This window comes from Bradyrhizobium sp. WSM2793 (assembly GCF_000379585.1).
GTDB lineage: Bacteria > Pseudomonadota > Alphaproteobacteria > Rhizobiales > Xanthobacteraceae > Bradyrhizobium.
The window spans coordinates 95,001-151,463 of record NZ_KB902769.1 but is presented as its reverse complement, the minus strand read 5'-3'; the positions used below and the strand labels follow the sequence as shown (position 1 = coordinate 151,463).

At 64.8% G+C, this 56,463-nt stretch carries 48 protein-coding genes, 2 tRNA genes, 2 rRNA genes and 1 riboswitch (2 of these 53 running past the window's edge); of the genes, 29 read left to right on the top strand and 23 right to left on the bottom strand.

Annotated features, from left to right (window positions below):
- Positions 1–1,832: the 5' portion of a sensor domain-containing diguanylate cyclase gene (locus A3AS_RS0103850; RefSeq protein ID WP_018316284.1), read on the bottom strand. 73 nt of this gene lie to the left of the window's left edge; only the first 1,832 of its 1,905 coding nucleotides appear in the window; it begins with the start codon at positions 1,830–1,832; the stop codon falls past the left edge of the window.
- Between the two features lie 173 nt (positions 1,833–2,005).
- Positions 2,006–2,227: a dodecin gene (locus A3AS_RS0103845; protein WP_018316283.1), complete on the bottom strand. Its 222-nt coding sequence runs from the start codon at positions 2,225–2,227 to the stop codon at positions 2,006–2,008.
- Between the two features lie 236 nt (positions 2,228–2,463).
- Here A3AS_RS0103845 and A3AS_RS0103840 point away from each other — a divergent pair, with 236 nt between their 5' ends.
- Both A3AS_RS0103840 and A3AS_RS0103835 read left to right on the top strand, forming a co-directional pair.
- Positions 2,464–3,465 (top strand): family 16 glycosylhydrolase, encoded by a 1,002-nt coding sequence (locus A3AS_RS0103840; RefSeq protein ID WP_018316282.1) that lies wholly within the window; start codon positions 2,464–2,466, stop codon positions 3,463–3,465.
- Between the two features lie 2 nt (positions 3,466–3,467).
- A complete protein-coding gene (locus A3AS_RS0103835) occupies positions 3,468–4,937 on the top strand; it encodes a GH1 family beta-glucosidase (RefSeq protein WP_018316281.1) in 1,470 nt (489 codons plus the stop codon).
- Positions 4,938–4,946: 9 nt separating this feature from the next.
- Here A3AS_RS0103835 and A3AS_RS0103830 read toward each other — a convergent pair whose 3' ends face one another.
- The 6 genes from A3AS_RS0103830 to A3AS_RS0103805 all read right to left on the bottom strand — a co-directional run bounded on the left by A3AS_RS0103830 (position 4,947) and on the right by A3AS_RS0103805 (position 12,424).
- Positions 4,947–5,504: an HNH endonuclease gene (locus A3AS_RS0103830; RefSeq protein WP_018316280.1), complete on the bottom strand. Its 558-nt coding sequence runs from the start codon at positions 5,502–5,504 to the stop codon at positions 4,947–4,949.
- 214 nt (positions 5,505–5,718) lie between these two features.
- Positions 5,719–6,696 (bottom strand): peptidyl-alpha-hydroxyglycine alpha-amidating lyase family protein, encoded by a 978-nt coding sequence (locus tag A3AS_RS0103825; protein WP_018316279.1) that lies wholly within the window; start codon positions 6,694–6,696, stop codon positions 5,719–5,721.
- A gap of 53 nt (positions 6,697–6,749) precedes the next feature.
- On the bottom strand, positions 6,750–8,513 hold the full coding sequence (locus tag A3AS_RS0103820; protein ID WP_018316278.1) for an NAD(P)/FAD-dependent oxidoreductase: 1,764 nt from the start codon (positions 8,511–8,513) through the stop codon (positions 6,750–6,752).
- Positions 8,514–8,680: 167 nt separating this feature from the next.
- Complete coding sequence (locus tag A3AS_RS0103815) at positions 8,681–10,207, bottom strand: acyl-CoA synthetase (RefSeq protein WP_018316277.1); 1,527 nt, start codon at positions 10,205–10,207, stop codon at positions 8,681–8,683.
- 22 nt (positions 10,208–10,229) lie between these two features.
- A complete protein-coding gene (locus tag A3AS_RS0103810; protein ID WP_018316276.1) occupies positions 10,230–11,414 on the bottom strand; it encodes an ABC transporter substrate-binding protein in 1,185 nt (394 codons plus the stop codon).
- A gap of 35 nt (positions 11,415–11,449) precedes the next feature.
- A complete protein-coding gene (locus tag A3AS_RS0103805) occupies positions 11,450–12,424 on the bottom strand; it encodes a nitronate monooxygenase family protein (RefSeq protein WP_026201640.1) in 975 nt (324 codons plus the stop codon).
- Positions 12,425–12,604: 180 nt separating this feature from the next.
- On the opposite strand from A3AS_RS0103805, the gene A3AS_RS0103800 reads away from it, so the two are divergent.
- Complete coding sequence (locus A3AS_RS0103800; RefSeq protein ID WP_018316274.1) at positions 12,605–13,492, top strand: LysR family transcriptional regulator; 888 nt, start codon at positions 12,605–12,607, stop codon at positions 13,490–13,492.
- Between the two features lie 31 nt (positions 13,493–13,523).
- On the opposite strand, the gene A3AS_RS0103795 is transcribed toward A3AS_RS0103800, so the two are convergent.
- On the bottom strand, positions 13,524–14,177 hold the full coding sequence (locus A3AS_RS0103795; RefSeq protein WP_018316273.1) for a DNA-3-methyladenine glycosylase: 654 nt from the start codon (positions 14,175–14,177) through the stop codon (positions 13,524–13,526).
- A 122-nt stretch (positions 14,178–14,299) separates the two neighbouring features.
- On the opposite strand from A3AS_RS0103795, the gene gluQRS reads away from it, so the two are divergent.
- Both gluQRS and A3AS_RS0103785 read left to right on the top strand, forming a co-directional pair.
- Complete coding sequence (gene gluQRS, locus A3AS_RS0103790; protein ID WP_049814780.1) at positions 14,300–15,172, top strand: tRNA glutamyl-Q(34) synthetase GluQRS; 873 nt, start codon at positions 14,300–14,302, stop codon at positions 15,170–15,172.
- 104 nt (positions 15,173–15,276) lie between these two features.
- The gene (locus A3AS_RS0103785; protein WP_018316271.1) at positions 15,277–16,557 is read left to right on the top strand and encodes an ATP-binding protein; all 1,281 of its coding nucleotides are present in this window, start codon (positions 15,277–15,279) and stop codon (positions 16,555–16,557) included.
- Here A3AS_RS0103785 and A3AS_RS0103780 read toward each other — a convergent pair.
- Positions 16,484–17,377 carry a YihY/virulence factor BrkB family protein gene (locus A3AS_RS0103780; RefSeq protein ID WP_026201638.1) on the bottom strand — a complete coding sequence of 298 codons (894 nt, stop codon included), beginning with the start codon at positions 17,375–17,377 and terminating at the stop codon, positions 16,484–16,486. The two genes, A3AS_RS0103785 and A3AS_RS0103780, sit on opposite strands and share 74 nt — an antisense overlap.
- A gap of 233 nt (positions 17,378–17,610) precedes the next feature.
- Between A3AS_RS0103780 and A3AS_RS0103775 the strand changes: the two genes are divergently transcribed.
- From A3AS_RS0103775 to A3AS_RS0103750, 6 genes are all read left to right on the top strand, one after another.
- On the top strand, positions 17,611–17,805 hold the full coding sequence (locus tag A3AS_RS0103775) for a twin transmembrane helix small protein (RefSeq protein ID WP_018316269.1): 195 nt from the start codon (positions 17,611–17,613) through the stop codon (positions 17,803–17,805).
- Between the two features lie 66 nt (positions 17,806–17,871).
- Positions 17,872–18,444, top strand: coding sequence for a cob(I)yrinic acid a,c-diamide adenosyltransferase (locus tag A3AS_RS0103770; protein ID WP_018316268.1), 573 nt, complete (start codon positions 17,872–17,874; stop codon positions 18,442–18,444).
- A 127-nt stretch (positions 18,445–18,571) separates the two neighbouring features.
- Complete coding sequence (locus tag A3AS_RS0103765; RefSeq protein ID WP_018316267.1) at positions 18,572–19,321, top strand: electron transfer flavoprotein subunit beta/FixA family protein; 750 nt, start codon at positions 18,572–18,574, stop codon at positions 19,319–19,321.
- Positions 19,321–20,265 carry an electron transfer flavoprotein subunit alpha/FixB family protein gene (locus A3AS_RS0103760; protein ID WP_018316266.1) on the top strand — a complete coding sequence of 315 codons (945 nt, stop codon included), beginning with the start codon at positions 19,321–19,323 and terminating at the stop codon, positions 20,263–20,265. The genes A3AS_RS0103765 and A3AS_RS0103760 overlap by 1 nt, the downstream gene beginning before the upstream one ends.
- Positions 20,266–20,476: 211 nt before the next feature.
- Positions 20,477–21,358 carry a 3-hydroxybutyryl-CoA dehydrogenase gene (locus tag A3AS_RS0103755; RefSeq protein WP_026201637.1) on the top strand — a complete coding sequence of 294 codons (882 nt, stop codon included), beginning with the start codon at positions 20,477–20,479 and terminating at the stop codon, positions 21,356–21,358.
- Positions 21,359–21,536: 178 nt separating this feature from the next.
- Entirely contained in the window at positions 21,537–21,731 is a 195-nt protein-coding gene (locus A3AS_RS0103750) for a hypothetical protein (protein ID WP_018316264.1), read from the top strand.
- Between the two features lie 5 nt (positions 21,732–21,736).
- On the opposite strand, the gene A3AS_RS0103745 is transcribed toward A3AS_RS0103750, so the two are convergent.
- Positions 21,737–22,402, bottom strand: a complete 666-nt coding sequence (locus A3AS_RS0103745) for a TlpA disulfide reductase family protein (RefSeq protein WP_018316263.1) — start codon at positions 22,400–22,402, stop codon at positions 21,737–21,739.
- 101 nt (positions 22,403–22,503) lie between these two features.
- On the opposite strand from A3AS_RS0103745, the gene argH reads away from it, so the two are divergent.
- The 3 genes from argH (at position 22,504) to lysA (ending at position 25,579) form a co-directional block, all read left to right on the top strand.
- The gene (argH, locus tag A3AS_RS0103740) at positions 22,504–23,901 is read left to right on the top strand and encodes an argininosuccinate lyase (protein WP_018316262.1); all 1,398 of its coding nucleotides are present in this window, start codon (positions 22,504–22,506) and stop codon (positions 23,899–23,901) included.
- 95 nt (positions 23,902–23,996) lie between these two features.
- Positions 23,997–24,290: a lipoprotein gene (locus A3AS_RS0103735; protein ID WP_026201636.1), complete on the top strand. Its 294-nt coding sequence runs from the start codon at positions 23,997–23,999 to the stop codon at positions 24,288–24,290.
- A gap of 23 nt (positions 24,291–24,313) precedes the next feature.
- Positions 24,314–25,579 carry a diaminopimelate decarboxylase gene (gene lysA / locus A3AS_RS0103730; protein ID WP_018316260.1) on the top strand — a complete coding sequence of 422 codons (1,266 nt, stop codon included), beginning with the start codon at positions 24,314–24,316 and terminating at the stop codon, positions 25,577–25,579.
- Positions 25,580–25,682: 103 nt separating this feature from the next.
- Here lysA and A3AS_RS0103725 read toward each other — a convergent pair whose 3' ends face one another.
- Together A3AS_RS0103725 and A3AS_RS0103720 are read right to left on the bottom strand one after the other, a co-directional pair.
- The gene (locus tag A3AS_RS0103725; RefSeq protein WP_018316259.1) at positions 25,683–26,573 is read right to left on the bottom strand and encodes an NAD(P)-dependent oxidoreductase; all 891 of its coding nucleotides are present in this window, start codon (positions 26,571–26,573) and stop codon (positions 25,683–25,685) included.
- A 230-nt stretch (positions 26,574–26,803) separates the two neighbouring features.
- Complete coding sequence (locus A3AS_RS0103720; protein ID WP_018316258.1) at positions 26,804–27,187, bottom strand: carboxymuconolactone decarboxylase family protein; 384 nt, start codon at positions 27,185–27,187, stop codon at positions 26,804–26,806.
- 166 nt (positions 27,188–27,353) lie between these two features.
- On the opposite strand from A3AS_RS0103720, the gene A3AS_RS0103715 reads away from it, so the two are divergent.
- Entirely contained in the window at positions 27,354–29,303 is a 1,950-nt protein-coding gene (locus A3AS_RS0103715) for a TIGR02302 family protein (protein WP_018316257.1), read from the top strand.
- A complete protein-coding gene (locus A3AS_RS0103710; RefSeq protein ID WP_018316256.1) occupies positions 29,291–30,436 on the top strand; it encodes a DUF4175 family protein in 1,146 nt (381 codons plus the stop codon). The genes A3AS_RS0103715 and A3AS_RS0103710 overlap by 13 nt, the downstream gene beginning before the upstream one ends.
- A gap of 194 nt (positions 30,437–30,630) precedes the next feature.
- Here A3AS_RS0103710 and A3AS_RS0103705 read toward each other — a convergent pair whose 3' ends face one another.
- Both A3AS_RS0103705 and A3AS_RS0103700 read right to left on the bottom strand, forming a co-directional pair.
- Entirely contained in the window at positions 30,631–31,005 is a 375-nt protein-coding gene (locus A3AS_RS0103705; protein WP_018316255.1) for a response regulator, read from the bottom strand.
- Positions 31,006–31,046: 41 nt separating this feature from the next.
- Complete coding sequence (locus A3AS_RS0103700; RefSeq protein WP_018316254.1) at positions 31,047–31,928, bottom strand: MJ0042-type zinc finger domain-containing protein; 882 nt, start codon at positions 31,926–31,928, stop codon at positions 31,047–31,049.
- Between the two features lie 161 nt (positions 31,929–32,089).
- On the opposite strand from A3AS_RS0103700, the gene ftsE reads away from it, so the two are divergent.
- The 4 genes from ftsE to A3AS_RS0103680 all read left to right on the top strand — a co-directional run bounded on the left by ftsE (position 32,090) and on the right by A3AS_RS0103680 (position 35,314).
- Positions 32,090–32,749 (top strand): cell division ATP-binding protein FtsE, encoded by a 660-nt coding sequence (gene ftsE / locus A3AS_RS0103695; protein ID WP_020508614.1) that lies wholly within the window; start codon positions 32,090–32,092, stop codon positions 32,747–32,749.
- Positions 32,742–33,710, top strand: coding sequence for an ABC transporter permease (locus tag A3AS_RS0103690; protein ID WP_018316252.1), 969 nt, complete (start codon positions 32,742–32,744; stop codon positions 33,708–33,710). The genes ftsE and A3AS_RS0103690 overlap by 8 nt, the downstream gene beginning before the upstream one ends.
- 102 nt (positions 33,711–33,812) lie before the next feature.
- Positions 33,813–34,517 carry a YdcF family protein gene (locus tag A3AS_RS0103685; RefSeq protein ID WP_018316251.1) on the top strand — a complete coding sequence of 235 codons (705 nt, stop codon included), beginning with the start codon at positions 33,813–33,815 and terminating at the stop codon, positions 34,515–34,517.
- A gap of 23 nt (positions 34,518–34,540) precedes the next feature.
- On the top strand, positions 34,541–35,314 hold the full coding sequence (locus A3AS_RS0103680) for a 1-acyl-sn-glycerol-3-phosphate acyltransferase (RefSeq protein WP_018316250.1): 774 nt from the start codon (positions 34,541–34,543) through the stop codon (positions 35,312–35,314).
- Positions 35,315–35,412: 98 nt separating this feature from the next.
- Here the strand turns inward: A3AS_RS0103680 and A3AS_RS0103675 are convergent, their stop codons facing one another.
- Positions 35,413–36,021, bottom strand: coding sequence for a gamma-glutamylcyclotransferase (locus A3AS_RS0103675; RefSeq protein WP_026201635.1), 609 nt, complete (start codon positions 36,019–36,021; stop codon positions 35,413–35,415).
- 110 nt (positions 36,022–36,131) lie between these two features.
- Between A3AS_RS0103675 and A3AS_RS0103670 the strand changes: the two genes are divergently transcribed.
- The gene (locus A3AS_RS0103670) at positions 36,132–37,316 is read left to right on the top strand and encodes a DUF2125 domain-containing protein (RefSeq protein ID WP_018316248.1); all 1,185 of its coding nucleotides are present in this window, start codon (positions 36,132–36,134) and stop codon (positions 37,314–37,316) included.
- Positions 37,317–37,421: 105 nt separating this feature from the next.
- On the opposite strand, the gene A3AS_RS0103660 is transcribed toward A3AS_RS0103670, so the two are convergent.
- From A3AS_RS0103660 to A3AS_RS0103650, 3 genes are read right to left on the bottom strand one after another with little or no spacing between them, the layout of a single operon-like run.
- On the bottom strand, positions 37,422–38,357 hold the full coding sequence (locus A3AS_RS0103660; protein WP_018316246.1) for a prephenate/arogenate dehydrogenase family protein: 936 nt from the start codon (positions 38,355–38,357) through the stop codon (positions 37,422–37,424).
- Positions 38,354–39,451 (bottom strand): histidinol-phosphate transaminase, encoded by a 1,098-nt coding sequence (hisC, locus tag A3AS_RS0103655; protein ID WP_018316245.1) that lies wholly within the window; start codon positions 39,449–39,451, stop codon positions 38,354–38,356. The genes A3AS_RS0103660 and hisC overlap by 4 nt, the downstream gene beginning before the upstream one ends.
- Positions 39,452–39,487: 36 nt before the next feature.
- Positions 39,488–40,336, bottom strand: a complete 849-nt coding sequence (locus A3AS_RS0103650; RefSeq protein ID WP_018316244.1) for a chorismate mutase — start codon at positions 40,334–40,336, stop codon at positions 39,488–39,490.
- A gap of 156 nt (positions 40,337–40,492) precedes the next feature.
- Positions 40,493–40,572, top strand: a riboswitch (SAM riboswitch).
- Positions 40,573–40,662: 90 nt separating this feature from the next.
- Between A3AS_RS0103650 and A3AS_RS0103645 the strand changes: the two genes are divergently transcribed.
- Positions 40,663–41,868, top strand: a complete 1,206-nt coding sequence (locus tag A3AS_RS0103645; protein ID WP_026201634.1) for a homoserine O-acetyltransferase — start codon at positions 40,663–40,665, stop codon at positions 41,866–41,868.
- Positions 41,869–41,870: 2 nt separating this feature from the next.
- The gene (gene metW, locus A3AS_RS0103640; protein ID WP_018316242.1) at positions 41,871–42,533 is read left to right on the top strand and encodes a methionine biosynthesis protein MetW; all 663 of its coding nucleotides are present in this window, start codon (positions 41,871–41,873) and stop codon (positions 42,531–42,533) included.
- A gap of 344 nt (positions 42,534–42,877) precedes the next feature.
- Here the strand turns inward: metW and A3AS_RS0103635 are convergent, their stop codons facing one another.
- A complete protein-coding gene (locus A3AS_RS0103635) occupies positions 42,878–43,738 on the bottom strand; it encodes an alpha/beta fold hydrolase (protein WP_018316241.1) in 861 nt (286 codons plus the stop codon).
- A 216-nt stretch (positions 43,739–43,954) separates the two neighbouring features.
- Between A3AS_RS0103635 and A3AS_RS0103630 the strand changes: the two genes are divergently transcribed.
- Entirely contained in the window at positions 43,955–44,614 is a 660-nt protein-coding gene (locus A3AS_RS0103630; protein ID WP_018316240.1) for a TIGR02594 family protein, read from the top strand.
- A 148-nt stretch (positions 44,615–44,762) separates the two neighbouring features.
- Here the strand turns inward: A3AS_RS0103630 and A3AS_RS0103625 are convergent, their stop codons facing one another.
- Positions 44,763–45,551 (bottom strand): MOSC domain-containing protein, encoded by a 789-nt coding sequence (locus tag A3AS_RS0103625; RefSeq protein WP_018316239.1) that lies wholly within the window; start codon positions 45,549–45,551, stop codon positions 44,763–44,765.
- A 239-nt stretch (positions 45,552–45,790) separates the two neighbouring features.
- On the opposite strand from A3AS_RS0103625, the gene clpB reads away from it, so the two are divergent.
- The gene (clpB, locus tag A3AS_RS0103620; RefSeq protein WP_018316238.1) at positions 45,791–48,430 is read left to right on the top strand and encodes an ATP-dependent chaperone ClpB; all 2,640 of its coding nucleotides are present in this window, start codon (positions 45,791–45,793) and stop codon (positions 48,428–48,430) included.
- Positions 48,431–48,523: 93 nt separating this feature from the next.
- Here clpB and A3AS_RS0103615 read toward each other — a convergent pair whose 3' ends face one another.
- On the bottom strand, positions 48,524–50,143 hold the full coding sequence (locus A3AS_RS0103615) for an SMP-30/gluconolactonase/LRE family protein (RefSeq protein WP_026201633.1): 1,620 nt from the start codon (positions 50,141–50,143) through the stop codon (positions 48,524–48,526).
- A gap of 153 nt (positions 50,144–50,296) precedes the next feature.
- Positions 50,297–52,360: a M23 family metallopeptidase gene (locus A3AS_RS0103610; RefSeq protein ID WP_026201632.1), complete on the bottom strand. Its 2,064-nt coding sequence runs from the start codon at positions 52,358–52,360 to the stop codon at positions 50,297–50,299.
- 1,154 nt (positions 52,361–53,514) lie between these two features.
- Between A3AS_RS0103610 and A3AS_RS0103605 the strand changes: the two genes are divergently transcribed.
- The 4 genes from A3AS_RS0103605 to A3AS_RS0103590 form a co-directional block, all read left to right on the top strand.
- A 16S ribosomal RNA gene (locus tag A3AS_RS0103605) occupies positions 53,515–55,003 on the top strand.
- A 192-nt stretch (positions 55,004–55,195) separates the two neighbouring features.
- A tRNA-Ile gene (locus tag A3AS_RS0103600) sits at positions 55,196–55,272 on the top strand.
- Positions 55,273–55,381: 109 nt separating this feature from the next.
- Positions 55,382–55,457: transfer RNA gene (locus A3AS_RS0103595), tRNA-Ala, on the top strand.
- 414 nt (positions 55,458–55,871) lie between these two features.
- Positions 55,872–56,463: ribosomal RNA gene (locus A3AS_RS0103590) — 23S ribosomal RNA — on the top strand; it runs 2,254 nt beyond the window's last position.
- Together the 16S and 23S rRNA genes with 2 tRNA genes alongside form the textbook arrangement of a ribosomal RNA operon.

Genomic DNA, 56,463 nt, shown 5'->3' with positions numbered 1-56,463 from the left:
GCATAGAGCGCACGGTCAGCCGCAGCGACCAGCGTGCTGAAGTCCGTGGAGGTCAGGGACGGAACCCCGGTTGCGGCGCCGACGCTTACCGTGACCAGCCGGGAGGGCGGATTTTGCGCATGCAGCATGGCAAGATCGTGCAGCGCCTGGCGGACCGCTTCTGCGACCTCCACGCAGCCATCCGGGCCGGTGTTCGGCAACAACACGGCGAATTCCTCGCCGCCGTAGCGCGCCGCGAGGTCGGCGGGGCGCCTGGCCTGGGCGGACAGGATCCGGCCCAGCGCGCGCAGGCACCCGTCGCCCGCCAGATGCCCGTAATGGTCGTTGAATTTCTTGAAATGATCGACGTCGATCAGCAGGAGCGAAAGCTGCGTGCCGTCGCGCCGGGCGCGCGCCCATTCCTCAGTGAGGCGTTCGTCGAATGCGCGCCGGTTGGCAAGGCCGGTGAGGCCGTCGGTCCTCGCAAGCGAAGCGAGCTTGTCCTGAAGATCCTTCTGCTCGGTTATGTCGCGCACGACCGCGACGACGCCGTCGATCGCGCCGCTGTCCGATGCCACCGTCACGTGCAGCGCCGCCTCCGCCCAGATCTCCCCTTTTTCGCGATGACGCTGGCGATAGACGAACCGCGCTTCCTCGGCCTCGCCGTTCTTCAGTGCCGTGATGGCCTGCTCGACCCGTTCCATGTCGTCGGCGTGAATGCCGGCCAGGGCCGACGAGTTCAGCAGTTCCTCGGCGGTCCAGCCGGTGATGCGCACGCATGACGGAGAGACGTAGAGCAGCCGGTTATCCAGCCCGATCCGGGTCACCATGTCGCTGGATTGCTCGGCCAGCAGGCGGAAATTGGCCTCCTTGGCGACCAGGGCCTGCGCCATGCGCTGCCGCTGCCAAAGCTGACGGACCAGGTAGGAGCCGATCACCGCGATCAGCAGGACGAGGCCGACGACGAAGGTGATACGCGTGGCGGCGGCGCGTCGCCAGGGGGCCAGCACGTCGTCCCGGGACTTGCTCGCCAGCACCATCAGTGGATAGCGGCTGCTGCGCTGGTAGTAGCTCAGGCGCTGCACGCCATCGAGCGGCGACTTGAAATAATAGACCGCTTCGGCGGGGCGGCTTTGCCAGCTTTTGAACAAGGGCGCATTGGACAGGTCGCGTCCAACGAAGGCGCCGCTCTCGTCTCGGCTGCGTGCCAGCATGATGCCGCCATTGTTGAGCAGCGATACCGAGCCGTTCGGCCCGACGTCGAACCGCTCGTAGAATTTGACGAAATAGCTGACGTCGATGGTGAGCAGGGCAACGCCGGCGAAGCCGCCGTCGTGATCGTTGATCCGACGGGACGCCGTGATGATCCACTGGCCCCCGGAGCGGCTCTTGACGGGCGGGCCGATCAGCGTGCCCGTTGCCGGGGAGGCGCGATGGCGCTGGAAATATTCCCGGTCGCTGTTGTTGAGATTGGAGAAGTCGAGGCGCTCGGTCGTGGCAAGCCACCGGCCTGTCGCGTCATAGACGAAGATGCCGCGAATGCGATCCGATGATTTGCGTGTCGGCAGATAGGCCTGGAGCTTTGTGATGGTGTCGGGCCCGGTTCCGTCGAGTTCGAGCCGGTGGACCAGCCCGACCAGGAGCGTATCGGCAAGCTCGAACGTATCGTCCGCGTGCTGGATCAGTGAATGTGCGAGGTTGGCGACGTCGATCTCGGCGTTCCTGAGGTCGACATTGCGAGCTTCCCATTCGCGCCAGGCGCTCAAGCCGAGGATCGTCACGCAAATCAGCGCAACGAAGCCCGCCGCCCAGAGCGGAAGACGCGCCTTGCCGAGTTCGCGGCTGGTGACCATCGGGCTTGCTCCAAATTGGGGCAAACCTCTCACTTTCGCCTTAACGGCCTATTGCAAAATCCGCGATGATTGTGCGGGGTCCGTAATCAACCGGACGGATTGCCGATGTCGCCAGGGCTCGTCGGCGGAGCCACGCTACCGCAGTGCGACAGTTCCGTCTGCTGCCCGCCGCGTCATCCCTCCAGCGTGAAACCGACGCGCAGCGTCACCTGATAATGGCGCACGGCGCCGTTCTCGATGTGGCCGCGCGTCTGCACCACCTCGAACCATTTCATCTCGCGGATGGTCTTGGAGGCGCGGCTGATCGCGTTCTTGATCGCGTCCTCGATCGAGGTTTCGGACGATCCGACGAGGTCCAGGATCTTGTAGACATGATCACTCTCGGTTGCGGCCATGGGTCTTCCCTTGTCTCATCTTGCAGCGGACAAACGCGCTCGATGGAACGTGCATGCGAGCGCATGGCGTTGACTCTGAACGGGCGTGGGCGCTTCGGGTTCCCAGCGCCCGATGGCCCCGGAGCGGAGGCGAGAAATGGTTTTCAAATCGCCCGCCGGCGCTGGATGCCGCGGTTGCCCCTGCGAAGACGGATAAGCTAACCTCTGCGCATGTCGTGGCAGCTTCGAGTGCGGTGATGATCGACCGTTGGACGAGGGGCACTCTGGTTGCGATCGGCCTCGGCGTGCTGCCCGCGCCTTGTATGGCGCAGGATGAGCCCGATGGCGCGCCGGCGAGCATGTCGCTGCAGGTCACGACCGATCCTTCCACCATCGCGTGTCGCCGGCTCGATACGGTCAATCCGGCTTCGCTGGTGTTCCTGCCGCTGCGCCGGACTTTCAGCGAGGATTTCGACGAGCATCCGCTGTCGACGGGACGTTGGGTCCCGCATTATGCCGGCGGCGCGGCGTGGCCGGAGGCGCGATATTGGGGCGGCGACGGCTCCGACTTCAAGCGCAAGACCAGCGCCAATGGCGAGCAGCAGATCTACGTCGACCCGCGCTATGCGGGCCGCGCGGCCGCGCCGCTCGGGCTCGATCCGTTCAGGGTGAAGGACGGCGTGCTATCGATCATCGCCAGCCGCACCCCGCCGGAATTGAAGCCGGTGCTGTTCAACAATGAGTACATCTCGGGCATCCTGACGACCCAGGGCACATTCGCCCAGAAGCACGGCTATTTCGAAATTCGCGCCAAGGTGCCGGTCGGTCACGCAGTGTGGCCGGCGTTCTGGATGCTGGCGGACGACGGCGGCTGGCCGCCGGAGGTCGACGTGCTGGAAGGCCGCGGCGAACGGCCGGGAGATCTGGTGATGACGACGCATTGGCGGATCCCCTCGACCCAGAAGATCCAGTCCTGCGGCTTCGATTTCGCGGTCGGCGACGCCTCGAGCGTATTCCACAATTACGGTGTGCTGTGGCAGGAGGATCGGCTGGTCTATTTCATCGACCGCAGGCCGGTCTCCGACATCAAGGTGCCGATCGGCTTCGATGATCCCATGTACATGATCGTCAATCTGGCGATCGGGTCGAAGTTTTTTCCGGGCGTCAGTCAGGTCGATGCGGAATCGCCAGCGAGTGTCGCGTTCGAGATCGACCGGATTTCCGTCTATCAGATCGATCTGGAGCTGGCACGGAGATAGCGATGCCAGCCGATGTCTCGCGGCGCCGTTTTGCCAAGCTCACGGGCCTCGCCGCGCTGGGCGTAGCCGCAGGTGTCCGGGCCGCGGAGAATGAAAAGTCCGCATCGACCGACCGCCACCTGCCGACGCCGTTCCCGAAGGATTTTTTGTGGGGCACGGCGACCTCGTCCTACCAGATCGAAGGCGCGGTCGATGAGGACGGTCGCGGAAAGTCGATCTGGGACATTTTCAGCCACATCCCCGGCAAGATCGAGGACGGCTCGACCGGCGACCGCGCCAACGAGCACTATCACCGCTACAAGGAGGACGTCGCGCTGATCCAGGCGCTCGGCGTCAAGGCCTACCGTTTCTCGATCGCGTGGCCGCGCGTGTTTCCGGAAGGTTTTGGCCAGCCCAACCCCAAGGGGCTCGATTTCTACGACCGTCTCGTCGACGAGCTGCTCGCGAACGGCATCGAGCCTTACGCGACGCTCTATCATTGGGACCTGCCGCAGGCGCTCCAGGACCGCGTCGGCAGCTGGTCGTCCAGCGACACCTCGAAGGCTTTTGCCGATTACGCTGCGCATGTCGCCGCGCGTCTGACCGATCGGGTGAAGAATATCTTCACCGTGAACGAGGTCGGGCGTTTCGTGAATTTCGGCTATGGCTGGGGCATCGATGCGCCCGGTCTCAAGCTGCCGACCGCGCAGCTCAACCAGGCGCGCCATCACGTCGCCTTGGCGCACGGGCTTGCCGTGCAGGCGATCCGCGCCTCCGGCCGCGCCGGCACCCGCGTCGGCCCGGCCGAGAACATCGCCGCCTGCGTGCCGGCGATCGCGACGCCGGAAAGCATCCACGCCGCCGAGATCGCGACGCGCGAGCTCAACGCCGGCTTCCTCGGTGTGGTGCTGGAGGGCAAATACACCGAGGGCTTTTTGGCCTATGCCGGCGCGGATGCGCCGAAATTCACCGCCGAGCAACTGAAGATCATCGGCACGCCGAACGATTTCGTCGGCCTCAACATTTACGCGCCGCAGTATTACGTCACGGCTTCCGATCGCGCGCCCGGCTTCCACGTGCTGCCGTTCCCCACCTCGTTCCCGCACATGAATTCGGAATGGCTGCGGATCGGCCCCGAAGTGATCTACTGGGCGCCGCGCCTCGCTGCAAAGATCTGGAGCATCGAGAATATCTATATCAGCGAGAACGGCACCTCGTCCGAGGACAAGATCGCTGCCGACGGCCAGGTCTACGACCTCGACCGCATCATGTTCCTGCGCAACTATCTGTCCCAGATGCAGCGCGCGACCGCCGAGGGCGTGCCGATCCGCGGCTACTTCCTCTGGAGCCTGATGGACAATTTCGAGTGGATCTTCGGCTACGGCAAGCGCTTCGGCCTCTACCGGGTCGATTTCGAGAGCCAGGCAAGGCTGCCGAAGTTGAGCGCGGCGTTCTATCGCGACGTGGTGGCACGGAATGCGATCGGGGCGTGAGACCACACCCTACGGATCCAGCTCCGTATCCCAGTACAGATAGTCGAGCCAACTATCGTGCAGATAGTTCGGCGGGAACAGGCGGCCGTTGCGGTGAAGCTGGTGCACGGTCGGGGCGAAGGCGTGCTGGCGCGGAAACATTTTTGCCTGCACCGGCGTGAGATTGCCCTTGCGCAGGTTACACGGCGAGCATGCCGCGACCACGTTCTCCCAGGTGGTCTGGCCGCCTTTGCTGCGCGGGATGATGTGATCGAAGGTCAAGTCTTCGGGCGAGCCGCAATACTGGCAGGCGAAACGGTCGCGCAGGAAGACGTTGAACCGGGTGAAGGCCGGATGGGTGGTCGGCTTGACGAAGGATTTGAGCGAGACGACGCTCGGCAGCTGCATTTGCAGCGTGGGGCTATGAACCGCCTGATCGTAATGTGCGACGATGTTGACGCGATCGAGGAACACCGCCTTGATCGCGTCCTGCCACGACCAAAGAGACAGCGGGTAGTAACTCAGCGGCCGGAAGTCCGCATTCAGCACCAACACCGGCCAACTGCCTTGCGAGACATGTGCGTTCAAGTAACGCTCCCGGCCTCCAATATACGCTGCGAAGCAGCATGTACTGACATACTACATGCAGCGTGACGGGATTGTGAAGCCCGTTGAGCGACTTATTCAGGTGCAAGCAATGCGGCGCCGGGGTGGCGAAAGTGCTCAAAAAGCCGCGTTTTGGAGGAGGTACGCGGCTGGCTAGGAACCGCCGTGACCAGCGGCTGGTGGTCTGCTGCGGAAGCTACTCCCGTACCCGCTCCAGCTTCTGCAAGCACCGCGTCGCGCGCACCGCCGCCGGCATCTCCTCGTCGGGAAAGCTGGTGTCCCAGTTGGTCACGCCGACCTCGCCGACATAGATGTCGCCCCTGGAATCCAGCGCGATGCCGTGGGGCGCCAGGAACTTTCCGCTCGCAACACCCGGCCCTTCCTCGCCGCCGAGGCGCGCGATGCGCTTGCCCTTGGCGTCCACGATCGACAGCCGCGGGCCGAGATTAGGCACCTTGCGGTTGATGGCGAGGCCCGGGCCGAGCTCGCCGATCACGAAGGTCGGGCTCTTGGCCCGTCCGCAGCAGCACAGCGCGCAGGGCCGATGCAAATTGTTCCACTGGGTTTCGTATTTGCCCTCGCCATTGAACACCTGCACCCGGTGGTTCTCGCGGTCGGCCACATAGACCCAGCCATCGGCATCGGTGGCAATATTGTGCACGATGTTGAACTGGCCGGGATCCGTGCCCGGCTCGCCCCAGCTCTTGAGCAGCTTTCCGTCCGGCGTGAACTTGTGCACGCGCGCATTGCCATAGCCGTCGGAGACGTAGATCTCGCCCTTCGGCGACAGCGCCGTGTGGGTGCAGCGGTGGAAGGGCTCGCCGCTCATGAACGGCGCCGGTTTCTCGGGGATGCCGATCGTCAGCAGCACCTTGCCGTCCGTGGTGCATTTGCGCACGGTGTGGTCGCCGTCATCGGTGCAGTAGAGATTGTCGTCGGCGTCGATATGCAGCCCGTGTGCACGCGAGAACAGCCCTTCGCCCCAACTGCGCAGGAAATTGCCCTCGCGGTCGAGCACCACCATCGGGTGGGCGCCGCGGTTGAAGACGTAGACACGATCCTTGCTGTCGACCGCGACGGAGGCGACGTCGGTGAGCTGCCAGCCGTCGGGCAGTTTCGCGAAATTGTCGACAACGCGGTAGCGGTGCTCGCCGCTGCCGAGAATGGCTGGCATTGATCTCTCCTCTTGTCATTCCGGGCTCGCGCTACGCGCGCCCGGAATGACGGCTATATTCGCCCCAAGATCCTTTCCTCGATCGCCTTGATCTGCAGCGCGAGATATTTCGAGTTGATCCGGCATTGGGCGAGGCTGCCGGCGATGAACCAGAGCCCGGGCTGCCTGGTGCGCGCGTACATGTTGCGCAGCTCAAGACCATCGCCAAAGCCCCAGATCGGCCCGACGCGGTCGGCGATGGCCTCGCCGAACAGTTTTCGCACCAGATATTCCTGCGGCTTGTAGCCGGTCGAGAGCACAATGAGGTCGGCGGGAAGGAGCGTGCCGTCCTTCATCCGTGCGCCCTCCTCGACGAAGCCCTCGATGTCGGCAAACTGCCTGAGCTTGATCGCGCCCTCGACGACCAGGTTGGAGCAGCCGACGTTGAAATAATACCCGCCGCCGCGGGTGAGGTATTTGAACTGCCAACCGGTGCCGGCCTCGCCGAAGTCGAGCTTGAAGCCGACGTGGGAGAGGCCGTCCAGCAGCTCCTTGTCGAGCTGCTTCGATTGCTCGGTCAGCATGACGTGCGTCTTCTTCGCCAGTGGCGTCGGCATCGAGGCCGCGATCAAATCATTGTCCTCGAGCGTGCCTTCGTTGTAAGTCGCATAAGCGAGCTGTGCTGAGGGTTCGATATTGGTGACCAGCGTCGGCGAACGCTGCACCAGCGTCACTTCGGCGCCGCTGGAATGAAGGTCCTGCGCGATGTCGTGGCCGCTGTTGCCGGTGCCGATGACGATCGCGCGCTTGCCGGTCCAGCTCTCGCCGTCCTCGTAGCGGCTGGAATGCAGCAGCGTTCCCTTGAAATTGTCGAGCGTCGGAATATCAGGAATATTGGCGATGCCGCTGACGCCGGTTGCCATGATGACATGACGCGGATGCATGGTCCGCTTGCTGCCGTCGGTGCGGCGCAGTGTGACTGTCCAGCGTCCCTTCGCCTCGTCATAGGCGCCGCCTGCGAATTCGGTGCCGGTCCAGAAGTTCAGCTCCATGGCATCGACGTAGGCCTCGAACCAGTTGGCGAGCTTGTCCTTGGGGATATAGACCGGCCAGTTCGGCGGGAACGGCATGTAGGGCAGGTGATTGACCTGCACCTGGTTGTGCAGGGTGAGCGCATGATAACGCTTGCGCCAATTGTCGCCGATCCTCATCTCGCGATCGACGATCAGCGCGTCGACCTTGAGCTGCTTCAGCCGTGCTGCGATCGCGAGCCCGGCCTGGCCGCCGCCGACCACCAGCACGGTCGGATCGCGATCGGCGTAGTCGCGCGAGGCGTTGCGCAAATCGAGCCAGTTCGGCCCGCGGAAATCGCGGGAATAAGCCTGGCCGCGCGGTCGCGACGTGCCGAGCTGCTCCTCGAATCCTTTGAGCTCGTCGAGCGCGGTGAGCAATGTCCAGGCCTTCAGGCGGTCGCCGTCAGCGCTGTCGGGAATGAGCCGCAGGATACCGCTGCCACGCCCGGTCGCGGTTTCGAAATCGAAGATCGCTTCGATGTTATTGGTACCGGCGCGTGTCACCCAGCGCGGCGGCGCGCGGTTCGGCGCGATCTTGAAGTTGGTCGGTGCCGCCTTGGGCGCGAGCGCGGTCAGCGCTTGCGCAATCGTCTCGTGGCCGGGGATTGTTTGCAGGTTCCAGCTCAGCGCCAACACGTCGCGCCAAAAACTGTCGACGAGGAAGAGGCGGTCCAGCGTGGCGAGATCGGGCCTGCCCAGCGCGCGCTCGAATTCATCGAGCCAGGCCTGGGCGCAGGCGGATAGATCCTTGATCTTGTCGAGCATGCGCGACCTCTTGGCCGTCTTTCGCGGCGTTTCCTCTGAGATCGAACGCTATACGGTTTCCTCGCCCGCAAAAAGCTGCCGACCCGAGCGAGGCAGGCATGCAGCCCTGCTCGGGCGGAATATGGCCTGGCCCTCCACTCGTGCGCGGGACGCCGGCCGGTGAAGGTTTAAGCGCCGTCCGGACCGCGGCCGGTCCAATAGGGATCGCGCAGCTTGCGTTTGAAGATCTTTCCGGTCGCCTCCCGGGGCAGCGCATCCAGGAACCGGATCTCCTTCGGCACCTTGAAGTTCGCCAGCCGCTCGCGCAGAAAAGCCTGCACTGAGGCGGCGGAGAGCTGCTCGCCGGTGTCGGGCTCGATGCAGGCACAGAGCCGCTCGCCATATTCAGGGTCGGGAATGCCGAACACGGCGCAATCGCGCACGCCGGGCATGCCGATCAGCGCGTTCTCGATCTCGGCGGGATAGATGTTGACGCCACCCGATATCACCATGTCGCGCTTGCGGTCGCACAGAAACAGATAGCCGTCTTCGTCGAGATAGCCGACGTCGCCGACACTGACGAGGCCGTCGCGCCCGGCCTCGGCGCGCGCCTGCGCCTTGCCGTGATAATCGAAATCGGGCACCGCTGTCTGACGCATGTAGATTTCGCCGACCTCGTTGGCGTTGCACGGGCTGCCGTCGTCGCGGAAGATCCTGACGATGCCGCCTTCGATGGCGCGGCCGACGGTGCCGGGCTTCTTCAGCGCCTCCTCGGCGGAGTGCCACACCGGGATCCCGGTCTCGGTCGAGCCGAAATACTCGTTGATGACCGGCCCCCACCAATCGATCATCGACTTCTTCACCTCGGGCGGGCAGGGCGCAGCGCCGTGCACGACGAAGCGCAGCGACGACAGGTCGTAGCGGCGCCTGACGGTCTCGGGCAGCCGCAGCAGCCGCACGAACATGGTGGGGACCATGTGGATGTGCGTCACCCGGTGACGCTCGATCAGCGCCAGCAGCTCCTCCGCATCGAACCGCGGCTGGAGGATGATGGTACAGCCATTGCGGAACGCCATCATGCCGTAGGAATGCGGCGCCGAGTGATACATCGGCCCGTTGATCAGCACGATTTGGTTGTCCCGCGGCTTGATGCCATATGCGATGGCGCCGACGCGTTCGGAGGCGGCCGCCTGCTCGGGCTGCATCGGCATGCGCCGCACGCCCTTCGGCATCCCGGTCGTGCCCGACGTGTAGATCATTGCCGCGGCCCGGCGCGGCGGTTCCTGAACTTCCACTTGGCCGTCGCGCCAGCGGTCCCATTCGGTCAGTCCGGCGGGGATTTGCGTCAGCGCGGCGGGCACGGCGAACGTTGTCGCCAGTTCGGGCGGCGTCTGGACCACAAGAAGACGGACGTCCTCCGGCACGCCGTCACGAATCTGCGGCAGCAGGTCGGCGTGGCAGACCAGGATCTTCGCGCCGCTGTCGGTCAGGATGTAGCGGACCTCCTCGGCCTTGAGGTGCCAGTTGATCGGCACCACCGGGCTGCCGAGGGCGGCAGAGGCAGCAACCACCTCGAACAGGGCGAAGTCGTTGCGCAGCATCATCGCAACCGGCGCGGCCTCGGCAAGGCCCAGGGCGCGGAATCCGCTTGCCGCCCGCCTGATGCGTGACTGGATCTCGTCATAGCTGATCCGGCGCTCGCCGCTGATGATCATGGCGTGTCCTTCCCGCGCGAGCCTAGCGATCGTCCAGCACGTCGCCGAAGCCGACCCAGCTCTTGCCGTTGAAGCGGCGGAGCTGAAGCTGCTGGAACGGCAGATAATCGTCGGGACCGGTCGTAACCGATATTCCTGGCAGCAGCAGCGGCAGCTTCACCTCCTTCAGCGAGGCTGCCTGGCGCATGATGTTGTCGCGGCTGACATCATCCTTGCACGCCTTCAGCACCGTCATCAGCAGCGTCGCATAGTGGTAGCCGGCCGCGTAGTTGGAGTTGGAAAGGTCGGCGTTCGGCATGTATTGCTTCATGAAGGCAAAATACTCCCTCACGCCGGGATCGTTGGCCCATTGCGGGTCCATTGTATCCTTCTGGTTGCTCGACGAGATCAGGCCGACGGCGTTGTCGAGCCCGGCCGGCTCCAGGAACGAAATCGACGAAGCCGAGGTCGGCACGAAGAACAGCTCGGGCTTCCAGCCGATCTCGGCCACGCCCTTGACCATCTGCGAGGTGAACTTTCCGAGCACGACGCCGAACAGCACGTTGGCGCCCGAGGCCTTCAGGGTCGAGAGCTGCGAGCTGATCGTCGGCGCGCTGGTCTCGTAGGTCTGCTCCGCGATGATCATGCCTGCCGCCTTGGCTCCGAGCGCGCGCTTGAAGCCTGCGACATAGTCGCGACCGAAATCGTCGTTCTGCGCCAGGATCGCGATCCTGGCGTCGGGCTTGGTCTGCAGAATGTATTTGGCATAGACCACGCCCTCGGATTCGTAGGCCGCCATCCCCGGCATCGTCCACGGATTCTTCTGCGGCTCGGCCCATTTTGTGGCGCCCGAGAGCACGAACAGCTGCGGCACCTTCTTGGCGTTGAGATAGCGCTGCACGGCGCTGTTGGTGGCGGTGCCGAGCGAGCCGAACATCATCAGCACCTCGTCCTGCTCGACCAGCTTGCGGGTCTGCTCGACCGTCTTCGGCGGCGAATAGGCGTCGTCCAGCGTGATGAACTTGACCTTGCGGCCGCTGATGCCGCCTTCGGCATTGATCTTCTCGAAGAACGCTTCCTGTGTCCGCCCGATCGCGCCGAAGCCGGAGGCCGGGCCGCTATAGGGCAGGGTCTGCCCGATGCGGATCTCGGCGCTGCCCTCGGCGTGGGCGCTGGCGGCGCCGAGCGTCAGCAACGACATGCCGATCAATGCGGCCGCGAGCTTCATGGTGTCCTCCCGTTTTTTCTTGTCAATCCGAGACGTCAGGCGCTGGCGCGGAGCAGGAAATCCTGGCGGGCCTGATCGAACTCCGCCTTCATCCGGTCGACCAGGTCGGCCACGGGCGGCGCGTCGGTGATCTGGCCGATGCCCTGGCCCGAACCCCAGATGTCGCGCCAGGCCTTTGATTTCGTGTTGCCGCCGGAGCCGAAATTCATCTTCGTCTTGTCGGCCACCGGCAGATTGTCCGGATCGAGTCCCGCGGCGGCGATGGAGGGGCCGAGATAGTTGCCGTGCACGCCGGTGAACAGGTTGGTGTAGACGATGTCGTGCGCGGCATGCTGCGTCAGCGCGGCCTTGTAGGCTTCGTCGGCGTTGGCTTCCCTGGTCGCGATGAAGCGCGTGCCGATATAGGCGAGGTCGGCGCCCAGCGTCAGCGCGGAGGCGATGCCGAAGCCGTCGCTGATCGCGCCTGACAGCAGGATCGTGCCCTTGAACCATTGCTTGACCTCGCGCACCAGCGCGAAGGGCGACAGCGTTCCGGCATGCCCGCCGGCGCCCGCGCAGACCAGGATCAGGCCGTCGACGCCGTGCTCAGCCGCTTTCCGCGCATGCTTGACGTTGATGACGTCGTGGAACACCAGCCCGCCGTAGGAATGCGCGGCCTCGACGATCTCCGCCGGCGGCCGCAGCGAGGTGATGATGATGGGGACGCGATGTTTCACGCAGGTCTCCATGTCCTTCATCAGGCGGTCGTTGGAGGCGTGGCAGATCTGGTTGACCGCGTAGGGCGCGACCTTCCTGCCCGGATTGAGCGATTTGTATTGGCCGAGCTCGTCCTCGATGCGGCTCAGCCACTCGTCGAGCTTCTCGACCGGACGGGCATTGAGCGCCGGAAACGAGCCGACGACGCCCGCCTTGCACTGGGCGATCACCAGCTCTGGTCCGGAGACGATGAAGAGCGGCGAGCCCACCACGGGCAGCGCGAGCGAATCCTTCAAGAGAGCGGGCAGCGCCATCATGTCCTCCCTGGAAACGCGGCCCCGCCGGCGGGCGGATGACGAGGCGTTTCCCTGTTGATTGTCGCGCGGGCGATTGCCGCCCGTGTTGCGGATTTGATCCCACTATAAGGTTGGACGGCGCGCTCCGGTCGTTCAATAATGTACGAGTAGCCATTCAGATATGAACGGGGGTGCCGATTGGACTGGGATCTCTGCAAGACCTTCGTCGCGGTCGCCGATACCGGAAGCTTCACCGCCGCCGCCCGCCGGCTCCGCACCAGCCATCCCACCGTCAGCCGCGAGATCGCGGCGCTGGAAGCTCAGCTCGGCACCAGACTGGTGGCGCGCGCCGCCGACGGCCTGGCACTGACCGCGGACGGACGGACATTGCGCGAGCACGCCGAGGCCATGGCGGCGGCGGCGCTGCGGGCCGAGACCGCGGTCGCGGCCGGAGGACACAAGGCACGCGGCATCGTCAAGCTTTCGATCGGCGCGACGCTGGCCTCGCATTGGCTGATGCCGCGCCTGCCTGCCTTTCTGCGTGCGCATGACCATGTCCAGCTCGAGATCATCACCCACCCGTTTCCGGCGAGTGTGCGCCGGCGTGAGGCGGACGTGGTGCTGAGGCCTTTCGACAGCGGCGAGGAAAACCTGGTCGGCCGCAAGATCGGCCGCCTTGGGACCGGATTCTATGCCTCGCGCGATTATGCCGCGGGGCGATCCTTGCCCGAACGGCGCGGCGAGTGGAAGGAGCATAGCGTCGTCGGCTTCGCCGACCAGACGTCCAACGCGCAGCTTGCGCGCTGGAGCGACGTCGTCACCCGGCAGGCCAGGGTGGTGATGCGCTGCTCTTCCCAGGGCGACATGCTGGCAGCGGTCCGCGCCGGGATTGGGATCTCGGCGCTCTCCTGCTTCGTCGCGGAAAGCTATCCCGACCTCGTGCGCGTCGCCCCGCAAAAGCTCGCCAGCGTGGCGGACCTGTGGCTGCTTGCCCATCCCGACCTCGTCGAGCTTCCGGCGGTGCGCGCCGTCGTGGATTTCGTCGCCGAATGCGCCCGGGCCGACCGCGCGAGGCTGCGGGGCTAGGCATGATCCGGAAAAGTGTGCAGCGGTTTCTTTAGGCCGAGCCGGCGAGCACGCCCTCGCGCTTCTTCACCGCGCGATAATAGCTCCACCACAAATGCGCCGCCGCGCCGCGCAGGGGACGCCAGGGCTCGGCGAGCGGCGCCATCTGCTTTTCCGTCGGCCGTGCCTGAAGGCCGAGCCCGACGCGGATGGCCTCCTGCACGGCGAGGTCGCCGGCGGGCCAGGCATCGCCATGGCCGAGGCAGAACAACAAATAGACGTCCGCGGTCCAGGGGCCGATACCGGGCAGCGCGATCAGCGTGTGATGCGCGGCGTCGGCGTCTTCCTCGGCGAGCACGTCGAGGTTCAGCCGCTGCGCGCCGATCTCGCGTGCAAGATGCTTCAGCGTCTTGATCTTGGCGGCCGACAGGCCGAGCCGCCCCAACCGGTCAGTGCGGGCGCGGCGCACCGCGTCATGGTCGAACGGATCGAAGGCCGCCGACAACCGTCCCCAGATCGCCGCGGCGCTCGCGGTCGAGAGCTGCTGGCCGCAGACGATGTGGGCAAGGCCCGCAAAACCCGGCTCGCGCCGCCGCAACGCCGGCATGCCCGCGATCTCGAATACGGGTTTGAGGCGCGGGTCGCGCTTGATCAGCGCTTGGACGGCCTCTTCGAGATCGGATTGGGTTTCGAGATGGATGGTCATGCGATTGGCAAGCTTTCTTCGACGTCATGCGCGGGCTTGACCCGCGCATCCATCTCCTATCGTAACAGAGTCCTTGGAAGATGGATGGCCGGGCTGAGCCCGGCCATGACGAGTTTGATATGATGGCACCACCCGTTTTCCGATTCGCCCCGAGCCCGAACGGCCACCTCCATCTCGGCCACGCCTATTCCGCACTGCTGAATTTCGACCGCGCGCGCGAGACCGGCGGCCGCTTGTTGCTGCGGATCGAGGACATCGATGCGACGCGCTGCCGGCCGGAATTCGAGGCGGCGATCTATGAGGATCTGGCCTGGCTCGGAATTAATTGGGAGACGCCGGTGCGGCGGCAGTCGGAGCATCTCGCTGATTATCGCGCGGCGCTGGACAAGCTGTCGGCGCTTGGGCTCATCTATCCCGCCTTCGAAAGCCGCGCTGAGATCGCAAAGCTCGTCTCGGCGCGCGAGGCGGATGGCCCGTGGCCGCGTGATCCCGACGGCGCGCCGCTTTATCCCGGCGAGTCCAAATCGCTGCCTGCCGACGCGCGGGCGCGCCTGATCGACAGCGGCGTGCCCTACGCGCTGCGGCTCGACATGGCGGCCGCCTGTCGGCGCGTCGCCGGCCTGACCTGGAATGAGCTGGGCGAGGGGCCTGATGGCGAGCGCGGCACGGTCCCGGCGCGGCCCGAGGCCTGGGGTGACGTCATCCTGGCGCGCAAGGAGACGCCGACCAGCTACCACCTGTCCGTCGTCGTCGATGACGCGCTCCAGGACGTCAGCGAGATCGTGCGTGGCCAGGACCTGTTTCACGCCACCGCCGTCCACCGCCTGCTCCAGGTCCTGCTCGGCCTGCCCGAACCCGCCTACCGCCATCACCGGCTGATTGGCGACGGCGAGGGGCGGAAGCTGTCGAAATCGAACCGCTCGACCGGTCTGCGCGCCTTGCGCGCGGCCGGCATCACGCCTGCCGGCATCCGTCAGCTGGTGGGATTAGATTAAGTTTCTCTGGGGGTTAGCCAAACGCCGCCGTGACTCCGGGGGTTCCGCCGTGCCATGCTTGGCCGACAGCCCGGGGTTCGAAGGGGACACTTCGAAGGGGATTTATGGCGGCGAAAACGCGCCCAGCGCGCACCACGCGGACGTCCAGGCGACCGCCTCGGAAGCGGTCCGGGACGGCCGGCGGGTTGCGCAAGCGCAGCACCAAGGCGGTCGCCCCGGACGTGGTCCAGGCGGCGCTCGCCGCCTTTGCCCATGAGGTCCGCACCCCCCTGACCGGCATTCTGGCGATCAGCGACCTGCTCGCGACCTCCGATCTCGGCGAGCGGGAACGGCGCTGGGCCGACACCATCAAGGCCGGCGCCGAGCATCTGGCGAGCCTTGCCACGCTGTTCGTGGATGCCGCACGAACCGGCAAGGGGACCGGCAAGGGCGGAGGGACGCTGCGGCAGGACCTGTTCGATCTGCGCACGCTCGCCCGCAGCGCCGGGGATTCGCTGGCCGGCCGCGCCGCTGCCAAGGGTCTCCAGGCCCAGGTCGGGATCTCCGACAAGCTCCCCGGCCTCGTGGTCGGCGATCCCGTCCGCCTGCGCGCCGCGCTCGAGAACCTGATCGACAATGCCGTGAAGTTCACCGACCAGGGCGGCGTGGCACTCGAGGTCGCTCCCTGGCGTCCTGCCAAAGGCAAAACGAAGGGCAAGTCAAAAGATAAGGGCAGGGTCGGCGTCGCCTTCGCGGTGTCCGACAGCGGCATCGGTCTGACCATGGCCGAGATCAAGCGGCTGTTCCGCCCGTTCACCCAGGCCAATGTCACCATCGCCTCGCGCTTCGGCGGCGCTGGCTTGGGCCTGTCCTCGGTCAAGCAATTGGCGCGCGCGATGGGGGGCGACATCACCGTCGCCCCACGTCGGGGCGGTGGTGCTACCTTCACGCTGACGGTGTCGCTCGATGCGGCCGGACCGCGCAAATCCCGCAAGGCGAAGGGCGAAACCGAGGCGGATGTGGCCGCGGCGCTGCGCGTCCTCAGCGTCGAGGACAATCCGTTCGGCCGCGTCGTGCTCAACACGATTCTGACCGAGCTCGGCCATCATGCCGAGTTCATCGGGCGCGGCGAGGACGCCGTCGGCCGGCTGGCGCAAGGCGCGTTCGATGCGGTGCTGATGGATATGGTGCTGCCGGGCATCGACGGCGTCGAGGCCATCAGGCGGATCCGCACCATGGAGGCCCCGCTGGCTCAGATCCCGATCATCGGGGTGTCCGGCCGCGGCGAGGACGAGGCGGCCTCGCGCGAGGCCGGTGCCGACGCCTTCCTGGTCAAGCCTGTGTCTCCGCGGGCGCTAGCGACTGCGCTGCTTGAAGCGACACGCCGTGAGGAAGCCGCGACTTGATGATCGCGGCGTTGAGCTCGCCGCCGTAAACGAAGATCGCGGCGATGAAATACAGGAACACCAGCGCGATGATGACCGAGGCGAGCCCCGCATACATGGTCACGTAATTGTTGGCGAAGCGCGCCAGATATTGCCCGAACACGATGCCTGATATCAGCGACGCCACGATGGTGAAGACGATGCCGGGAAGGATCTGGAAGAAGCCCCGCCGTCCAGCCGGCAGCCAAGCATGCAGGATGATCAGCGCCACCACCAGCGCACCGATGGTGATGCCGTAGCGCAGCCAGGTCAGGATGCTCTCGTTGGATTCGACGAACAGCGGGATGTGGCGCCGCGCCGCCTCGATCAGGAGCGGACCGAGCACGATCAGGAACGCCATGGCGAGCGCGGTGAAGGCAGCAATCAGCGTGTAGACAATCGATTCCAGCCGCAGCCAGTACCAGCGCCGCATCTCCACCACCGCATAGGCGCGGTTGAGTGCGACCCGGAGGGCCTCGACGCCGTTGGAGGCGAAATAGACCGACAGCGCCGCGCCGATGGTCAGAATGCCGGTGCGGGTCGTGGTCAGCACGTCATGCACCTCGCCCGAGATCGAATCGGCGACCTGCTTGGGCCAGATCTGCAGCATCAGGCTGGCGGCCTGGTCGGCGAGTTCCTTGGAGCCGAAGAAGCCCGCGAGCGAGGTCAGCACGATCAGGAACGGGAACAGCGCCATCAACGTCGACAGCGCGATATGGCTCGCGATCGCCCAGCCGTCGTCGGCCAGGAACGTGTAGAACGCATCCTCCAAGACGCAGTAAATGTAGCGGATGGCTTTCAAATGGCACCTACACCGCTGCCCGCTCTCCCCGCACGTAGGGAGAGGTCAGGAGAATAGGCAATGGGCGCAAATCGGAAATCATCGCAATACCATCTGATATTCTTGCCCCAAAAGCCAGTTCGCGAAGCGTCTCGCTGTCATTCCGGGCTCGACGCTTCGCATCGCCCCGGAATGACGCCGGAGGCTGCCGCGGCACCATGGCGGACCGGCGCGCACGGTGTTATCACCCCCCAATGGCATCTCTCCTGACGACTTTCATCCTGCCGGCGGCAGCCGGCGCCGTGGCGTTGGTGCTGCTGCTCGGGCTCATCAACATGATGCGCGGCGGCTCGCCCAACATTTCGCAGAAGCTGATGCGCTGGCGCGTGCTGCTGCAATTCGTGGCGATCATCATCGCGATGCTCGCGGTCTGGGCGATGGGGCGTTAGGGCATGATCCGGAAAAGTGTGAAGCGGTTTTCCGACAGGATCATGCCCCAAAATTAAGAGTCTCCTATGGTCGTACTGAATCGCATCTACACCAAGACCGGTGACGACGGCACGACAGCGCTCGGAACCGGCGAGCGGCGTCCGAAATACGATCTGCGCATCGAGGCCTATGGCACCGTCGACGAGACCAACGCCGCGATCGGCGTGGTCAGGCTCCACACCGCGGACATGCCCGAGCTCGACGTGATGCTCGGCCGCATCCAGAACGACCTGTTCGATCTCGGCGCCGACCTCGCGGTGCCCGAGCGTGAGGGCAAGGCGGAGCGGCTGCGGGTGGTGGCGAGCCAGGTCGAGCGGCTCGAGCGCGACATCGACGCGCTCAACGACAAGCTCGCGCCGCTGACCTCCTTCGTGCTTCCCGGCGGCACGCCGACTGCGGCCTATCTCCACGTGGCGCGCACGATATGCCGCAGGGCGGAACGGGTGATCGTGGAACTGGCGGCGCAACCCGGGGAGCAGGTCAGCGCGGCTGGCATCCAATATATGAATCGCCTGTCGGACTTCCTGTTCGTGGCCAGCCGGGCCGCCAACGGGAATGGCGCCGGCGACGTGCTTTGGGTTCCGGGCCAGAACCGCTGACCTACCGTGCCCTCTGCATTTCAGAAGGCCGAAATTAGACTCGTTCGCGCGTTGACCGGGGCAGATCAGGCCTTTAGGTTCCGCGCCAGTTGATAACCCCCCTCCCAAATTGAGTGAAAGAGGATCGATGAAGGTCTTAGTGCCGGTAAAGCGGGTGGTCGATTACAACGTCAAGGTCCGCGTCAAGGGCGATGGATCGGGCGTTGAACTCGCCAACGTCAAGATGTCGATGAACCCGTTCGACGAAATCGCGGTTGAGGAAGCACTGCGCCTGAAGGAAGCCGGCAAGGCGACCGAAGTCGTGGTGGTTTCCATTGGACCTGCGCAGGCGTCGGAGACGATCCGCACGGGTCTTGCCATGGGCGCCGATCGCGGCATCCTGGTGAAGGCCGAGGGCACGGTCGAACCGCTCGCGGTCGCCAAGATCCTGAAGAAGGTTGCGGAAGAAGAGCAGCCCGGCCTGATCATTCTCGGCAAGCAGGCGATCGACGACGACAGCAACCAGACCGGCCAGATGCTGGCTGCGTTGCTCGGCTGGTCGCAGGCGACGTTCGCTTCGAAGCTCGAGGTCGAAGGTTCTGACTTCAAGGTCACGCGCGAAGTCGATGGCGGTCTCCAGACCGTGAAGCTGAAGGGACCGACGATCGTCACCACCGATCTGCGTCTCAACGAGCCGCGCTATGCCTCGCTGCCGAACATCATGAAGGCCAAGAAGAAGCCGATCGCCGACAAGACCGTCGCCGATTACGGCGTCGACGTCGCTCCGCGTCTCGAGGTCGTCAAGACGACGGAGCCGGCCGGCCGCAAGGCGGGCGTCAAGGTCAAGGACGTCGCCGAGCTGGTGTCGAAACTCAAGAACGAAGCCGGGGTGCTCTGATGACGACGCTGCTGATTGCCGAACACGACAATGCGTCGCTCAAGGATGCGACCAACAAGGCCCTGACCGCGGCCGCCGCGCTCGGCGCGGACGTCGAGGTCCTCGTTGCCGGCCAGAACGCCAAGGCCGCGGCGGATGCCGCTGCCAAGCTTGCCGGCGTCAAGAAGGTGCTGCTCGCCGACGGCGAGCTCTACGCCCACGATCTCGCCGAGCCGCTGGCCGCGCTGATCGTCTCGCTGGCCTCCGGCTACGATGCGATCGTCGCGCCCGCGACCTCGCGCTTCAAGAACGTGATGCCGCGCGTCGCCGCCCTGCTCGACGTCATGCAGGTCTCGGAGATCATCAAGGTGGTCGCCCCCGACACCTATGAGCGTCCGATCTATGCCGGTAACGCCATCCAGACGGTGAAGTCCAAGGACGCCAAGAAGGTCATCACGGTGCGGACCTCGACCTTCGCCGCAGCCGGCGAGGGCGGCAGCGCGGCGGTCGAGACCGTCGCGGCGGCGGCCGATCCGGCCCTGTCGTCCTTCATCGGCGAGGAGGTCGCCAAGAGCGACCGTCCCGAGCTGACCTCGGCCAAGATCATCGTCTCCGGTGGCCGCGCCATGCAGAGCCGCGAGAATTTTGCCAAGTACATCGAGCCGCTCGCTGACAAGCTTGGGGCCGGTGTCGGTGCCTCGCGCGCGGCGGTGGACGCCGGCTACGCCCCGAACGACTGGCAGGTCGGCCAGACCGGCAAGGTGGTGGCGCCCGAGCTCTATGTCGCCGTCGGCATTTCCGGCGCCATCCAGCATCTGGCCGGCATGAAGGACTCCAAGGTGATCGTCGCGATCAACAAGGACGAGGACGCGCCGATCTTCCAGGTTGCCGATTACGGCCTGGTCGCCGATCTCTACCAGGCGGTTCCGGAGCTGACGGCCGAACTCGGCAAGCTCGGCAAGTAAAAGACGCCAAAAACACCGGCCGGAGGCATAAACTCCGGCCGGTGTTTCATTTCTGAAGCGTTTTCTTTGGCGTGGGGCACGCCTTCGAAGCGATCCAATCTAGGTTTCGAGCCCGGGTTCTGATTAAATCAAGGTTCTGATCAAATCAGACCTCCCGGCTCTGGGGGATAGGCAGGCGCGCTCGTCGCGCGCCGTTCCGGTGGATGACAAGATGGCGGCAGTGATCAAGAAGGTCGGCGTGATCGGCGCGGGTCAGATGGGCAATGGCATCGCGCATGTTGCGGCGCTGGCCGGTTTCGACGTGGTGCTCAACGACGTTTCGGTTGATCGCCTCAAGTCGGGCATGGCCACCATCAACGGTAATCTGGCGCGCCAGGTCTCCAAGAAGGCCGTCTCCGAGGACGACAAGGCCAAGGCGATGGCGCGCATCACGTCCGCCGAGAAGCTGGACGACCTCGCCGATTGCGACCTCGTGATAGAGACCGCGGTCGAGAAGGAAGAGGTCAAGCGCAAGATCTTCCACGAGCTCTGCGCCGTGTTGAAGCCCGAGGCGATCGTCGCCTCCGATACGTCCTCGATCTCGATCACCCGGCTTGCCGCCGCCACCGACCGGCCCGAGCGCTTCATCGGCATTCACTTCATGAATCCGGTGCCGCTGATGGAGCTGGTGGAGCTGATCCGCGGCATCGCCACCGACGACCAGACCTTCGAGGCGTCCAAGGAATTCGTCGCCAAGCTCGGCAAGCAGGTCGCGGTGTCCGAGGATTTCCCGGCCTTCATCGTCAACCGCATCCTGCTGCCGATGATCAACGAGGCGATCTACACGCTGTATGAAGGCGTCGGAAATGTCGAGGCGATCGACGCGGCCATGAAGCTTGGCGCGCACCATCCGATGGGCCCGCTGGAGCTGGCCGATTTCATCGGCCTGGATACCTGCCTCTCGATCATGCAGGTGCTGCATGAGGGGCTGGCCGATTCCAAGTACCGCCCGTGCCCGCTGCTAGTGAAATACGTCGAGGCCGGCTGGCTCGGTCGCAAGACCCAGCGCGGCTTCTACGACTACCGCGGCGCCAAGCCGGTTCCGACGCGCTAAGGCGGCGGTGCCGTAGGGTGGGCAAAGCGAAGCGTGCCCACGCATTTTTCGCGACCCTGGTGAGGTGGTGGGCACGGCGCAAGTGCGCCTTTGCCCACCCTACGGCACCTATCCTATGTCGATTCATGTCGCGTTAACCCCTCGCGCCTAGGCTGCAGCCGGTAAGAGGGTTCGCGTAATGGACATGATGGCAATGGTCAGCACCATGCTGGCCGCTCAGCAAGGCGCGTTGCAGTCGAATATTGCGGCGACGCTGACCAAGCAGAACGCGGATATGGAGAAATCCACCGTCTTGACGCTGCTCGGTGCGGGTCAGCCGTCGCTGGCCAATGTCGGTGCCGGCGTCGGCGGCAACCTCAACATCACCGCCTGAAAATCCTAGAGCGCTGCGGCGGCCTTGCCCGTCGCCGCCCGGATCAACTTGAGCGCGTCCTCGCTCGCCCATTCCGCCGGCCCCGCGATCGTCGCAATCTCGCAGCCTTGCGGATCGACCAGCACCGAGGTGGGCATGCCGAGCGCCCGGCCTATCGCCTTAAGATCCTGAAAAACCTTGGCTTTCTGATCGCTGAAATAGCTGAGCCGGGCCAGATTGGCCTCTTTCAGGAAGGTCTTCGGCTTCTCGGGGTCGCGAGTGTCGATATTGATCGCCACCACCTCGAAATTCGGGCCCGACAGCTTGCCCTGGAGCTCGTCCAGCGCCGGCATTTCCTTCCGGCATGGCACGCACCAGGTGGCCCAGAGGTTCACCAGCAGCGTCTTGCCGCGGAAATCGGACAGCTTTTTCGGCTTGCCGTCGGCATCCTCGAAGGCGAGGTCGGGCAGCTTCAGCGGCGCGCTCGCCATGGTCAGCGCCGCCACCTCGCCATGGGCCAGCGGGGCGATCTTCTGCGCCGTAGCCACCGCCGCCCGGCAGGCCGGATCGCCTGATGGGGCCCGGCTCAGGCCCAGTCCGTACAGCGCGGCGAAGCCGGCCAGCCCTACGACCGCCACGGTGGCGATGACGAGGGGGACCCGGCGCGTGGCGGAGGGCGTCTTGTCGAGCATATCGTTTGTCATCCGGTCGCAGATATGGCTATCAGGGGCCTCTTAATACGGCTGGCGGCGGCCAGCAAACGTGCGGCAAATCAAGGCGTGAGTAGGGGATCATGAGCAACAAGATGTGGGGCGGCCGGTTCTCGGAACGTCCCGACGAGATCATGGAAGAGATCAACGTCTCCATCGACGTCGATCGTCACCTCTTCGCCCAGGACATTGCCGCGTCCAAGGCCCACGCTGCGATGCTTGCCGCGAAGGGCATCATCACGGGTTCTGATGCGAAAAATATCGGCAAGGGTCTAGACACGATTTTGTCAGAGATCGGCAAGGGCGGCTTCGAGTTCAAGCGCGCGCTCGAGGACATCCATATGAATGTCGAGAGCCGCTTGACCGAGCTGATCGGTCCCGCCGCCGGCCGCCTGCACACCGCGCGCTCGCGCAATGACCAGGTCGCGACCGATTTCCGTCTCTACGTCCGTGACATCATCGACGAAACCGACGCGGCGCTCGCCGCGTTCCAGGCCGCGCTGGTCAATCGCGCGCTGGAGCATGCCGCAACCGTGATGCCCGGTTTCACCCATCTGCAGACCGCTCAGCCCGTGACCTTCGGCCATCATCTGCTCGCCTATGTCGAGATGGCCGCGCGCGATCGCGGCCGCTTCCAGGATGCGCGCAAGCGGCTGAATGAATCCCCGCTCGGCGCCGCCGCGCTGGCCGGCACCTCGTTCCCGATCGACCGTCACGCCACCGCGAAGGCGCTTCTCTTCGACCGTCCGATGGCGAACTCGCTCGATGCCGTCTCCGACCGCGACTTCGTGCTGGAGGCATTATCGGCGGCTTCGATCTGCGCCGTGCACATGTCGCGCTTTGCCGAGGAGATCGTGATCTGGACCTCGCCGCTGGTCGGCATGATCCGGCTGAGCGACAAGTTCACCACCGGCTCCTCCATCATGCCGCAGAAGCGCAATCCGGATGCCGCCGAACTGGTGCGCGCCAAGACCGGCCGCGTCATCGGCGCGCTCAACGGCCTGTTGATCGTGATGAAGGGCCTGCCGCTCGCCTATCAAAAGGACATGCAGGAGGACAAGCAGGGCGCCATGGAGGGCTTTGCCGCGCTGTCGCTGGCGATCCGCGCCATGACCGGCATGGTTCGCGATCTCGTGCCTGACGAAGCCAAGATGAAGCTTGCTGCAGGCGAGGGCTATTCCACCGCGACCGATCTCGCCGACTGGCTGGTGCGGACGCTGAAAATGCCGTTCCGCGAGGCCCATCACGTCACCGGCCGCATCGTCGCCAAGGCCGCCGAGGGTGGCGTCCCCCTGCACGAGCTGCCGCTCAAGGAGATGCAGGCGATCGAGCCCAAGATCACCAAGGACGTGCTCGGCGTGCTCTCGGTCGAATCATCGGTGAAGAGCCGCACGAGCTACGGCGGCACCGCGCCGAAGAACGTGGCGTCGCAGGCCAAGGCCTGGGCGAAGCGGCTGGAAAAAGAGCGAAAATTGGGCTGAGGAGCAAAATTTCGCTTATGTTTCATGGTCATCCGGCTCTCGCCAGAGCGCGCCAATCTCTGTATGGTGCGCCCCGCGTAGTGGGGAATTTCGTCGTGACGTCAAAGTTTCGCCCGGCCGGCTCGGGGTGGGCCATCATTGTCTTGAGCCTGACGGCGCTCGCGCTTGCCGGCTGCGGCCGCAAGGGTCCGCTGGATTTGCCGCCGACCGCCTCCAACGCGCCAACGGGCAACGTCGCAGCTCCGACCGACACCGAGACCGCAGCCCAGAAGACGCCGAGCCTTTTCGACCCAACCTCCGGAGCGGATGCCGCACCGGCGGCGGCCAAGGGTAGGAAAAAACCGTTTATTCTCGACCCGCTGTTGGACGAACCTCCCGGCAAGAAATAAGCCGGGACAACCGAGCCTGCGTCATGAACCATTTCGACTATCGCAACGGCGTGCTGCACGCCGAGGCGGTGAACCTGTCCGAGCTGGCCGCAACCGTCGGCACGCCGTTCTATTGCTATTCGACCGCGACGCTGGAGCGGCACTATCGCGTCTTCACCGATGCCTTCGCCGGCGAGAAGGTGCTGGTCTGCTACGCCATGAAGGCGAACTCGAACCAGTCGGTGCTGCGCACGCTCGCCAAGCTCGGCGCCGGCGCCGACGTGGTCTCCGGCGGTGAGTTGAAGCGCGCGCTGGCCGCGGGTATTCCGCCGAACAAGATCCTGTTCTCCGGCGTCGGCAAGACCGAACAAGAGCTGCGCGCCGCGCTCGCCGCCGACATCCTCTGCCTCAACGTCGAATCCGAGCCCGAGCTCGAGCTGCTGTCGCGCCTGGCGACCGAGACGGGCAAGACCGCGCGCGTCTCGCTGCGCGTCAACCCCGATGTCGACGCCGGCACCCACGCCAAGATCTCGACCGGCAAGTCCGAGAACAAGTTCGGCATTCCGATCGTGCATGCCCGCGAGGTCTATGCCCGTGCCGCGAAACTCCCGGGCATCGAGGTGACGGGCACCGACGTGCACATCGGCAGCCAGATCACTGACCTCTCCGGCATGGAGACCGCCTTCCGCATCCTCTCCGAATTCGTGCAGACGCTGCGCGCCGACGGCCACAACATCTCCCATGTCGATTTCGGCGGCGGCCTCGGCATTCCCTATTACATGGACCGCGAGGCGCCGCCGGCGCCGGCGGCCTACGCCGCCATGGTCAAGCGCGTCAGCCACAATCTCGGCTGCACGCTGATGTTCGAGCCGGGCCGCATGATCGTCGGCAATGCCGGCATCCTGGTCGCCAAGGTGATCTATGTGAAGCATGGCGACGGCAAGAATTTCGTCATCATCGACGCCGCCATGAACGACCTCATCCGCCCGACGCTGTACGAGGCGCATCACGACATCCTGCCGGTGACGCAGCCCACCAAGGGCGCCGCCACCATCATGGCCGACGTCGTCGGCCCGGTCTGCGAGACCGGCGACTATCTCGCGCTCGACCGCACGCTGCCGACGCCCGCGCCCGGCGATCTCATCGCCATCATGACCGCCGGCGCCTATGGCGCGGTGCAAGCCGGCACCTACAACACCCGCCCGCTGGTGCCGGAGGTGCTGGTGAAGGACGATCAGTACGCCGTGGTCCGCCCGCGCATCGAGGTCGAGCAGCTGATCGCGATGGATACGCCCGCGCCGTGGCTGTGAGACAGTGATCGTAGCTCGGATGGAGCGCAGCGAAATCCGGGTTCTCGCCGAGCCGTAACAACCCCGGATTACGCTGCGCTCCCTCCGGGCTACGGGTTTGGCGTTATTTTTTTTCGCCCACCACGACCCCCGCCTTCTTCTCGATCGGCCTGATCGCCGCGGTGAAATCGGACTCGGCGCCTTCTGCGCTGATCACGGTCTCCCACAACCGCCCGACCGCGTCCGCGACCTCCATCGACAGGCCGAGCTGCTTCATCTCCTCCAGCGCCAGCCGGACGTCCTTCACCATCAGTCCCGTAGCGAAGCCGAAATCGAAGCTGCGCGGCAGCACGGCGCGCGGAAACTTGTCGCGGCTCGCCGTGTTCATGCCGGAGCCGGCGTTGATGACGTCGATCATCACGGCGGGATCGAGCCCGGCCTTCACGCCCATCACCACGGCTTCCGACGTCGCCACGATCGCGGTGGCCGACAGGAAATTGTTGGCGAGCTTCATGGTCTGCGCCGCGCCGGGCTTCTCGCCGATGAAGAACACTTTTCCGATCACGTCGAGGGCGGGCTTGAGCAGCTCGAATTCCGCTCTCGGACCGGAGACCATTACCGCCAACGTGCCCTTCTCGGCGCCGCCGACGCCGCCGGAGACGGGGCAGTCGATCTGGACGATGTTGCGCTTGGCGAGCAGGTCGTGAATCTTCACGGCCATCGCCGAGCCGACGGTAGAGAGGTCGATGAAGCGTTTTGCGCGGCGGCCCTCGATCACGCCGTTCGCTCCCGTTGCAACCTCGAGCGAAGCTTGCAGCGATGGCAGGCTCGCCATCACGGTCTCGACCTGATCGGCGACGTCCTTCGGCGATGTTGCCGCCGTCGCGCCACGTGCCGTGAGCTTGTCCGTGACCTCCTTGCGCGTGTCGAACACGACGAGCCTGTGTCCCGCCTCGATCAGCCGCCGCGCCATCGGGAAACCCATGTTTCCGAGCCCGATGAATCCCATGTCCATGGTGTTTCCTTGTGGTTGTTATTCGTTGGTGGTTGAACGTGAAGCGGCGATCATTCTTCCCTCGTCGTCCCGGGGCATCGCGAAGCGATGAGCCCGGGACCCACCCCAGGGAGGAGTCGTTGCGCGGAAGCGGTCACTCCGAGTCCCGCTAACCACCGCTGCCTGTGATTATGGGTCCCGGGTTCGCGCTACGCGCGCCCCGGGACGACAGCGGAGATTTTGACGACATCTCACGCCTTGCCATCGATCTCCGCAAACACCTCGCGCGCGATGCGGAAACTGTCGACTGCGGCGGGCATGCCGCCATAGATCGCGACCTGCATCAGGATCTCGCGGATCTCCTCGCGGCTGACGCCATTGGTCAGCGCGCCCTTCAGATGCGCGCGAAACTCGTGCTGGCGGTTGAGGATCGCGATCATGGCGATGTTGAGCATGCTGCGGGTCTTGCGCGGCAGCTCCTCGCGGCCCCACACCGTGCCCCAGCAATATTCGTTCAGCATCTCCTGGAACGGGCGGTTGAAGTCGTCGACATTCTTCAGCGCGTTGTTGACATAGGCCTCGCCCAGCACCGCTTTGCGGACTTCCAGGCCCTTGTCGTGCATCTTCTTGTCCATGGCGTTTCCTCTCGTCTCCCCTCGGGGCGGCGCGGAAATTACGGGGTTGCAGCGGGCCAGTCACGTCCTCGTGTTATGCGGGAAAAGGGGTGTCTCCCGTACCGGAACGGATGCCTCAGTGCTGCCGTTGTGATAGGCTTCTCTACCGGGCAACCTGGAGAGTTGATTGAACGGCGTCACCCCCGACCCGTCAGACCCGATCCGCAACGGCGATGCTCTGTCGCGGCTGAAGCTGGCGCAGGCCCTCGATCGGGCCATTTATGCCATCGCGTGGGAGCGTGCCTGGCCGAATTTGGCGCGGCTGCTGACCGTCGTCGGCCTGTTCCTGGTGGTGTCCTGGGCCGGCCTTTGGCTGGCGCTGCCGTTCGTTGCCCGTGCCATCGGTCTCGTCGTTTTCGCCGGCATCGCGATTGCCGTCCTGTTTCCCTTGATTCGCTTCCGCTGGCCGAGCCGCGAGGAGGCGCTCAGCCGGCTCGATCGTGGCTCCGGCATCCGTCATCGCCCGGCCACGACGCTGACGGACACGCTGTCCTCGCAGGACCCGGTCGCACAGGCGCTGTGGCAGGCGCAGCGCGAGCGTACGCTGGCCTCGCTCAAGCGCATCCGCGCCGGGCTGCCGCATCCGCGGCTCGCGTTGCATGATCCCTGGGCGCTGCGCGCGCTGGTCATGGTGATGCTGGTCGCGACCTTCTTCGCCGCCGGCGACGAGCGCGCGATGCGGCTCGGGGCCGCCTTCGACTGGAACGGCGTGCTGGCGCCGGCCAATGTTCGCGTCGATGCCTGGGTCACTCCGCCGCTCTATACCGGCAAGCCGCCGGTCATCCTGTCGGCCGCCAACAAGGAGGCCGCGGCGCTGCCCGCCGCCGGCCCGCTTGCCGTTCCCGCCGGCTCGACCCTGATCGTGCGCTCCTCCGGCGGCAGCCTGGATGTCGTTGTCTCCGGCGGCCTCAAGGAGGTTGCTTCCGCGGAAGCCGCGCCCAAGGGCACCAACGAGAAGCATTTCACCATCACGGCAGATGGCACCGCGCATGTCCGCGCGCCCTCCGGCCAGCCGCAATGGGCGTTTGCGGCAACGCCGGACCGTGCACCGACGATCGCGCTCGCCAAGGATCCCGAGCGCCAGGCGCGCGGCGGGCTCCAGCTCTCCTACAAGATCGAGGACGATTATGGCGTGACCGGCGCGGATGCCCACATTGCCCTGCGCCCCGCCGACGCCAGGGATGGTAGCAAGGATGGTAGCAAGGATTCCGACGGCAAGGCCGCGGCGCGGCCGCTGTTCCAGCCGCCGCAATTCCCGCTCGTACTGCCGAACGCGCGCACCCGCAACGGCGTCGGCCAGACCGTGAAGGACCTCAGCGAAGACCCCTATGCCGGCGCCGACGTCACGCTGACGCTCACCGCCAAGGACGAGGCCGGCAACGAGGCCAGGAGCGAACCCTTCAACATGCGCCTGCCCGAGCGTCTGTTCACCAACTCGCTCGCACGCGCGCTGATCGAGCAGCGCCGTATCCTCGCGCTCGACGCCAACAGGAATTCGGACGTCTACACCGCGCTCGACGCGCTGATGATCGCACCCGAATTGTTCACGCCGGATGCTGGCTGCTATCTCGGCCTCCGCAGCCTCGCGAGCCAGCTCGAGGCTGCCCGCACCGACGATGCGCTGCGCAACGTGGTGGCGAGCATGTGGGCCTTCGCGACGACCATCGAGGACGACGGCGTCGCCGGCAGCGTCAACGCCGCGCTGCGCTCGGCGCAGGACGCGCTCAAGGCGGCGCTGGACCGCGGCGCCAGCGAGGACGAGCTCAGGGTGCTGACGCAGAAGCTGCGCGAGGCCATGGCCGGCAAGGTGCGCGATCTCGCCCGCCGCGCCGAGCAGAATCCGCTCGGCGCCCGGCAGCCGTTCCCGGCGGAGGTCCAGCTCATCCTCGACAAGGCCGTCGAGCTGCGACAAAAGACCCAGCACGCGACGCCCGAACAGCTCGCCGAGCTGGCGCAGCAGCAGGACGTCTTGCGCGAGCAGCTTCAGGCCTATCGCAAGTCGGCGAACAACCGTGCCAACAAGGCGGGGGACGACAGGACCAACCAGTTTACGCGGGACCGGAAATGCGGAAGCTAGCACCCGTGCCAGTCTTGAAGGCGATGTCGATCGCCTGCCTCGCCTTGCTGTTGGGCGGCGTCTTGCCGGCCGCCGCACAGCTGGATCAGGATCCCGATGCGCTGCTCGACAGCGCGGAAAAGGCGATGCAGGAATCCGGCGACAGCCTCAGGCAGAAGGAATCCGGGAAGAGCCTGAGCAACCAGTCCGACGCCATTCAGAAGCTCGAGGAATACAAGCGCGCCACGGAAAGAAGCCAGTCTTCCAATCGCGATCGTTCCGTCATCACGCAGCGCGATCTGGACGACCTCCTGCGGCAGATCGAGAAGGCGGCGCGCGAGGGCAATAAAGAGGCGGCCCAGCGCATGCTCGAGCAGCTCGCGCAGATCATGGAAAATCTCCAGATGGCGCAGCCCGGGCAATCCGGCGAGAGCGACATGGAGCAGGCGCTGAACGAGCTCAGCGACATGATCCGCAAGCAGCAGCAGTTGCGCGACAAGACTTTCAAGCAGGGCCAGGATTCCCGGCGTGACCGCTCGCGCGGCAAGCAGCAGGGCGACCAGTCGATGTCGGACCTGCAGCAGGATCAGCAGTCGCTGCGCGACCGCTTGAAGAAGCTGCAGGATGAGCTCGCCAAGCGCGGCCTCGCACAGAAGGGACAAAAGGGTCAAAAAGGCCAGCAAGGTCAGAAAGGCCAGCAGGGCGACCCGGGCCAGAGCGGCGATCAGGACGGCGATCAGGGTGATGACGACGGCAGCCTCGACGCCGCCGACGGTGCCATGGGTGATGCCGGCTCGAAGCTCGGTGAAGGCAATGCCGACGGTGCCGTGGATTCGCAGGGCAAGGCTCTCGACGCGATGCGCAAGGGCGCGCAGAAGATGGCCGAGGCGATGCAGCAGGGCGATGGCGACGGGCAGGGCGATGGTCCCGGCAATCGGGCCGGCCGTCAGCAGAGCGGCGGCAACCAGACCGATCCGCTCGGGCGCCCGCTTCATGGCCGCGATCTCAGCGACGACTACACCGTCAAGATCCCGGGCGAGATCGACGCCCAGCGCGTCCGCCGCATCCTCGAAGAGCTCCGCCGCCGCCTCGGCGACAGCTCGCGTCCGCAGATCGAGCTCGACTACATCGAGCGGCTGCTGAAGGATTTTTGAGGCGGCCCAGTACGTGCCCTATCTATCACCGTCACCCTGAGGTGCTCGCCTCTTCGGCGAGCCTCGAAGGGCGACGGCCCGGCTGGATCGGCTACATCGGGGCCGTACATCCTTCGAGGCTCCCCATGCAGCGCGTTGCGCGCCGCACGGCTCGCGCCTCAGGATGACGGATCAGCTGTGACTGTGTTGAGGTGTCAGGTTTTCTTCGCCGCCAGCGCATCCGCCACGGCGGTACGGATGTCGGCGACCGAGAACGGCTTTGTCACAACGTCGTGCACCAGCGCATTGAGGTTCGAGGCGCGCTCGCGCTGGTCGGCAAAGCCGGTCATCAGCAAGATGGTCAGGTCGGGAAAATCGCGCGCGGCGGAGAGCGCCAGCGCGATGCCGTCCATCACGGGCATCTGGATGTCGGTGAGCAGCAGGTCGAAGGCGCCGTCCTCGCGGGTCAGGATCTCCAGCGCCTCGGCGCCGTCCTGCGCGGTGACCGTTTCGTGCCCGTCCATGGCGATGGCGCGCGCCACCAGCGTGCGCATCGAATCTTCGTCATCGGCGATCAAGATCTTCGGCATGGGACCAACTTTCGGACCAACCTCGGTACCGGGCGGCACGATTATACGCTGCCGCCGGCAATGTCGCGCCGGTTGAAGAAGCGAACGTCGATATTGCGGCCTTCCGGCGGCGGCGAGGCCAGGCGGGAGCGGAAGAAGGCGCGCTCGCCGGGCCGCAGCACGGTCTGCTCCAGCACCGTATTCCAAGCGTAGATCTCCGCGCCTTGCCCGTCGCGCACGGCAAAGCGCAGCCGCGGAATGTCGAGCGGCTTCTTGCCCTCGCCGACGATCACGCCCTCGATCACCAGCACCTGCTTACCGTCCACGGTCTCGCTGGACAGCTTCACGTCCTTGAAGGCGAGGCCCCGCAGGTTCACCTCGAGCCCGACCATCTTGTAGAAGGCGGCGGTTTGCGGCAGCAGCCGCACCATGTCGCCGCGCCAGATCACCAGCGCCAGCACCAGCGCGCCCATGGCGGCGCAGGCGGTCGGCAGGCCGAAATGGGATTTTTTGGGCGACGCGGTGGCGACCGGGCGGCTCACCCGCGCGCCGCGGCGGCCGAACAGACCGCGGAACCAGGACTGGTGCTGCGCGCCGACGACCTCCTCCTCGGCTTCCCGGGCCGCCGCGGACCACTCGTCCTCGGTTTCCTTGGGGGCCTCTTCATCGGGCCAGTCGCTGGCGATCGAGGGACTGTCGACGACAGGTGCGTCAATGGCGCTGTCGTCCTTGGCATAGGAGTTCCACTGCTCGGCAAGGTCGGTCTGGTCGTCGGCCTGGCTGGCCGCGGCCATGGCCGGGACGGATGCCTCCTCGATGGCATCCTCGGCGTGGGCGATCCAGGTCTCCTTGCAGCGGGAACAGCGGACCGCCCGTCCGTTCGCCCCAAGGCTCGCGAGCTTGATGGCGTAGGATGTCATACAATGGGGGCAGACGATATGCATGGACGGGCCTCGACGATGACCCAGTCGCGCCGAACCGGGCACCCTGGATGCTACAAGGCGACCGTTAACGAACCGGAAACCATAACGGCGGCAAAACCCGTTGGTCGCGTATGGCGGAGCGCAGCAGTGCGACCCGCGTCCCCTCTCGAACGGAGCTGAGCTTGGTTCGGTTCGAAAATGTCGGATTGCGTTACGGTCTGGGGCCGGAGATCCTGCGCGACCTCAGCTTCCAGATCCCGGCGCATTCGTTCCAGTTCCTCACCGGCCCCTCGGGTGCCGGCAAGACCTCGCTGCTGCGCCTGTTGTTCCTGTCGCACCGGCCGACGCGGGGACTTGTCAATCTGTTCGGCCACGACATCTCGCGTCTCGGCAAGGACGAGATCGCCGATTTGCGCAAGCGCATCGGCATCGTGCTGCAGGATTTCCGCCTACTCGATCACATGACGACCTACGAGAACGTGGCGCTGCCGTTCCGCGTCATGGGCCGCAGCGAGTCGAGCTACCGCAAGGAGGTGATCGATTTGCTGCGCTGGGTCGGGCTCGGCGACCGCATGGACGCGCTGCCGCCGATCCTGTCGGGCGGCGAGAAGCAGCGCGCGGCGATCGCGCGCGCCGTCATCTCGCGGCCGCAACTGCTGCTCGCGGACGAGCCGACCGGCAGCGTCGACCCGACGCTGGGACGTCGCCTGCTGCGGCTCTTCATCGAGCTCAACAAATCGGGTACCGCCGTCATCATCGCGACCCACGACATCGGCCTGATGGACCAGTACGAGGCCCGGCGGCTGGTGCTGCACCAGGGACGGTTGCACGTCTATGAGTAGGACCGACGAGCGCGGCGTGTTGGTCGACCTCGGACAGGAGCGTCCGCAGCTTCCAGCCAACGCGCGCAACATGTCGCCGATCGTGCCGCGCGCCTCGATCCAGGGCCGCGCGCTGGTCGCCGTCGTCGCCATCATGACCTTCCTGGCGTCGATGACCACGGGCACGGTGCTATTGGTGAGCGCCTCCGCCGCGGAATGGCAGTCGGACGTCGCCAGCGAGATCACCATTCAGGTTCGCCCGCAGGCCGGCCGCGATCTCGAACGCGACACCGCGGCTGTGACGGAGGCGATGCGCGCGCAAGCCGGCGTCGTCGAGGTCAAGCCGTTCACCCGGGAGGAGAGTGGCAAGCTGCTCGAGCCCTGGCTCGGCACCGGGCTGTCGATGGACGACCTCCCGGTGCCGCGCATGATCATCGCGCGTGTGCAACCTGGCACGCTGCTCGATCTCGGCGCCTTGCGCGCGCGCGTGACCCAGGTCGCGCCAAGTGCCAGCGTCGACGATCACCGCGCCTGGATCGAGCGGATGCGCTCGATGACCAACGCCACCGTGCTCGCCGGCCTCGGCATCCTCGCGCTGGTCATCATCGCCACCATCATCTCGGTCTCGTTCGCGACCCGTGGCGCCATGGCGGCGAACCGTCCGATCGTCGAGGTGCTGCATTTCGTCGGCGCCGGCGACCGCTACATCGCCAATCACTTCCTGCGTCATTTCCTGAGGCTGGGCCTCGAGGGCGGCGTGATCGGCGGCGGCGCCGCCATGCTGGTGTTCGGCTTCTCCGAGTCGATCGCCGGCTGGTTTTCCGGTACCCCCGTCGGCGACCAGTTCGCGGCGCTGCTCGGCACCTTCTCGCTGCGGCCGTCCGGCTACATCGTGCTCGCGGCCCAGGCCGTGCTGATCGGCGCCATCACCGCGGTGGCCTCACGCCAGACCCTGTTTGCGACGTTGAACGATGTTGATTGAGTTCTTTCTTCCGTTCTCCCGCAGGAGAGGGCGAAGAAACCGGACTCCACTTCGCCTCAAAACCTTTTAAAATCACCTCAGGGAAGGGATCATCGACATCATATGACCTCGCCGACCGACGATCGATCGCCGAACCTGCCGCGCGGCTGGCTGCGCGCGGCCGTGGTGTCGACGATTGCGCTGGCCTTCGTCGGTGCGGCGGCGGGCTTCATCGCGTTCCTGTCGCAATTGCGCGGCGCCGAGATCGCCCCAAGCCGCAAGGCAGACGGCATCGTGGTCCTGACCGGCGGCTCCTCGCGGGTGTCGGACGCGATGGAGCTGCTCGCCGCCGGCTACGGCAGGCGGCTCCTGATCTCCGGCGTGCACCCGACGTCGACGGCGAGCGACATCTCCCGGACCTTGCCGGAGAACCAGTCCTTCATGACCTGTTGTGTCGATCTCGACCGCACCGCGCTCTCGACCCGCGGCAATGCGGCGGAGGCGCGGCGCTGGGCCGACGGCCGCCGGTTCAAGTCGCTGATCGTGGTCACCTCGAACTATCACATGCCGCGCGCGCTGGTGGAATTCTCGCATGCGATGCCGCAGACGACGCTGATCCCGTTCGCGGTGGTCGGCGACAAATGGCGCGAGGAGCCGTGGTGGACATCGGCGTCCACCTTGCGGCTGCTGCTGTCGGAATATGTCAAGTACGTCGCGGCCGAGCTCAGGGTGCGGCTGGAGGATTTCGGGATTGACCTTTCGCCCGAGATGTCGGAGCAGCCTGCAGGTCAGCAGCCAAAGCGGCCTGCCACCGCACAGGCCAATTGATCGGCAAATTAATCGGATCGTCGATGTTCCTGATTTTCCTGCGCTCGCTCGTGTTCAACGTGCTGTTCTACGCCGTGCTGGTCTGCCTCGCGATCGTGGCGCTGCCGACCTTCGCATTGCCGCCGCGCGCCATGCTGACGGTCGCGCAATGGTGGGCCAAGGCGACGCTGGTCCTGATGCGCGTGGTCTGCAACATCAAGGTCGAATTCCGCGGTGTCGAGAACATCCCGCAGGGGCCGCTTGTGATCGTGGCAAAGCACCAGTCGTTCTGGGAGACCTTCGTGCTGCCCGGCTTCTTCAATCGTCCGATCTTCATCCTCAAGCGTCAGCTCATGCAGATCCCGGTGTTCGGCCAGTTCCTGGTCAAGACCGGGATGATCGCGATCGACCGCAAGGCCGGCGTGAAGGCGCTCTTGGACATGACGCGGCGGGCGCGCGAGGCGGTGCGCTCGGGCCGGCAGCTCGTCATCTTTCCGGAAGGCACGCGCCGCGCGCCGGGCGCGCCGCCCGACTACAAGACCGGCTTTGCGCAGATCTATTCGTCCTGCGGCGTGCCGTGTCTGCCGATCGCGCTCAATTCCGGCCTGTTCTGGCCCCGCCGCACCTTCATGCGCTATCCCGGCACGCTCGTGGTGGAATTCCTCGATCCGTTGCCGTCAGGCCTGCCGAAGGACGAGTTTCTCTCCCGTGTGCAGACGGCGATCGAAGAGGCAACCGGCCGCCTCGTCGAGGCCGGCCGCAAGGAGCAGGAGCAACTGATTGGCGCCTCGCCGAGTTACGCCCCGTCGGAGAGCTAAAAGCGCGATGAGACTAGGATGAATCGTCATCGCGCTTTAGTTTATTGTTTGAGCATGATCTTTTCGGAAAACCGCTGCGCACTTTTCCGGATCATGCTCTAGCGGCTCTCTCGATCGTCGCGAGCCGGCGGGTGCAGGGAATGCGCCTCCCCATGCAGCATGGTTGCGAGCTGATGCAATTGCGTATCGCGAAAACCTTCGGCCTCGATCGCCTTCACCGTCGCGGTGACATAGTCGCGATTGGCGCCGGACTGGCCGTGGCCCTGGACGACATGGCGGTGCTGCTCGGCGAGCGAGAGGCGGCCGGCATATTGCACATGGCCGCGGTCGACGACATAGGCGAGCGCGGAGACGCGCTGGCGCGCATCGTTCTCCAGCCACACCGAGCGCATCACCTCGCGATAGACCGAGGTGACCTGCTCGCGCGCCCGCAAATACGCGACCACGTCGGTGCGGTTCTTTTCAGCGACGCGAAAGGCGATGCCGCGGCAGGCGCCGCCGCGGTCGAGTCCGAGCACCAGGCCCGGCTTCTCCGGTGTGCCGCGATGGACGAAGGAATAGACGCAGAGCGCCCGGTGCTCGCCGACCAGCCGTGCCGGGACGCGCTCCTCGAAGTCGAAGCCCGGCCGCCACATCAGCGAGCCGTAGCCGAACACCCAGAGGTCGCCCGTGGCTGTGGTGACGGAGGGGAGGGTGATTTCGGACATTTCGGGCACGGCTACCAGAACCGCGCCCTCAAGCGAAGCGAATTCTCCGCCTTTCGTCGGGGGCGGGCCTCGCTTACATTTGCCAAAATCTGGGGCCAAAGGGTCGCCGCATGTCCAATATGACCGTTGCCGCAGGCCGCCGTTCCCGTTGGGGCCTTTTCATTGCCCCCGTCCTCGTCCTGATCCTCGCCGTCGCCTGGAGCTGCTTCTGGTTCTACGCGGCCTCGCAGGCCGAAGTGGCCGCCGACGCGTGGCGGGCGCAGGAGGCCAAGTCCGGCCGCATCTATGATTGCGCCAAGCGCTCGATCGCCGGCTTCCCGTTCCGCTTCGAGGTCCAGTGCTCCGGCGCCAGCGTCGCCTTGGTCTCGCAGAATGCCAGCAAGACGCCGTTCACGGCCAAGCTCGACAACATCCTGGTCGTTGCCCAGGTGTACGATCCCAAGCTCGTCATCGCCGAATTCTCAGCGCCCGCGACGCTGACCGACGGCGTCACGCAGAACACCTTCGTGGTGAACTGGAGCAAGGGCCGCAGCAGCGTGGTCGGCCTGCCGGCCGTGCCGGACCGCGCCTCCATCGTGTTCGACGATCCCAACATCAATCGTCTCGACGGCAGCATGCAGGTGCCGCTCGCGCGCGCCAAGCAGGTCGAGCTGCACGGACGCCTCGCGGACGGCTCGCCGGCCGATCATCCCGTGATCGAGACCGTGCTCCATGTCGCGCAGGGCAGCATCCAGGGCGTTCATCCCCTGCTTGCCGAGCCGTTCGAGGCGGACACGCGCGCCAAGATCACGGGCCTGTCAGACCTGACGCCAAAGCCCTGGCCGCAGCGCTTCCGCGAGATCCAGGCCGCCGGCGGCCACATCGAGATCGTGCAGTCGCGGATTCAGCAGGGCGAGATGATCGCAGTTGCGGCCGGCACGCTCGCCCTCTCGGCCAACGGCCGGCTCGACGGCGAATTGCAGATGACGGTGACGGGGCTCGAGCGCCTGATCCCCGCGCTGGGCATCGAGAAGATGCTGGAGGAGGGTGTGCCGCAGGCCACGCTCGACCGCGTTGCGCCCGGGGTGAAGTCGCAGGACCTCAACAATCTGTTCGGCGCGCTCGATCGCGCCGTTCCCGGCCTCGGCAAGGTGATCAAGCAGAACGCCAATGCCGGCGTTGCCGCCGGCATCAACTCGATCGGCACCGAGAGCATGCTGGAAGGCAAGAAGGCGAGAAGCTTCCCGCTGAAATTCGTCGACGGCGCCGTGCTGCTCGGCCCGGTCAAGGTCGGCCAGATCCCGCCGCTGTATTAGGTGGCGTAGCTGCCGTAGCCCGGATGGAGCGAAGCGCAATCCGGGACGGTGCCAGCCGCGATCAAGAATCCCGGATTACGCTTGCGCTCCATCCGGGCTACGAACTCACGGCTTCTTCAGCGCCCCGTGCTGGCGGCCGAAATCCGCGGCCGCCGAATCCTGGCCGATCTCGACGATGCCGCGGCGGATGGCGCGGGTGCGGGTGAAATGGTCGAACAGCGCCTCGCCGTCGCCGCGGCGGATCGCGCGGGTGAGCTTTGCGAGATCCTCGGTGAAGGTGCCGAGCATTTCCAGCACCGCCTCCTTGTTGGCGAGGAAGACGTCGCGCCACATCGTCGGATCGGACGCCGCGATGCGGGTGAAATCGCGGAAACCGCCGGCGGAGAACTTGATCACCTCGGACTCCGTCACCTGCGCCAGCTCGTCGGCGGTGCCGACGATGGTGTAGGCGATCAGATGCGGCAGATGGCTGGTGATCGCGAGCACGAGATCGTGATGATCCGGCGTCATGACCTCGACCTTGGCGCCCATCGCCGCCCAGAACGCGCGCAGACGATCGGTCGCGGCCGCATCGACGCCTTCCGGCGGGGTGAGGATGCACCAGCGATTGATGAAGAGCTCGGCGAAACCCGAATCCGGCCCCGAATGCTCGGTGCCCGCGACGGGATGCGCCGGCACGAAATGAACGGTCTTCGGCAGATGCGGCGCCATGTCCCTGACGATGGCGCCCTTGACCGAGCCGACGTCAGAGATGATTGCGCCGGGCTTCAGATGCGCGGCGATCTCCCGCGCGACTTCGCCGCAGGCGCCGACGGGAATGCAGAGGATGACGAGATCGGCATCCTTCACCGCGTCCGCATTGGTCGCCACGACCTGGTCGACGATGCCGAGTTCGAGCACCCGCGCGCGGGTCTTCTCCGAGCGCGCGGTGGTGACGATCTCGTCCGCCAGGCCCTGGAGCTTCGCAGCGCGCGCGATCGAGCCGCCGATCAGGCCGAAGCCGATCAGCGCGACGCGCTGGAAGTGCGCTTGCTCGCTCATTTGCCGGCCATGAAGTCGCGCAGGCCGTCGACGACGAGGCGGTTGGCCTCCTCGGTGCCGATGGTCATGCGCAGCGAATGCGGCAGGCCGTAATTCTTCAAGCCGCGCAGCACGAGGCCGCGCTTGGTCAGGAAAGCGTCGGCGTCGTCAGCGGTCTTGCCCTTGTCGGTCGGGAAGTGGATCAGCACGAAATTGGCGACGCTCGGCGTCACCTTCAGTCCGAGCTTGCCGATCTCCTCGGTCAGCCAGTTGCGCCAGGTCTCGGTGAACTGCTTCGACATCGCCTGGTGCGCGGTGTCCTCGATCGCGGCGACCGCGGCATACATTGCCGGCGTCGACACGTTGAACGGGCCGCGGATGCGGTTGACCGCGTCGATGATGTGCTCGGGGCCGAACATCCAGCCGATGCGCAGCGCGGCGAGGCCGTGGATCTTGGAGAAGGTGTGCGTCACCACCGTATTCTCGGTGGTGGCGACCAGCTCGATCCCCATCTCGTAATCGTTGCGCGAGACGTAGTCGCAATAGGCGGCATCGAGCACCAGCAGCACGTGCGACGGCAGGCCGGCGCGCAGGCGCTTGACCTCGTCGAACGGCACATAGGTGCCGGTCGGATTGTTGGGATTGGCGAGCCAGACCAGCTTGGTCTTCGGCGTCACTGCCTTGAGGATGGCGTCGACGTCGCAGGTCAGGTTGGTCTCCTGCGCGATGACGTTCTTGGCACCGACCGCCATGGTCGCGATCGGATAGACCAGGAAGCCGTGCGTGGTGGAGATCGCCTCGTCGCCGTGGCTGAGATAGGTGTGCGCTAGCAGATTGAGGATCTCGTCCGAGCCGGCGCCGCAGATGATGCGGTTGGGGTCGAGACCGAAGGAGCGGCCGATCGCCTCGCGCAACACGCGCGAGGTTCCTTCCGGATAGTCTTCCAAATGATCCGCCACGTGCTTGAAGGCTTCGATCGCCTTGGGCGAGGGCCCAAACGGCGTCTCGTTGGCCGACAGCTTGAACACCTTGCGGCCCGGCTCCGCGACCGGGCTCTTGCCGGGCGTGTAGGGCGCAATATCGAGAATGCCGGGATTCGGCACGGGGCGGGACATCTTGAACTCCGAAAATGGCGGGGCGCGGCGCGTGGTTTACGATTTCGCCCCGGTCGGGGGCACCGTATAGCGCGTTGCGTGGCTGCCGACGAGGGCCGTGGAGCGCACCGAGGCCCCCGCCTCGATCAGGGCAGCCCTGATTTTGTCGATGCTGGTCGCATTCGTGACCGAGACCAGCAGCGCTGCGCCGTCGAAGGCGGTGTCGGGTACCGCCACGATCTCGGCGAGCGGCGACAGGGCCCGCGCGACCTCGGCGTTCCAGCCGGAGACGCGGACGCTGAAGGTCTCGACCTCCGTCACCAGGGCGCTGTCGGCGACCCGCGAGATCGCGAACACCGGCAGCGCCGCCGGATGGTCGGCGCGCTCGACGAAGGGCATCCGCGCGATGATCTTCGGCGCGCCTTCCGTTTCGAGCAAGAGCCACCATGGCGTGCGGCTCGACGTCGCCGAGACCAGCGCCAGATCGCCCTTGGATTTCGCCACCGCCTCGACCGCGGCCTGTGCGCTGAAATGCGCGATGTAAGGCACGGTGAAGCCAAAATGGAAGCGCGCGGAATCGCGCATCGCCGGCTCGCTCGCCGAGATGTCGGCATGCACCGAGAACGGCGCCTGCACGTAAGTGAACGTGGAGATGATGACGCGCCAGATGCTCTCGACCGTGTCGAGCGGCAGGATGCCGCGATGACGCTGCACGAGGTCACGCATCATGGCGGCCTCGCGCGCTGGGCGGAACGCCGAGCCGACCTCCTGGGTCTGCTTCACCTGGATCAGGCGGTCGATGATGTCGCCGCGCTGCATCAGCAAGCGATGCATGCCCTCGTCGATCGCGTCGATCTCCTTGCGCAGTTCCTGGAGCGATGGTGGCGCGGGCGGACGTTGGGACATGTCTGGCTGTCGATGGTTTCGATGGGGGATGTTCTGATTAGGCAGTCGGGACGGCGAAAGCAAAGAGAAATCACGTCCTTTTCGGACGACGCGAGAGAGACGAATTGGGCCGATCCCGGCCGCGACTTGACGAAAACCACCCAAGACGGTAGTTTTTGCCCGTTCCGTGGTCATTTGAGCCGGCCGGCTTGCAGCCACGTTAAAAAACTCGCTAAACAGGCCGGGGACGCTTCCGATCCCGGCCGAACCTATCGTTCAGGCCGGGTTTTTCATGGCCTGATGCAAGTGGCGATCAGCGTTTGATCGCAAACGAGGTCGATGGTCAGATGGGTGGCGTCAAGTCGATACCGAGTCCTGCGATCAGCGCCGACGAGCGGTCGCACGAGGTGGATCATCCAAGCTCGCAGATCGCGCATTTCGGCGCCGAGCAGCCGCTGCGGCTCGATTGCGGCGTCGATCTCACCCCGTTCCAGATCGCCTACCAGACCTATGGCGAGCTCAACGCCGATCGCTCCAACGCGGTGCTGATCTGCCATGCGCTGACCGGCGATCAGCATGTCGCCAATGTGCATCCCGTCACCGGTAAGCCCGGCTGGTGGGAGACGCTGGTCGGCCCTGGACGTCCGATTGATCCCAAGCACTACTTCATCATCTGCTCCAACGTGATCGGCGGCTGCATGGGCTCGACCGGGCCGGCCTCGATCAATCCTGCCACCGGCAAGGTCTGGGGCCTGGATTTCCCGGTCATCACCATCCCCGATATGGTGCGTGCGCAGGCGATGCTGGTCGACCGGCTCGGCGTCGACACGCTGTTTGCGGTGGTCGGCGGCTCGATGGGCGGCATGCAGGTGCTGCAATGGACCGCCGCCTATCCAGGCCGCGTGTTCTCCGCGCTGGCGATTGCCTGCGCGACTCGGCACTCGGCGCAGAACATCGCCTTCCACGAGCTCGGCCGCCAGGCCGTGATGGCCGATCCCGACTGGCACGGCGGCGGCTATGCCGATCACGGCATCCATCCGCATCGCGGGCTCGCGGTGGCGCGGATGGCGGCGCACATCACCTATCTCTCGGATGCGGCGCTGCATCGAAAATTCGGCCGGCGCATGCAGGACCGCGAGCTGCCGACCTTCTCGTTCGACGCCGACTTCCAGGTCGAGAGCTATCTGCGCTACCAGGGCTCGTCCTTCGTCGAGCGCTTCGATGCCAACTCGTACCTCTATCTGACGCGCGCGATGGACTATTTCGACATCGCCGCCGACCAAGGCGGCGTGCTCGCCAAGGCGTTCGTCGACATCAAGACCCGCTTCTGCGTGGTCTCCTTCACCAGCGACTGGCTGTTTCCGACCTCGGAATCGCGCGCGCTGGTGCACGCGCTGAATGCATCGAGCGCGCGGGTGTCGTTCGCCGAGATCGAGACCGATCGCGGCCATGACGCCTTCCTGCTCGACGTTCCCGAATTCTTCGACATCTCCCGCGCCTTCCTGCAATCCGCCGGCAAGGCGCGCGGGCTCACCGGCAAGAAGGACGGCTAGCGATGTCTGTACAGGAAGCGCTGCCGCTGAACGGCGTGACGACCACCTCGTCCGGTCAATATCGCGCCGATCATCTGCTGGTCGCCGAGATGGTGAAGCCCGGCTCGAAGGTGCTCGACGTCGGCTGCGGCGAGGGCGATCTGCTCCAGCTGCTGGAGACGCGCGGCATCGACGGCCGCGGCATCGAGCTGTCGCGCGAGGGCGTCAATCGCTGCGTCGCCAAGGGCCTTGCAGTGGTGCAGGGCGACGCCGACACCGATCTCGTCAATTATCCGGATGACGCCTTCGACTATGTGATCCTGTCGCAGACGCTGCAGGCGACGCGGCAGCCGCGCGTGGTGCTGGAGAATCTGCTGCGCATCGGCCGCCGCGCCATCGTCTCGTTCCCGAATTTCGGTTTCTGGAAGATGCGGCTGCAGCTCCTGGTCGGCGGCCACATGCCGCGCACCGAGAATTTGCCGGCGACATGGTATGACACCGCCAACATCCATTTCTGCACCATCAAGGATTTCGTGCAGCTCTGCGACGAGATCAACGTCAAGATGGAGCGCTCGGTCGCGCTCGATCTCTACGGCCGCCCGGTGCCGCTGAATCTGCCCTGGTGGGTGTGGAACATGTTCGGCGAGCAGGCGGTGTTCTTGCTCAGCCGCGGCGGCGGGAAGTAGTTTTTCTCGCCTGCTGCGGCCTGACCCGTCATCCTGAGGCGCGAGTGGCGCGATGCGAAGCATCGCGCCGGGAGCCTCGAAGGATGAGCGGCCGAGTGTTTCGGCGTGCTCATCTCTCGCTGTGGCGAGTGCGTGGCCGTCGCCCTTCGAGGGCCGCTGAAGAAGCGGCCACCTCAGGGTGACGGAGTTGAGAGCGCGGGGCGTTTCATAGTGCAGACCTAACCGAACCCCGTAGCCAGGATGAAGCGCAGCGCAATCCGGGGCAAGTCGCGCCGCGTTGACAATCCCGGATTACGCTTTCGCTCCATCCGGGCTACGCGACGGAGTATTTGCTGCGCCTGTGCCTAATGCGCCAGCGACCTGGGATCGCGCTCCGGCCATCGTCCGGCTTCGACCAGCGTGATGAAGCGCTCCACGCTCGCGTTGAACAGCGCGGGCTCTTCGAGATTGAGCACGTGGCCCGACTTCGGAAACATCGCCAGCCCCGCCGCAGGCAGATGCTTCTTCAGGAACAGGCTCGGTCCGACGCATAGATCGTCCTCGTCGCCGCAGATGATCAGCGCCGGCGTCGATGCGCGCTTGATCGCATCCGTCATCGTGTAAATCGAGGGGCGGCGGCCCTGGAAGCCGCGCATCGTGCGTGCCGACCCCTTGGCGTCGTGGCGCGCCAGCGCGGCGTAGAAATCGGCGTGGCCGCGGGGATCCTTCACCAGGAAGGGAATCCGGCTCGGCGCCTCGCGCGTGACTTTCGCGACCTCGGCGGAGCCCAGCGTCTCGAACTGCTCGGCATTGGCGCGGCACTGCTTGCGCCAGGCCTCCAGGTTCTCGATATCCGAGCCGGAGCCGACGCCGGCCAGCGTCATCGACAACGCGCGCTGCGGCGCGTTGAGCCCGATCTGGAGCGAGGAGTAGGCGCCCATCGACAGGCCGACCAGATGCGCGCGCTCAATCCTGAGATGATCGAGCACCGCGAGCGCATCGCTATAGAAATGCGTGTAGCTGTAAACCTCGCCCTCCGGCACGTCCGACGGCGTGTAGCCGCGCGCCGAATAGGTGATGCAGCGGTGGCCGCGCGAGAAGTAACGCATCTGCGGCTCCCAATTGGTGTAGTCGGCCGCGAACTCGTGCAGAAAAATGATCGGCGTTCCCTGACCCGCTTCCTCAAAATAGATGCGGACGTCGTCCCTGGTCGTGGCGTGGGGCATTAACCGTTCCCCTCTCTTCAAGCCGCCTTTGCAGGATTGCAGTTAATGCTGTTGTCCGCAATGCGGCGGCCTCGATCAGTGTCGGCGCAAAATCATCACAGCTATTCGCAGGCAGCCCGCGTCTTTTTCTCGCCACATCGGGCGGCTTAACGGCCAGACCGATGTCGGCCGTTGCACGGGCCGATCGGGAAGTGGGGTGTCAACGAAGGATGAAGAATGTTTGAGTTGTTTGCGTCTCGCCTGTCGCGTTGTGTAGTCGCGCTGGCGATCTTCTTCGCGGCGGTTGCCGCGTTCGTTTCTCCGGCCTCAGCGCGGCCGCATCATCGTCATAGCGCAGAGCGGCACGCACACGTGCACCACGCCAGACATCATCATTACCGCCACCATGCACGCAGCTCGCGCTTCGAGCGCAGCGCGGCGCAGTTGCGGGCGAGCGGATTCGCCGACACCCAGGCGAGCTATGATCCGAACGCCAACAGCGGCGGCATGGCCAACAACACCATGGCTGCAAGCGGCGGCTTCGGCGGCGGATCGAGCCTGGTGTCCGAGGCGCGCCGCTATGTCGGCGGCAATCCGACCGGGCGCGGCAGCCTGTGGTGCGCGCGCTTCATGAACATGGTGCTGGAGCATACCGGCCATAAGGGCTCAGGCTCCGACATGGCGAGCTCGTTCGCCCGCTACGGCACCCGCGTCTCCGGTCCGCAGGTCGGCGCCATCGCAGTGATGTCGCGCGGTCGCCGCGGCGGTCATGTCGGCATCATCACCGGCATCGATGCACAGGGCAATCCGATCATGATCTCCGGCAACAACGGCAACCGCGTCCGCGAGGCGCCGGTCTCGCGCGGCCGGATCTACGCATATGTGATGCCGAACTAACGACGGAGCCGTAGGGTGGGCAAAGGCGCACTTGCGCCGTGCCCACCATCTCTCTCCGTCGCAGAAATTGCGTGGGCACGCTTCTGCCGTCGCTCTTCGAGCTATGGCGGACAAGTCGCTTTGCCCACCCTACGGTACCGGTGCCGGCTCACACCAGCTCCGGCTCTGCCAACGCGATCGCATCGCCGACGCCGATCTCGCCACCTTCGATCACCTCGGCATAGATGCCGCAGTCCATGTGGCCGAGATTGCGCGAGAGCGTCGGCGGTATCTCGAGATCGCGCTTGGCCGTCACCGGGTCGACATTGGTGGCCGGGCAGCGGACGATGCGCTTGACCACTTTCAGGCGCGCCGCGCCGATCGCCAGCGTCTGGCCGACGAGATCGAGCTCCGACCAGGCCGGCCAGCCCTTCACGTAGAGATTGGCGCGGAAGCGCAGCGGATGCACGGCGGTCCCGCCCAGCATGGTCTCGATGGCGCGGACGCTGCCGAGATTGATGATGGAGACCACCTTCCGGGCGACGTCGGAGAAGCTGTGATCGCGGCCGGACAGCAGCTTCGGCGGGCCCTTCAGCTCCGGCTGGAAATTTTCCGCGAAGTAGCGCTCGATGGCGGCGCGCCCGACCGCGGTTTCCAGATCGCCGCTGGCGACGATCTGGCCGTCCTTGCGGATGGTCAAGACATGGGTGGCATCGTCGAAGCGGCTGTCGAGCCCGGCAAGCCGCTCATTTCGTGCGAGCATCAGAAACTGGATTTTCGGCTTCCACTCGGGCGCCTCGGGATCGAAGCCGCTCGGGCCATTCTCGATGGCGTAGCGGCGGTCGGCGGGCAGGGTCTGGCCGGTCCGCAAGGGGACGCGGCGCAGGGCCTCCGGCGTCAGGCCCTTGATCGGGTAGCGGTAAAGGCCGGTGATTTCGGCAGTCTGGCTGGCTGTCATGACGCTACTTAAGGGATTCGACCTGGCCCCGCCAAGCCGGCGGATCGGCGCACGAAATTGTGAACGCGCCTCTTTCGCATCCGCAACCTGCTTCCCACATCTGGCTCAGGCCGGCGGCAACGCCGACAGAAGACGACCGTTACCGGTTGAGAAACGTCAATGCGGTAATCGGAAACCCAATGAAGATGCCGTTTGGGGTGCCTTAGAGGGCCCTGAGGGCAGGCCGAGGGACAGAAAAGATGAATATCGACAAATACACCGAACGCTCCAGGGGCTTCGTCCAGTCAGCGCAGTCGCTCGCGATGCGCGAGGGGCACCAGCAGTTCTCCACCCTGCACGTGCTCAAGGTCCTGCTGGACGACAATGAGGGGCTGGCTTCCGGTCTGATCGACCGCGCCGGCGGCAATTCCCGCGCAATCCTGAAGGCGACCGAGGATGCCCTCGGCAAGGTGCCGAAGGTCAGCGGTGGCGGCGCCGGCCAGATCTATCTGGCGCCCGAGCTCGCCCGCACTTTTGATGCCGCCGAAAAGGCCGGCGAGAAGGCTGGCGACAGCTTCGTCACCGTCGAGCGGCTGCTGCTCGGCCTGACGCTGGAAAAAACCAGCGAGGCCGGCACCATCCTCGCCAAGGGCGGCGTCACCCCGCAAAACCTCAATGCGGCGATCGAGGCGCTGCGCAAGGGCCGCACGGCCGACAGCGCGACCGCCGAGAACGCCTATGACGCGCTGAAGAAATATGCCCGCGACCTGACCCAGGCCGCGCGCGACGGCAAGCTCGATCCGGTGATCGGCCGCGACGAGGAAATCCGCCGTACGATCCAGGTGCTGTCGCGCCGGACCAAGAACAATCCCGTCCTGATCGGCGAGCCCGGCGTCGGCAAAACCGCCATCGCGGAAGGGTTGGCGCTGCGCATCGTCAACGGCGACGTGCCGGAGAGCCTGAAGGACAAGAAGCTGCTCTCGCTCGACCTCGGCGCGCTGATCGCGGGCGCAAAATACCGCGGTGAGTTCGAGGAGCGGTTGAAGGCCGTGCTCCAGGAGGTGACCGCGAGCGAGGGCACCTACGTTCTCTTCATCGACGAGATGCACACCCTGATCGGCGCCGGCAAAGGCGACGGCGCGATGGACGCCTCCAACCTGCTCAAGCCGGCGCTCGCCCGCGGCGAGCTGCACTGCATCGGCGCGACCACGCTCGACGAGTACCAGAAGCACGTCGAGAAGGACGCCGCGCTGGCGCGGCGCTTCCAGCCGATCTTCGTCAGCGAGCCTTCGGTCGAGGACACCATCTCGATCCTGCGCGGCCTGAAGGACAAGTACGAGCAGCATCATGGCGTGCGGATCACGGATTCCGCGCTTGTTGCCGCGACGACGCTGTCCAACCGCTACATCACCGACCGCTTCCTGCCCGACAAGGCGATCGACCTGATGGACGAGGCGGCTGCGCGGCTGAAGATGCAGGTCGATTCCAAGCCGGAAGAGCTGGATTCGCTTGACCGCGAGATCATCCGGCTCAAGATCGAGCAGGAAGCTCTCAAGAAGGAAAGCGATCCCGGCTCCAAGTCCCGTCTCGAGGCGCTCCAGAAAGAGCTCGCCGAGCTCGAGGAGAAGTCCGCGGCGCTGACGGCACGCTGGAGCGCGGAGAAGAACAAGCTCTCCAACGCCCAGAAGCTGAAGTCGGAGCTTGACGCGCTGCGCGTCGATCTCGCCGACGCCCAGCGTCGCGGCGAATTCCAGAAGGCCGGCGAGCTGGCCTATGGCCGGATCCCGCAGCTCGAGAAGCAGCTTGCGGATATCGAGGCCCGTGAAGGCTCCGGCGAGATGATGGAGGAGGCGGTCACCGCCAATCACATCGCGCAGGTGGTCTCGCGCTGGACCGGCGTGCCCGTCGACAAGATGCTGGAGGGCGAGAAGGAAAAGCTCCTGAAGATGGAGGAGCAGCTCGGCACCCGCGTCGTCGGCCAGGCCGAGGCCGTGCGCGCGGTTGCAACCGCCGTGCGTCGCTCGCGCGCGGGCTTGCAGGACCCGAACCGCCCCACGGGCTCGTTCATGTTCTTAGGGCCCACCGGCGTCGGCAAGACCGAGCTGACCAAGGCGCTCGCGGAGTATCTGTTCAACGACGAGACCGCGATGGTCCGCCTCGACATGTCCGAATACATGGAGAAGCACTCGGTCTCGCGGCTGATCGGTGCGCCTCCGGGCTATGTCGGTTATGACGAAGGCGGCGCGCTCACCGAGGCCGTGCGGCGCCGGCCCTACCAGGTGGTGCTGTTCGACGAGATCGAGAAGGCGCATCCCGACGTCTTCAACGTCCTGTTGCAAGTGCTCGACGACGGCCGCCTGACCGACGGCCAGGGCCGCACCATCGATTTCCGCAACACGCTGATCATCATGACCTCGAACCTCGGTTCGGAATTCCTGGTGAACCAGCCGGAGGGCGAGGACACTTCGGCCGTGCGCGAGCAGGTGATGGCAATGGTGCGCGGGCATTTCCGCCCCGAATTCCTCAACCGCGTCGACGAGATCATCCTGTTCCACCGCTTGCAGCGGAGCGAGATGGGCCGGATCGTCGAGATCCAGTTCGCCCGGCTGCAGAGGCTGCTGACCGATCGCAAGATCGTGCTGACGCTCGATGCCGCCGGACGCGACTGGCTCGCCGCCAAGGGCTGGGATCCCGCCTACGGCGCAAGGCCGCTGAAGCGCGTGATCCAGCGTCACGTCCAGGACCCGCTCGCCGAGATGATCCTCGCCGGCGACGTCAGGGACGGCGATACTGTCGCGATCTCGTCCGAAGGCAACGTCCTGACCTTCAACGGCAAGGCGCCGCAGACCGCCGAGATCACCCAGTTCGAGGCGCCGATGGCGAAGCGCAAGCTGAACTGAAACGCGGGCGGTCGCCGTCAAACATTATCGCCCCGGAGAGGTCATCCTCTCCGGGGCGAATTGTTCTTGCCCGGCTTGCCCGCCGGCCGATCGCTATTTCTTCGAGACCTTGTAGATCGCGTTCTCGATGTCGGACGAGAAGTAGATCACGCCCGTCGCCCCGACCGCCACGCCTGTCGGAATGTTGGTCGGCAGCCCGCCGGGTGCGCCCGCGAGGCCGATCGGGAGATTGGCCGCGATCTCGGTGATCTTGCCGCTTTCCGGCGCGATCTCGATCAACCGCTTGGCACCGACTTCCGCCACGATCAGCTGGCCGTCGCTGCCGCGCGCAATGCCCTCCGGCATCTTCAGCTCCTTGGCGACCACAGTCCTTTCACCGTTGCTGTCGATCTTCGAGACAGTGCCCGCAAATGCGTCGGTGACGTAGACCTCGTCGGTCTTGCCACGAACGAGCCCGACCGGGCCCTCGAGGTCGCCGATCAGCGTGGTGCGATCCTTGCCGTGCTCACCGCTCACCTTGACCAGCGACTTGGTGCCGAGCTCGGCGACCAAAATGCTGCCGTCGGCGAGCACGATCGCATCATGCGGCGCCTTGAAGCCATGCAGCATGTCGCGCGTCGCGCCGGTCTTGGCGTCGATCACCTGCACCGTGCCGGTGAACCAGCTCGACAGCACCACGTCGTTGCCCCGCGCCGTCGCGCTCATGGGATACTCGAGCGTGGTGTCGGCGGCGTGCATGCGCGCCTTTTCGGTGACCTCGCCGGTCGCCCCATCCACCGTGCGATAGGCGAACACGTCGGCGAGGTGGATCGTATCCTTGCCGTTCTCCGAGGTGACGCCGATGCCGCCGGGCAAAGCGAGCTTGCCGATGATGATCTGCTTGGCCTGGCCGGTCGCGGGGTCGACCTCCTGGATGCCGTTGTCGGCCATGTTGGAGACGTAGATGCGGTCCTTGTCGTCGATGGCGAGATTGTCCAGTGACGGCTTCAATTGCGCGACCGTGGTCTTGGCGCCCGATTTGGGATCGACCCGGACGAGCTGGCCGAGCGCGGTGTCGACCACGAAGAGATTGCCCTTGGAATCGAAGTTCACCGCGGCCGGGACCTTGAAGCCGTCGGCGACGACGGTCAGCTCAGCCTTGTCGACGTCGACTTTTGCGACCTGGCCCTTGAACCAGAGCGGACCGTAGAGCTTGTCGTCGGGACCGAACTCGAAGCCGTTGAGGCCGCCCATCTTCTCCATGATCTGGCGCGGCGGCTTCACGCCCTCGACGTCGATCTCATAGAGCGTGTCGCCGAGGAAAACGGTGGTGGCGTAGAGCCTGCCGTCCTTGCGGAAGGCGAGCGAGTTGATGCCGGGAAGGCCGCTCGCGAGCTTCTTGATCGGGCCGTCGCCCTTGCGCGCATAGAGATCGCCGGTGAGGAATCCGGTCCAGGCCATGGTGCCGTCGGGCGCGAAGGCGATGTCGTCGGCCATTCCGATCGGCGAGGGGATTGCAACCTTGGCGGTACCGCCTGATATGTCGACCTCATAGAGCGCCGCGCCGGCGACGCTGCCGGCGAACAGGTGGCCGGCCTTGTCGATGCCGAGCCCATGCACGCCATGGAATGCCGAGCCCTGGACCAGCTTGGTGACCTCCCAAGTCTCGGCCGATGCGGTCGTGGTTGCGAAAAGGGCAGCGACGAATGCTGCGCAGGCGAGCCTATTCTTCATGGCGAGACCTCCCGTTTTTTGGAAAGTATTCGCCCCTGGTGCCGCTTTGGCAAACGAAACTTGAAGTTGAGACGCCGCCAAGCGGCGCCTCGCGCGAGAACGTCGAATTCGGATCGGATCTTGAGATGTCCGGCCGATGCCGGCCGGTTGCAATTAGCGGTTGCTGACCTGCAACGGGCCGCCGGTCGCGTCCGACATGCGGGCGATGGCGCCGCCGCGGCCGCTCATCATGCCGTCGAGCCGGTCGCGCTCCTTCTCGAAGCCTGCGAGCATCGGGCCCTCGAGCGAACGGCCGCGCGGCAGCTTCACACGCATCGGGTCGACGAAGCGGCCGTTGACCAGGATCTCGTAATGGACGTGCGGGCCGGTCGACAGGCCGGATGAGCCGACGAAGCCGATCACCTGGCCCTGCCGCACCTTCTTGCCGATCTCCATGCCCTTGGCGAACGCCGACATGTGGCCGTAGGCCGTCTCGTAGCCGTTGTTGTGCTTGATGCGGATATATTTGCCGTAGCCGCCTTCGGGGCCGGCCTTCTCGATCACGCCGTTGCCGGACGCGAAAATCGGCGTGCCGTAGGCGGTGGCCCAGTCGACGCCGGTGTGCATCTTCACATAGCCCAGGATCGGGTGGCGGCGGCCGCCGAAGCCGGAGCGCATGATGGCGTTGTTGACGGGCTTTCTGACCAGGAATTTCTTCGCGCTCTTGCCGGTCTCGTCATAGTAGTCGACGACGCCGTCGTCGGGGCTCTGGTAGCGGTAGTATTTCTTGGTCTCGCCGCCGACCGTGAGGGAGGCGAACAGCACGTCGTTCTTCTCCGTCGACGTCACGCCCTCGTCCTCGCCGGCGTAGAACACGTCGAAGGAATCGCCCGGCTGCACCTTGCGCTGGAAATCGACGTCGTAGGAGTAGATCTTGATCATGTCGTCGATGACCGGCATCGGCACTTTGTTGCGCATCGCGGTCTCGTAGATGCTCTGGTAGAGCCGCACGCCGGAGCCGTCGTCATCATCGTCGTCATCGCTGCTGGCGCTGGCCGCGGCATCGGCGACGGTGTTCATGCTGGAGACGTCGACCGCGACGTATTTGCCGAGATCGGACAGCGCCGCGATCGCCTCGACCATGGTCTCGTTGGCGACGACGACGCGATAGGGCTGCAGGCGGGCACCGGGGCTCGCCGGCGCCATCAGGATGCGGAGCTTCTCGCCGTCCTTGAGGCCGCCGTCGCGGCCGCGCGGGCCGAGCGTCGCGGTGATCGCCTTGATCTCGTCGGCGTTCGCGCCGAGATCGCGCAGCACCGAGGCGACGCTGTCGCCCTTCTTGACCAGATGGACGCGTTCGCCGTTGGGATTGCCGCCGGTGATCTGCTCCTTGGTCTTGGGCAGCAGCGTGACGTTTTCCGGCACCACGCGCGTCTCGAAGCCGGCATAGGGATCGGAGGGCGAAGCTTCGGCGGCGTAGGCGGTTCTGATGTCGGACGGGCCGGTCGCGCCGGAGACATCGGCTGCGGCATTGGCGAGCGAGGCGTAGCGCACTCCGCCATTGCCGCGCCAGTTGGCGGCATCGCGCACCCGCATCAGGATATCGTCGAGCGCCACCACCGCGGAAATCTTGGCTTTCGGCAGCACCGGCGACAGGTCCTTGGTGACAAAGGACACTTCGGCGTCGGGCTCGACCGCTTCGGGATTGTTGGGATCGTCGGATGCGGTCTTCGGATCGGAGCCGACATCGGTGAGCAGGCGCTGGGCGTTGAAAGGCGGGATCTTCGCCGACAGGTCGCTCGTCGTCATCGACAGATTGCCGGCGATCCGGACGAAGGGGCGCACCCGCATCACGTCGCGGTTGCCGACGCGGGCGACGGTGGAGACGCGCATGATGTTGCGCGACGCCGTGGATTCGCTCGGTGGCGGCAGGCGGTCGCTCTTGTGCAGCGTGGCGGCGCGATCGGCGGCGCCGAATGCACCGCGCAACGCGCCCTCGACCCGCTCCGGCACCTTGGCGAAGGTCATCTCGCCGTCGAGCGATGCGAAAACGGCGCCGCCGATCAGGGCTGCGCCGCAGAGTCCGGTCAAAATTGTCCCGCTGAACCATTGCACCGAGACGCGGCGGCGGTCGATTACGGCGGCTTCAGAACCATCGACGGACAGCGGCGGCTCGTGGCCGAGATCGATGATCCCGGTCTCACGCCCGTAAGCGCCGCGTGATGTCCTGTGGTTCAACGCAAGTCCCCCAATCAACGACCCAAGATGCTCGCTTTCGAACCTCGTCCTGGTCGCCCTCTTGAAGGGGGATCGCCGGAAAAGGCAAGCCGCGCAGGCGTCCGTGCTCAGAAGGCCCCTCGGGTGGGGCCGGCCGAAATTACGAACAGCTGGACGGGTGAAGCTCTCTCGATGTCTCTCGAATGTCGGAGGAAGGCCGCGTCATCTGCAAGATCGCCTTCCTCTGACCCCATGAAAACCGCCGGCAGCCCCCACTGGCATCCCTGCGATTCAAGCTTGTCTCTTATCAGAACGCCGCGGGATTGTGGCTCAAGTACGGCGCCTGTCATCGAAAAAGTTTCCTGAACGGCCGGAGGGCGGGGGCCTCCCGAGAGGGTGCTGCAAGCTGCTTCCCACCGCGAAGGTACGGTAAGCCGCCCCTCAAGCCCTCCCCAAGTACCCTGTGTCGATACCGACCCGCGCGCCAATCCACTCGCCAAGCCGTTCCCCATGTGGCTTCCGATGTGGCTTCCCAGGTGGCTCGCCAGGTCGCTTCCCAGTCCCACCCACAACCCCTCCCAGGTCGGCTCCGGAGCCCCCTGGGGCCCAAACTTTTTTCAAGTTTTTTCACCGGCCCGACCGGATCGGCGCATCTGCGGTCCTTGTAACCGCCTGGAAACACGTTGTTTTTCGCGACAATCCACCGTGCGACGATTTGTTGACAATGGGCGTTGACAATCCCGAGTGCGGGGGCCTATAACCCGACCACTGAGCGCGGCGCCGCCGGGTCACTGACCAAGGCGAGCGAACGCGCCACTGATGCTCCTCACCTTGTTGAGTGACACAACAGTCGACGTAAGTCGATTGGAGTTCATCCATCGTCGGTAAGGGTGTCGGAACCCTTCCTCTCAGGAAGGTTGGGGCCTCCTCGGTCCCGGGCTGTTTGACAAGTGAAGATGAAGAAAGAGAAACGTGGACGGCGGAGTCCTTGCGGGTCTCGCTCCTCAAAAGCTTCGGCTTTTCTGGTCGGGACCGGACGAAAGACTTCGGCGGTACACGTTTCAAAGGAAACACCATCGTTGCCAGCGATGTGAATCGCAGGCAGCACATCGACTTCGGTCGATAATGGTGGGACCTCGTCAAACGTTGTGATCAGCCGGTTCAAAGTTCAAGTCCAACTTGAGAGTTTGATCCTGGCTCAGAGCGAACGCTGGCGGCAGGCTTAACACATGCAAGTCGAGCGGGCGTAGCAATACGTCAGCGGCAGACGGGTGAGTAACGCGTGGGAACGTACCTTTTGGTTCGGAACAACACAGGGAAACTTGTGCTAATACCGGATAAGCCCTTACGGGGAAAGATTTATCGCCGAAAGATCGGCCCGCGTCTGATTAGCTAGTTGGTGAGGTAATGGCTCACCAAGGCGACGATCAGTAGCTGGTCTGAGAGGATGATCAGCCACATTGGGACTGAGACACGGCCCAAACTCCTACGGGAGGCAGCAGTGGGGAATATTGGACAATGGGGGCAACCCTGATCCAGCCATGCCGCGTGAGTGATGAAGGCCCTAGGGTTGTAAAGCTCTTTTGTGCGGGAAGATAATGACGGTACCGCAAGAATAAGCCCCGGCTAACTTCGTGCCAGCAGCCGCGGTAATACGAAGGGGGCTAGCGTTGCTCGGAATCACTGGGCGTAAAGGGTGCGTAGGCGGGTCTTTAAGTCAGGGGTGAAATCCTGGAGCTCAACTCCAGAACTGCCTTTGATACTGAAGATCTTGAGTTCGGGAGAGGTGAGTGGAACTGCGAGTGTAGAGGTGAAATTCGTAGATATTCGCAAGAACACCAGTGGCGAAGGCGGCTCACTGGCCCGATACTGACGCTGAGGCACGAAAGCGTGGGGAGCAAACAGGATTAGATACCCTGGTAGTCCACGCCGTAAACGATGAATGCCAGCCGTTAGTGGGTTTACTCACTAGTGGCGCAGCTAACGCTTTAAGCATTCCGCCTGGGGAGTACGGTCGCAAGATTAAAACTCAAAGGAATTGACGGGGGCCCGCACAAGCGGTGGAGCATGTGGTTTAATTCGACGCAACGCGCAGAACCTTACCAGCCCTTGACATGTCCAGGACCGGTCGCAGAGATGTGACCTTCTCTTCGGAGCCTGGAACACAGGTGCTGCATGGCTGTCGTCAGCTCGTGTCGTGAGATGTTGGGTTAAGTCCCGCAACGAGCGCAACCCCCGTCCTTAGTTGCTACCATTTAGTTGAGCACTCTAAGGAGACTGCCGGTGATAAGCCGCGAGGAAGGTGGGGATGACGTCAAGTCCTCATGGCCCTTACGGGCTGGGCTACACACGTGCTACAATGGCGGTGACAATGGGATGCTAAGGGGCGACCCTTCGCAAATCTCAAAAAGCCGTCTCAGTTCGGATTGGGCTCTGCAACTCGAGCCCATGAAGTTGGAATCGCTAGTAATCGTGGATCAGCACGCCACGGTGAATACGTTCCCGGGCCTTGTACACACCGCCCGTCACACCATGGGAGTTGGTTTTACCTGAAGACGGTGCGCTAACCCGCAAGGGAGGCAGCCGGCCACGGTAGGGTCAGCGACTGGGGTGAAGTCGTAACAAGGTAGCCGTAGGGGAACCTGCGGCTGGATCACCTCCTTTCTAAGGATGATCCTTCAGCGAGCTTCGGCTCACTATCGGATCGTTTTAGAAACATCAGTGGCCAACAATCGTCAGGATTGTTGAGCTGCATTGGCGGGATTTCGCCGTCTTCGTTTCTCTTTCTTCGCGGACGAACACGCGCTGGGGCTGCAAGCTTGCAGAATCCCTGGTCCTTGACTGGATATGCGTTAGGGGCTTGTAGCTCAGTTGGTTAGAGCGCGCGCTTGATAAGCGTGAGGTCGGAAGTTCAAGTCTTCCCAGGCCCACCAGCCTTCGCGCTTCGCTGCTTCGGCTAGGCGAGCCCTTCGATATGAAGGCTGCCGTGCCGTAGCCTTGGCGAAGGCAGGCTAATCAAGCAAGCATTCGTCTTCTGGTTACGGGGCCATAGCTCAGCTGGGAGAGCGCGTGCTTTGCAAGCATGAGGTCGTCGGTTCGATCCCGTCTGGCTCCACCAGATGGTTTGATCATCGACTGATCGTGCACCTACAATCGTCCGCGAAACATCACTTCGCATCTTGCTAGTCTGGATAGACAGCAAGTTGCGTGATTTCTGACATCGTAAAGAGGAGATCGATCCGAGTTGGATCGTGCAGCAAGCAATTGCTACGCGAGACTTCATTATCTCCGGATCATTTCGGCGCTCGTGCGTCTTTCAAGAGTAGCTCACAAGGCTGCGCTGGAAAGACAAGCGAGTTGTAAATGATCCTTTTAGCGAAGCTTGACCGCCTCGCTATCGGAACGATCTTACGAAGCAAGCTGGTCTTTCTAATCATTGTCCGGCTGCAGATAGCGTTCATCGAGGGCGCGTGCCGCAAGGTAATTCTGCAGACAACATTCTGCCGAGTGTGTGGACATTGATAATGAGAGCAATCAAGTGCCTTAAGGGTGTTCGGTGGATGCCTTGGCGCTGAGAGGCGATGAAGGACGTGCTACGCTGCGATAAGCCGTGGGGAGCTGCGAAGAAGCTTTGATCCATGGATTTCCGAATGGGGAAACCCACCTTCGATAGCCGGAACTCCAAGACCTTGGTCTTGGGGTTGTGAGAGATAATCAAACGATCCTTGACCGCGAGGTTTTGGATTTCCGGTTATCAAGAGAAGGTATGAGACTTCTGAATACATAGGAGGTTTCAAGCAAACCCAGGGAACTGAAACATCTAAGTACCTGGAGGAAAGGACATCAACAGAGACTCCGTTAGTAGTGGCGAGCGAACGCGGACCAGGCCAGTGATACATCAAAGACAATCGGAACCAGTCAGGAAAGCTGGGCCTCAGAGGGTGATAGCCCCGTACGAGTAATGCGATGATGTATCCACGAGTAAGGCGGGACACGTGAAATCCTGTCTGAACGCGGGGGGACCACCCTCCAAGCCTAAGTACTCCTCAGCGACCGATAGTGAACCAGTACCGTGAGGGAAAGGTGAAAAGCACCCCGACGAGGGGAGTGAAATAGACCTGAAA

What these genes read in the sequence shown, in the direction of transcription:
- A3AS_RS0103650 (WP_018316244.1), bottom strand. Translation starts at nt 40,336, where the DNA reads ATGTCCCAACGTCCGCCCGCGCCACCATCGCTCCAGGAACTGCGCAAG.
- A3AS_RS0103725 (WP_018316259.1), bottom strand. Translation starts at nt 26,573, where the DNA reads ATGGACATGGGATTCATCGGGCTCGGAAACATGGGTTTCCCGATGGCG.
- gluQRS (WP_049814780.1), top strand. Translation starts at nt 14,300, where the DNA reads ATGGCACCACCCGTTTTCCGATTCGCCCCGAGCCCGAACGGCCACCTC.
- A3AS_RS0103815 (WP_018316277.1), bottom strand. Translation starts at nt 10,207, where the DNA reads ATGATCATCAGCGGCGAGCGCCGGATCAGCTATGACGAGATCCAGTCA.
- A3AS_RS0103835 (WP_018316281.1), top strand. Translation starts at nt 3,468, where the DNA reads ATGCCAGCCGATGTCTCGCGGCGCCGTTTTGCCAAGCTCACGGGCCTC.
- A3AS_RS0103810 (WP_018316276.1), bottom strand. Translation starts at nt 11,414, where the DNA reads ATGAAGCTCGCGGCCGCATTGATCGGCATGTCGTTGCTGACGCTCGGC.
- A3AS_RS0103770 (WP_018316268.1), top strand. Translation starts at nt 17,872, where the DNA reads ATGGTCGTACTGAATCGCATCTACACCAAGACCGGTGACGACGGCACG.
- A3AS_RS0103625 (WP_018316239.1), bottom strand. Translation starts at nt 45,551, where the DNA reads ATGACAGCCAGCCAGACTGCCGAAATCACCGGCCTTTACCGCTACCCG.
- A3AS_RS0103765 (WP_018316267.1), top strand. Translation starts at nt 18,572, where the DNA reads ATGAAGGTCTTAGTGCCGGTAAAGCGGGTGGTCGATTACAACGTCAAG.
- A3AS_RS0103690 (WP_018316252.1), top strand. Translation starts at nt 32,742, where the DNA reads ATGAGTAGGACCGACGAGCGCGGCGTGTTGGTCGACCTCGGACAGGAG.
- A3AS_RS0103645 (WP_026201634.1), top strand. Translation starts at nt 40,663, where the DNA reads ATGGGTGGCGTCAAGTCGATACCGAGTCCTGCGATCAGCGCCGACGAG.
- A3AS_RS0103805 (WP_026201640.1), bottom strand. Translation starts at nt 12,424, where the DNA reads ATGGCGCTGCCCGCTCTCTTGAAGGATTCGCTCGCGCTGCCCGTGGTG.
- A3AS_RS0103680 (WP_018316250.1), top strand. Translation starts at nt 34,541, where the DNA reads ATGTTCCTGATTTTCCTGCGCTCGCTCGTGTTCAACGTGCTGTTCTAC.
- A3AS_RS0103795 (WP_018316273.1), bottom strand. Translation starts at nt 14,177, where the DNA reads ATGACCATCCATCTCGAAACCCAATCCGATCTCGAAGAGGCCGTCCAA.
- A3AS_RS0103630 (WP_018316240.1), top strand. Translation starts at nt 43,955, where the DNA reads ATGTTTGAGTTGTTTGCGTCTCGCCTGTCGCGTTGTGTAGTCGCGCTG.
- A3AS_RS0103720 (WP_018316258.1), bottom strand. Translation starts at nt 27,187, where the DNA reads ATGGACAAGAAGATGCACGACAAGGGCCTGGAAGTCCGCAAAGCGGTG.
- A3AS_RS0103705 (WP_018316255.1), bottom strand. Translation starts at nt 31,005, where the DNA reads ATGCCGAAGATCTTGATCGCCGATGACGAAGATTCGATGCGCACGCTG.
- A3AS_RS0103700 (WP_018316254.1), bottom strand. Translation starts at nt 31,928, where the DNA reads ATGCATATCGTCTGCCCCCATTGTATGACATCCTACGCCATCAAGCTC.
- A3AS_RS0103820 (WP_018316278.1), bottom strand. Translation starts at nt 8,513, where the DNA reads ATGCTCGACAAGATCAAGGATCTATCCGCCTGCGCCCAGGCCTGGCTC.
- A3AS_RS0103670 (WP_018316248.1), top strand. Translation starts at nt 36,132, where the DNA reads ATGTCCAATATGACCGTTGCCGCAGGCCGCCGTTCCCGTTGGGGCCTT.
- argH (WP_018316262.1), top strand. Translation starts at nt 22,504, where the DNA reads ATGAGCAACAAGATGTGGGGCGGCCGGTTCTCGGAACGTCCCGACGAG.
- A3AS_RS0103660 (WP_018316246.1), bottom strand. Translation starts at nt 38,357, where the DNA reads ATGAGCGAGCAAGCGCACTTCCAGCGCGTCGCGCTGATCGGCTTCGGC.
- A3AS_RS0103675 (WP_026201635.1), bottom strand. Translation starts at nt 36,021, where the DNA reads ATGTCCGAAATCACCCTCCCCTCCGTCACCACAGCCACGGGCGACCTC.
- A3AS_RS0103845 (WP_018316283.1), bottom strand. Translation starts at nt 2,227, where the DNA reads ATGGCCGCAACCGAGAGTGATCATGTCTACAAGATCCTGGACCTCGTC.
- A3AS_RS0103615 (WP_026201633.1), bottom strand. Translation starts at nt 50,143, where the DNA reads ATGAAGAATAGGCTCGCCTGCGCAGCATTCGTCGCTGCCCTTTTCGCA.
- lysA (WP_018316260.1), top strand. Translation starts at nt 24,314, where the DNA reads ATGAACCATTTCGACTATCGCAACGGCGTGCTGCACGCCGAGGCGGTG.
- A3AS_RS0103760 (WP_018316266.1), top strand. Translation starts at nt 19,321, where the DNA reads ATGACGACGCTGCTGATTGCCGAACACGACAATGCGTCGCTCAAGGAT.
- A3AS_RS0103710 (WP_018316256.1), top strand. Translation starts at nt 29,291, where the DNA reads ATGCGGAAGCTAGCACCCGTGCCAGTCTTGAAGGCGATGTCGATCGCC.
- A3AS_RS0103750 (WP_018316264.1), top strand. Translation starts at nt 21,537, where the DNA reads ATGGACATGATGGCAATGGTCAGCACCATGCTGGCCGCTCAGCAAGGC.
- clpB (WP_018316238.1), top strand. Translation starts at nt 45,791, where the DNA reads ATGAATATCGACAAATACACCGAACGCTCCAGGGGCTTCGTCCAGTCA.
- A3AS_RS0103635 (WP_018316241.1), bottom strand. Translation starts at nt 43,738, where the DNA reads ATGCCCCACGCCACGACCAGGGACGACGTCCGCATCTATTTTGAGGAA.
- A3AS_RS0103840 (WP_018316282.1), top strand. Translation starts at nt 2,464, where the DNA reads ATGATCGACCGTTGGACGAGGGGCACTCTGGTTGCGATCGGCCTCGGC.
- A3AS_RS0103785 (WP_018316271.1), top strand. Translation starts at nt 15,277, where the DNA reads ATGGCGGCGAAAACGCGCCCAGCGCGCACCACGCGGACGTCCAGGCGA.
- metW (WP_018316242.1), top strand. Translation starts at nt 41,871, where the DNA reads ATGTCTGTACAGGAAGCGCTGCCGCTGAACGGCGTGACGACCACCTCG.
- A3AS_RS0103745 (WP_018316263.1), bottom strand. Translation starts at nt 22,402, where the DNA reads ATGCTCGACAAGACGCCCTCCGCCACGCGCCGGGTCCCCCTCGTCATC.
- A3AS_RS0103755 (WP_026201637.1), top strand. Translation starts at nt 20,477, where the DNA reads ATGGCGGCAGTGATCAAGAAGGTCGGCGTGATCGGCGCGGGTCAGATG.
- A3AS_RS0103775 (WP_018316269.1), top strand. Translation starts at nt 17,611, where the DNA reads ATGGCATCTCTCCTGACGACTTTCATCCTGCCGGCGGCAGCCGGCGCC.
- A3AS_RS0103825 (WP_018316279.1), bottom strand. Translation starts at nt 6,696, where the DNA reads ATGCCAGCCATTCTCGGCAGCGGCGAGCACCGCTACCGCGTTGTCGAC.
- A3AS_RS0103685 (WP_018316251.1), top strand. Translation starts at nt 33,813, where the DNA reads ATGACCTCGCCGACCGACGATCGATCGCCGAACCTGCCGCGCGGCTGG.
- hisC (WP_018316245.1), bottom strand. Translation starts at nt 39,451, where the DNA reads ATGTCCCGCCCCGTGCCGAATCCCGGCATTCTCGATATTGCGCCCTAC.